The organism is Nostoc sp. CCY 9925 (assembly GCF_963920935.1).
Taxonomy (GTDB): Bacteria; Cyanobacteriota; Cyanobacteriia; order Cyanobacteriales; family Nostocaceae; genus Nostoc.
Map to the genome: position 1 here is coordinate 1 of NZ_CAWUDO010000063.1, position 51,540 is coordinate 51,540.

Annotated in this window: 43 protein-coding genes; 20 read left to right on the forward strand and 23 right to left on the reverse strand. The window is 42.3% G+C overall.

What is annotated here, in order from left to right:
- The first annotated feature begins 139 nt into the window (after positions 1–139).
- Both ACM0OY_RS26095 and ACM0OY_RS26100 read left to right on the forward strand, forming a co-directional pair.
- The gene (locus ACM0OY_RS26095; protein ID WP_414571725.1) at positions 140–265 is read left to right on the forward strand and encodes a hypothetical protein; all 126 of its coding nucleotides are present in this window, start codon (positions 140–142) and stop codon (positions 263–265) included.
- Positions 266–343: 78 nt separating this feature from the next.
- Entirely contained in the window at positions 344–1,075 is a 732-nt protein-coding gene (locus ACM0OY_RS26100; RefSeq protein WP_414571726.1) for a gamma-glutamyl-gamma-aminobutyrate hydrolase family protein, read from the forward strand.
- Between the two features lie 211 nt (positions 1,076–1,286).
- Here the strand turns inward: ACM0OY_RS26100 and ACM0OY_RS26105 are convergent, their stop codons facing one another.
- From ACM0OY_RS26105 to ACM0OY_RS26125, 5 genes are all read right to left on the reverse strand, one after another.
- Complete coding sequence (locus ACM0OY_RS26105; RefSeq protein WP_414571727.1) at positions 1,287–1,730, reverse strand: RpiB/LacA/LacB family sugar-phosphate isomerase; 444 nt, start codon at positions 1,728–1,730, stop codon at positions 1,287–1,289.
- Between the two features lie 201 nt (positions 1,731–1,931).
- Positions 1,932–5,087, reverse strand: coding sequence for an efflux RND transporter permease subunit (locus ACM0OY_RS26110; protein WP_414571728.1), 3,156 nt, complete (start codon positions 5,085–5,087; stop codon positions 1,932–1,934).
- Between the two features lie 149 nt (positions 5,088–5,236).
- Positions 5,237–6,871 carry an efflux RND transporter periplasmic adaptor subunit gene (locus tag ACM0OY_RS26115; RefSeq protein ID WP_414571729.1) on the reverse strand — a complete coding sequence of 545 codons (1,635 nt, stop codon included), beginning with the start codon at positions 6,869–6,871 and terminating at the stop codon, positions 5,237–5,239.
- 641 nt (positions 6,872–7,512) lie between these two features.
- Positions 7,513–8,817, reverse strand: a complete 1,305-nt coding sequence (locus ACM0OY_RS26120; protein WP_414571730.1) for a glycosyltransferase family 4 protein — start codon at positions 8,815–8,817, stop codon at positions 7,513–7,515.
- 752 nt (positions 8,818–9,569) lie between these two features.
- Positions 9,570–10,160, reverse strand: a complete 591-nt coding sequence (locus ACM0OY_RS26125; RefSeq protein ID WP_414571731.1) for a PEP-CTERM sorting domain-containing protein — start codon at positions 10,158–10,160, stop codon at positions 9,570–9,572.
- A 443-nt stretch (positions 10,161–10,603) separates the two neighbouring features.
- On the opposite strand from ACM0OY_RS26125, the gene glyS reads away from it, so the two are divergent.
- Together glyS and murD are read left to right on the forward strand one after the other, a co-directional pair.
- On the forward strand, positions 10,604–12,790 hold the full coding sequence (glyS, locus tag ACM0OY_RS26130) for a glycine--tRNA ligase subunit beta (RefSeq protein ID WP_414571732.1): 2,187 nt from the start codon (positions 10,604–10,606) through the stop codon (positions 12,788–12,790).
- A gap of 83 nt (positions 12,791–12,873) precedes the next feature.
- Positions 12,874–14,442: a UDP-N-acetylmuramoyl-L-alanine--D-glutamate ligase gene (murD, locus tag ACM0OY_RS26135; protein WP_414571733.1), complete on the forward strand. Its 1,569-nt coding sequence runs from the start codon at positions 12,874–12,876 to the stop codon at positions 14,440–14,442.
- Positions 14,443–14,654: 212 nt separating this feature from the next.
- On the opposite strand, the gene ACM0OY_RS26140 is transcribed toward murD, so the two are convergent.
- From ACM0OY_RS26140 to ACM0OY_RS26150, 3 genes are all read right to left on the reverse strand, one after another.
- Positions 14,655–19,586 (reverse strand): eIF2A-related protein, encoded by a 4,932-nt coding sequence (locus ACM0OY_RS26140; RefSeq protein WP_414571734.1) that lies wholly within the window; start codon positions 19,584–19,586, stop codon positions 14,655–14,657.
- A 240-nt stretch (positions 19,587–19,826) separates the two neighbouring features.
- On the reverse strand, positions 19,827–20,642 hold the full coding sequence (locus tag ACM0OY_RS26145; protein ID WP_414571736.1) for an SDR family oxidoreductase: 816 nt from the start codon (positions 20,640–20,642) through the stop codon (positions 19,827–19,829).
- Positions 20,643–20,705: 63 nt separating this feature from the next.
- Complete coding sequence (locus tag ACM0OY_RS26150) at positions 20,706–21,143, reverse strand: hypothetical protein (RefSeq protein ID WP_414571737.1); 438 nt, start codon at positions 21,141–21,143, stop codon at positions 20,706–20,708.
- An 852-nt stretch (positions 21,144–21,995) separates the two neighbouring features.
- Here ACM0OY_RS26150 and ACM0OY_RS26155 point away from each other — a divergent pair.
- Positions 21,996–22,229, forward strand: a complete 234-nt coding sequence (locus ACM0OY_RS26155) for a helix-turn-helix domain-containing protein (protein ID WP_414571738.1) — start codon at positions 21,996–21,998, stop codon at positions 22,227–22,229.
- Positions 22,230–22,365: 136 nt separating this feature from the next.
- The gene (locus tag ACM0OY_RS26160; RefSeq protein WP_414571739.1) at positions 22,366–26,844 is read left to right on the forward strand and encodes an ATP-binding protein; all 4,479 of its coding nucleotides are present in this window, start codon (positions 22,366–22,368) and stop codon (positions 26,842–26,844) included.
- Between the two features lie 99 nt (positions 26,845–26,943).
- Here the strand turns inward: ACM0OY_RS26160 and ACM0OY_RS26165 are convergent, their stop codons facing one another.
- Positions 26,944–27,381, reverse strand: a complete 438-nt coding sequence (locus ACM0OY_RS26165; protein WP_414571741.1) for a DUF6918 family protein — start codon at positions 27,379–27,381, stop codon at positions 26,944–26,946.
- A gap of 730 nt (positions 27,382–28,111) precedes the next feature.
- Here ACM0OY_RS26165 and ACM0OY_RS26170 point away from each other — a divergent pair.
- Positions 28,112–28,321 carry a hypothetical protein gene (locus ACM0OY_RS26170; RefSeq protein WP_414571742.1) on the forward strand — a complete coding sequence of 70 codons (210 nt, stop codon included), beginning with the start codon at positions 28,112–28,114 and terminating at the stop codon, positions 28,319–28,321.
- A gap of 10 nt (positions 28,322–28,331) precedes the next feature.
- Here ACM0OY_RS26170 and tsaB read toward each other — a convergent pair whose 3' ends face one another.
- The 7 genes from tsaB to ACM0OY_RS26205 form a co-directional block, all read right to left on the reverse strand.
- The gene (gene tsaB / locus ACM0OY_RS26175; protein ID WP_414571743.1) at positions 28,332–28,979 is read right to left on the reverse strand and encodes a tRNA (adenosine(37)-N6)-threonylcarbamoyltransferase complex dimerization subunit type 1 TsaB; all 648 of its coding nucleotides are present in this window, start codon (positions 28,977–28,979) and stop codon (positions 28,332–28,334) included.
- A gap of 50 nt (positions 28,980–29,029) precedes the next feature.
- The gene (locus ACM0OY_RS26180) at positions 29,030–29,455 is read right to left on the reverse strand and encodes a hypothetical protein (protein WP_414571744.1); all 426 of its coding nucleotides are present in this window, start codon (positions 29,453–29,455) and stop codon (positions 29,030–29,032) included.
- A gap of 18 nt (positions 29,456–29,473) precedes the next feature.
- Entirely contained in the window at positions 29,474–30,226 is a 753-nt protein-coding gene (locus ACM0OY_RS26185) for a DevA family ABC transporter ATP-binding protein (protein ID WP_414571745.1), read from the reverse strand.
- 41 nt (positions 30,227–30,267) lie between these two features.
- The gene (devC, locus tag ACM0OY_RS26190; protein ID WP_414571746.1) at positions 30,268–31,434 is read right to left on the reverse strand and encodes an ABC transporter permease DevC; all 1,167 of its coding nucleotides are present in this window, start codon (positions 31,432–31,434) and stop codon (positions 30,268–30,270) included.
- A gap of 13 nt (positions 31,435–31,447) precedes the next feature.
- Positions 31,448–31,783: a DUF2834 domain-containing protein gene (locus ACM0OY_RS26195; RefSeq protein WP_414571747.1), complete on the reverse strand. Its 336-nt coding sequence runs from the start codon at positions 31,781–31,783 to the stop codon at positions 31,448–31,450.
- A 55-nt stretch (positions 31,784–31,838) separates the two neighbouring features.
- Positions 31,839–33,143, reverse strand: a complete 1,305-nt coding sequence (locus tag ACM0OY_RS26200; protein ID WP_414571748.1) for an ABC exporter membrane fusion protein — start codon at positions 33,141–33,143, stop codon at positions 31,839–31,841.
- Between the two features lie 293 nt (positions 33,144–33,436).
- Positions 33,437–34,015, reverse strand: coding sequence for a TetR/AcrR family transcriptional regulator (locus ACM0OY_RS26205; RefSeq protein ID WP_414571749.1), 579 nt, complete (start codon positions 34,013–34,015; stop codon positions 33,437–33,439).
- 367 nt (positions 34,016–34,382) lie between these two features.
- On the opposite strand from ACM0OY_RS26205, the gene ACM0OY_RS26210 reads away from it, so the two are divergent.
- Together ACM0OY_RS26210 and xerC are read left to right on the forward strand one after the other, a co-directional pair.
- Positions 34,383–34,736, forward strand: a complete 354-nt coding sequence (locus ACM0OY_RS26210; RefSeq protein WP_414571750.1) for a hypothetical protein — start codon at positions 34,383–34,385, stop codon at positions 34,734–34,736.
- Positions 34,737–35,380: 644 nt separating this feature from the next.
- Positions 35,381–36,703: a site-specific integrase gene (xerC, locus tag ACM0OY_RS26215; protein ID WP_414571751.1), complete on the forward strand. Its 1,323-nt coding sequence runs from the start codon at positions 35,381–35,383 to the stop codon at positions 36,701–36,703.
- 128 nt (positions 36,704–36,831) lie between these two features.
- Here xerC and ACM0OY_RS26220 read toward each other — a convergent pair whose 3' ends face one another.
- Together ACM0OY_RS26220 and ACM0OY_RS26225 are read right to left on the reverse strand one after the other, a co-directional pair.
- Positions 36,832–37,125 carry a hypothetical protein gene (locus ACM0OY_RS26220; protein WP_414571752.1) on the reverse strand — a complete coding sequence of 98 codons (294 nt, stop codon included), beginning with the start codon at positions 37,123–37,125 and terminating at the stop codon, positions 36,832–36,834.
- Positions 37,126–37,158: 33 nt separating this feature from the next.
- Positions 37,159–37,494 carry a hypothetical protein gene (locus tag ACM0OY_RS26225; RefSeq protein ID WP_414571753.1) on the reverse strand — a complete coding sequence of 112 codons (336 nt, stop codon included), beginning with the start codon at positions 37,492–37,494 and terminating at the stop codon, positions 37,159–37,161.
- A gap of 166 nt (positions 37,495–37,660) precedes the next feature.
- Here ACM0OY_RS26225 and ACM0OY_RS26230 point away from each other — a divergent pair, with 166 nt between their 5' ends.
- Positions 37,661–37,840 carry a hypothetical protein gene (locus ACM0OY_RS26230; RefSeq protein WP_414571754.1) on the forward strand — a complete coding sequence of 60 codons (180 nt, stop codon included), beginning with the start codon at positions 37,661–37,663 and terminating at the stop codon, positions 37,838–37,840.
- A 674-nt stretch (positions 37,841–38,514) separates the two neighbouring features.
- Here ACM0OY_RS26230 and ACM0OY_RS26235 read toward each other — a convergent pair.
- The gene (locus ACM0OY_RS26235; RefSeq protein ID WP_414571755.1) at positions 38,515–39,246 is read right to left on the reverse strand and encodes a hypothetical protein; all 732 of its coding nucleotides are present in this window, start codon (positions 39,244–39,246) and stop codon (positions 38,515–38,517) included.
- Positions 39,243–39,560, reverse strand: coding sequence for a hypothetical protein (locus ACM0OY_RS26240; protein ID WP_414571756.1), 318 nt, complete (start codon positions 39,558–39,560; stop codon positions 39,243–39,245). The genes ACM0OY_RS26235 and ACM0OY_RS26240 overlap by 4 nt, the downstream gene beginning before the upstream one ends.
- Positions 39,561–39,971: 411 nt before the next feature.
- Here ACM0OY_RS26240 and ACM0OY_RS26245 point away from each other — a divergent pair, with 411 nt between their 5' ends.
- The 4 genes from ACM0OY_RS26245 to ACM0OY_RS26260 all read left to right on the forward strand — a co-directional run bounded on the left by ACM0OY_RS26245 (position 39,972) and on the right by ACM0OY_RS26260 (position 43,541).
- Positions 39,972–40,355 (forward strand): Bro-N domain-containing protein, encoded by a 384-nt coding sequence (locus ACM0OY_RS26245; protein ID WP_414571757.1) that lies wholly within the window; start codon positions 39,972–39,974, stop codon positions 40,353–40,355.
- Positions 40,356–40,504: 149 nt separating this feature from the next.
- On the forward strand, positions 40,505–41,869 hold the full coding sequence (locus ACM0OY_RS26250; RefSeq protein WP_414571758.1) for a histidine phosphatase family protein: 1,365 nt from the start codon (positions 40,505–40,507) through the stop codon (positions 41,867–41,869).
- Positions 41,870–42,008: 139 nt separating this feature from the next.
- Positions 42,009–43,316 carry a dihydroorotase gene (locus ACM0OY_RS26255; RefSeq protein ID WP_414571759.1) on the forward strand — a complete coding sequence of 436 codons (1,308 nt, stop codon included), beginning with the start codon at positions 42,009–42,011 and terminating at the stop codon, positions 43,314–43,316.
- A 54-nt stretch (positions 43,317–43,370) separates the two neighbouring features.
- Positions 43,371–43,541: a hypothetical protein gene (locus ACM0OY_RS26260; RefSeq protein WP_414571760.1), complete on the forward strand. Its 171-nt coding sequence runs from the start codon at positions 43,371–43,373 to the stop codon at positions 43,539–43,541.
- Here the strand turns inward: ACM0OY_RS26260 and ACM0OY_RS26265 are convergent.
- The 3 genes from ACM0OY_RS26265 to ACM0OY_RS26275 all read right to left on the reverse strand — a co-directional run bounded on the left by ACM0OY_RS26265 (position 43,536) and on the right by ACM0OY_RS26275 (position 45,766).
- Entirely contained in the window at positions 43,536–44,633 is a 1,098-nt protein-coding gene (locus ACM0OY_RS26265) for a GUN4 domain-containing protein (RefSeq protein WP_414571761.1), read from the reverse strand. The genes ACM0OY_RS26260 and ACM0OY_RS26265 overlap by 6 nt on opposite strands.
- A gap of 216 nt (positions 44,634–44,849) precedes the next feature.
- On the reverse strand, positions 44,850–45,584 hold the full coding sequence (locus ACM0OY_RS26270; protein WP_414571762.1) for a Ycf66 family protein: 735 nt from the start codon (positions 45,582–45,584) through the stop codon (positions 44,850–44,852).
- Entirely contained in the window at positions 45,584–45,766 is a 183-nt protein-coding gene (locus tag ACM0OY_RS26275; RefSeq protein WP_414571763.1) for a hypothetical protein, read from the reverse strand. Before ACM0OY_RS26275 ends, ACM0OY_RS26270 begins: the two co-directional genes overlap by 1 nt.
- A 155-nt stretch (positions 45,767–45,921) precedes the next feature.
- Between ACM0OY_RS26275 and gndA the strand changes: the two genes are divergently transcribed.
- From gndA to ACM0OY_RS26305, 6 genes are all read left to right on the forward strand, one after another.
- Positions 45,922–47,355, forward strand: a complete 1,434-nt coding sequence (gndA, locus tag ACM0OY_RS26280) for an NADP-dependent phosphogluconate dehydrogenase (protein ID WP_414571764.1) — start codon at positions 45,922–45,924, stop codon at positions 47,353–47,355.
- Positions 47,356–47,599: 244 nt separating this feature from the next.
- A complete protein-coding gene (rplU, locus tag ACM0OY_RS26285; RefSeq protein ID WP_414571765.1) occupies positions 47,600–48,004 on the forward strand; it encodes a 50S ribosomal protein L21 in 405 nt (134 codons plus the stop codon).
- A gap of 39 nt (positions 48,005–48,043) precedes the next feature.
- A complete protein-coding gene (gene rpmA, locus ACM0OY_RS26290) occupies positions 48,044–48,325 on the forward strand; it encodes a 50S ribosomal protein L27 (protein WP_414571766.1) in 282 nt (93 codons plus the stop codon).
- Between the two features lie 692 nt (positions 48,326–49,017).
- Positions 49,018–49,554, forward strand: a complete 537-nt coding sequence (locus tag ACM0OY_RS26295) for a hypothetical protein (protein ID WP_414571767.1) — start codon at positions 49,018–49,020, stop codon at positions 49,552–49,554.
- A gap of 349 nt (positions 49,555–49,903) precedes the next feature.
- Positions 49,904–51,103 carry a sigma-54-dependent Fis family transcriptional regulator gene (locus tag ACM0OY_RS26300; RefSeq protein ID WP_414571768.1) on the forward strand — a complete coding sequence of 400 codons (1,200 nt, stop codon included), beginning with the start codon at positions 49,904–49,906 and terminating at the stop codon, positions 51,101–51,103.
- Positions 51,100–51,489, forward strand: coding sequence for a response regulator (locus ACM0OY_RS26305; RefSeq protein WP_414571769.1), 390 nt, complete (start codon positions 51,100–51,102; stop codon positions 51,487–51,489). Before ACM0OY_RS26300 ends, ACM0OY_RS26305 begins: the two co-directional genes overlap by 4 nt.
- Positions 51,490–51,540: the final 51 nt, after the last annotated feature.

The following is a 51,540-nucleotide window of genomic DNA, read 5'->3' on the forward strand; positions in this document are numbered from 1 at the left end:
TTGAGCAACTTTACTTTCCGTTACATACTTTGATTTTTTTGCGCCATTCTACTTACTCACTTGTGATTGAGCAAGCTAGCCGACAAAACAGATGATAACTTTAACGATAGACTAGTAAAAATTCTTTGAGGAAGTATTAATGGCACTAGTTCGTGCTGAGAGCGATCGCCAAACAGCACTAACTAAAGCACAACCTGTAACAAACCTGGTATGGGAGTGTCAACCCCTTCTCCTGCAAAGACGTTACGCGAACGGGGAATTTTAAATTCTAAATTCACGCATTACAATCCCCCTAATTTTAGGGGCTTGAAGCAAGGACTGAAATACCGAAAATAGCATCAAGATGAGTAGAAAATCTCGAAAAGCATTGATTGGCATTACAACTTACGGTCGGCAAGCAGCATTACCATTTTCTCTGCCAAGTGAATATATAGATGCAGTCCGTACCGCAGGTGGTATTCCCATATTATTACCACCAGGAGAAATTGAGCCTGCAAGACTTCTAGATTCTTTGGATGGTTTAATCATCTCTGGCGGTGGAGATATTGACCCTGTTTGCTACAACGGTTTTGCTCATCCTACTATTTATTCTGTTGATGGTGAACGTGATGCTTTTGAATTGGAGCTTGCCAAGTTTGCCCTTGAACGTCATCTGCCGATATTGGGTATTTGCCGGGGTTTACAAATTCTCATCGTCAGCTGTGGGGGTACTCTAATTCCTCATATTCCAGATGTTTACGGTACATCTGCATTACATCGTTTAGAGCCTGAACCTGGACGACGTTTGCCTACAGAACATCCCGTCACCATAGATGTAGACAGCTGTTTAGCTGACTGTTTACAGAATTCTCACATATCCGTAGTTTCTTGGCATCATCAAGCAGTAGATAAAGTACCATCTGGTTGGCGGGTTGTTGCTCATGCTTCAGATGATGGAGTAATTGAAGCTGTGGAACATGAACATCATCCTTGGGCAATTGGTGTGCAATGGCATCCTGAGCTTTCAACTGTCGATCCTAATCATCAAAGAATTTTTCAAGCTTTCGTTCAGGCTGCACATACCAAACAAAGTTAACGCAGATATAGAAATTTTGAGGTTGGTTGAGAACTGCTGTTTGCCTAACGATCGCACTTGCTAAGGCCAAATTCATCTATCCTCAAGTTCATCAGATAATTGTGCCATTTTATTGTGTATTACGATATCAGGGCGATCGCATGATGTGAATAAACTAAAAAATCATCTCATTAATTACTGCTTATTCCGTAGTCTGCCCTTCTATTGCGTCTCATTTCTCTAGTTGTCGAATTCGCTTGATTTGTAGCAGATTCCAGTCATCTTCAGAATAGGGCGTGCTAAACCAGGCATCTAATATTTCTTTAGCGATCGCTTCTGTAGTCGCACGTAAACTTAATACTAGGACATTGGCATGATTCCAAATGCGGGCACCCCGCGCCGTCTCAGCATCATGGCACAAAGCAGCACGTATCCCACAGACTTTGTTAGCAGCGATAGATGCACCAGTACCAGTCCAACAAAAAACAATTCCCTCATCTACTTTCTGAGTTGCTACTGCCAAAGCAACCTTACTACTACTGATAGGCCAATCAACTTCTCGATGATTCTCCGCTAAGGAACCGAAAGGTATAACTTCATGCCCACGCCGCTTAAGCTCTTCCAATACAGTATCAGTAAGGTTAGTGCGTTCATCACTGCCAATAGCAATTCTCATGCATTCCCCTCTAAAAGTAGCCTACCTTATTGTCTCATCTTACGATAAGTAGCGACAGTTAATTATCTTTTTAACTGTCGCTACAATTTAGCAAAATGATATTCAAGATAGAGTGTTCCTGAATCTGAATATGAAATGCCAAAATTACATTTATTTAACTTTTACTCTTTGCGCCTTTGCGCCTTGGCGTGAGACTAATTCCTATTTACCCTCAACCACCGATGATTGCAGTTCTTGATGCCGTTTTGGTTTAATGAACCGCTCTGTCGTCCCCTTAATCACAATATACAAAATTGGCACTACAAACAAACTCAAAAAAGTAGCAATTAACATCCCCCCAAAAACAGCAGTTCCCAAAGATTGCCGACTACCCGCCCCTGCACCTGTGGCAGTAGCCAACGGGAAAATCCCTAAAAGAGTGGAAAAAGCAGTCATCAAAATTGGGCGTAACCGCTCTTGCGAAGCTTCAATAGTTGCTTTGGTAATAGAAAGTCCTTGCTCGCGCAATTGGTTAGCAAATTCCACAATCAAGATAGCATTCTTACTAGCCAAACCAATCAACATTACTAGACCAATTTGACAGTAAACATCATTGTTAAAACCCCGTAACGATTGAGCTATAAGTGCTCCAAAAATAGCTAAGGGAACTGACAACATAATAATCAAAGGGTCAATGTAGTTTTCGTACTGAGCAGCTAGTACCAAAAATACAAACACCAATCCTAACCCAAAAATCAGAGGTGCTAAGCCAGCAGAATCTATTTCTTCTAATGCAGTTCCCGACCATTCGTAACCAAAACCTGGAGGTAAAACTGCTTGAGAAACTTGTTCCATTGCCTTAATAGCGTCTCCAGAACTAGAGCCAGGAGCAGCAGAACCGTTAATTTCAATTGAACGGAACAAATTATAGTGATTTATCGTTTGTGCTCCCACAGTTGGCGTCACTTTGACTAAGTTACTCAAAGGAATCATTTGATTCTTTTGGGAACGAACGTAGAGTTTACCAATATCTTTGGGATTAGAACGAAACTGTTCATCAGCTTGGATATAAACCCGATAATTGCGCTGCTGGAGATTGAAATCATTCACATATTGTGAACCCAAAGCAGTTTGCAAAGTACTGAAAACATCATCTATAGAAACTTGCAGTGCTTTGGCTTTATTACGGTCTACTTCCACAAGTAATTGTGGCGTATCTGCGGCAAAGGTACTGAATACAGCTTGTAATCCTGGTGTTTGATTGGCGCGACCGAGTAATTGCCCCATCGACTGCACCAAACTTTCTAAACCACTGTTACCTCTGCGGTCTTGCAGCTGAAATACGAAGCCGCCAAAGTTGCCTAAACCCTGAATTGGTGGCGGATTTACTGGAAAGACCCTAGCTTCTGGGATGGACGACAACTTACCTTGTAATTTACCAATTATCGCCTGTACTGATTGATCGGGTCTTTGGCGCTCGTCCCAAGGTTTTAAAGTCGTAAATATGATCCCACTGTTAGCAGTGCTACCACTAAAACCAAATCCTCCGATCGCAAAAGTTCCCAACATTTCCGGAATTTCCAGGATTTCTTTTTCTACCTGTGCCATGACATCGCTGGTATATTGCAGCGAAACGCCTTGGGGCCCTTGGATAATTGTGATGAAATAGCCTTCGTCTTCGTCTGGAAGAAAGGCTGTAGGCACTGTGGTGTACAGCCAAGCAGTCATTACCAAAGAGACGATAAACAAGCCAATGACGACGCTTTTGATACGTGTGAGAAAATTTAGTGATCGCTTATAACTATGCTGTACCCAGTCGAGAAACCGATTAATCTGGTCAAAAATCCAACCCAACCATCCTGAAGGTCTTTGTCCTTGACGCAGCAACAGCCCACACAAAGAAGGTGTCAGAGTCAAAGCCAAAAAAGTCGAAATGGCAATAGAAAAGGCAATGGTAAGAGCAAATTGCCGATAAAGTGCGCCTGTGGTTCCCGGAAAGAACGCCACTGGTACAAACACCGCCATCAAGACCAATGAAGTTGCAATCACCGCTCCGAAAAGTTCCCTCATTGATTCGCTAGCGGCTCGGCGAGGATTTATACCTTTATCTTGAATAAAACGGCTGATTTGCTCTACTACAACGATCGCATCGTCTACCACCATCCCAGATGCTAAAGTCAGACCAAACAAAGTCAAACTATTAATCGAAAAGTTAAAAACTTTAACGAAGGCAAATGTCCCTACTAAGGAAAGTGGAATTGTCAGTGCTGGAATTAAGGTAGTTCGCCAGTCCTGCAAAAACACAAAAATGACAATTACAACCAGCACCACCGCTTCAATCAGAGTCTTGGTCACTTCTGCCAAAGACTCTTCAACAAACATAGTTGTGTCAAAAGCTACCTGATATTTCATGCCTGGGGGAAAACTCGGAGCCAATCGCTCCATTTCCGCTTTCACTCCCTTGGCTACATCCAAGGCATTACTACCAGGAATCTGATAAATCCCTAAACCGATAGCATCTTTGCCACGAAATCGTAGAAATGTATTGTAATTTTCTGCACCTAGTTCTGCTCTCCCGACATCTTTGAGTTTAACTAATGTGCCATCATCTTCTGTTTTCAGGACAATTTCGGCAAATTCTGTGGTTTCTGTTAATCGGCTGGCAGCACGCACATCAATTTGATACCTTTGTCCTTCTGGAGCCGGTTCTTGCCCAATTCTGCCTGCACCCACCTGAATATTTTGTTCAGATAAAGCATTTGCCACATCTTGAGTTGTTAATCCCCGACTAGCAAGCCGATTCGGATCTAACCACAAACGCATGGCGTAGCGGCGTTCGCCAAAAACTTGGGCGTTACTGACACCTTTAACTCTTTTTAAGGCATCTGCTAAGTAGAGGTCGGCATAGTTGCTTAAAAATGTATTGTCGTATTCGTTATTCTCCACGAATAGACCAATTGCCAACAGAATATTCTGAGACTCTTTTGATACCCGGACTCCTGTGCGTTGTACAGACTCTGGTAATTGCGGTTGGGCAACAGAAACCCGATTTTGCACATCTACAGCTGCAATATCTTTATTCCGTGATGAATCAAAGGTGACTGTAATGGTACTTGTGCCATCATTACTGCTGCTGGAAGTGATATATCTGACTCCTTCAACCCCATTGATTTGTCTTTCTAAGATATTGGTAACGCCGCTTTCTACAACTTCGGCACTGGCTCCGCTGTAATTGGAAGTAACAGTGATTTGGGTAGGACTAATTTCTGGGAACCTGGCGATCGGTAGTGTTGGAATACTGATTAATCCTAGTAAAAGGATAATAATGGCGCAGACCGACGCAAAGATTGGCCGCTTAATAAAAAAGTCAACAAACATAAATTTAGAAAATTGGGCATTGGGTATTTGGCATTGGGCAAGGGGAAGAGGCAGAGGGGTAGGGGGCAAGGGGGAGAATGAAAAATTACTTCTTTCCCCTCTGCTCCCTGCTCCCTGCCCCACTCCCCACTCTCCATTCCCGTCTTGGGCTAAAAATTTCGACTACCTACTGTTTCCGGTGCAGGACTGATGGGGGCGCCATTGGTGAGGTTGAGAATACCAGAAACAACTATTTTGTCACCAGGTTTTAGTCCTTCGATAACTTGATAATTATTGCCCTCAATAGCTCCCAGCTTCACGGGCTTTTGCTGAGCGACCAATTTTGGTGCTCCAGGTTTAGAGTTTTGTGCCGATGCTTGAGTTGGTGCTTGAGTTGCTGTTTGATCTGGTGCTTGAGTGGGTGCTTCAGCCACAAAGACAAATGTCTCCCCACCCAGGCGAGATACTGCTGTCACTGGAATTAAAATTCCTGGGCGTTCGTCCCAAATCACTTTAGTTTGTACTGATTGGCGATTGAGCAGTTGACTTCTAGAATTACCAAAGTTGGCTTTAGCTAAAACTGTTTGCGAATCTAAGCTTGCATCTGGGGAGATGAAACTCACTTTACCTGTGGCTATGGCTTTGCCTTGGGCGTCGAGCATTTGCACAGGTAATCCCAAGCGCAACTTTTTGGCTTCTTCTAAAGGAACGGCAATATTCAGTTCTAATGAGTCATTTCTAGTTAATGTAGTTAGCTGATCTGCTTTTTCTACGTAATCTCCGATTTTTGTGGGAATATCACCAACAATGCCAGTAAAAGGAGCTAGGACTTTTGTATATTGCAGTTGGACTTGGGCAGCTTGGACTTGACCAGCTGCTTGAGTTACTTGCGATCGCGCTTGGGCAATTTCTTCTGGACGCGAACCATTTTCTAGTTGTCTCAAGTTCTGTTGCTGTTGTTCTACGGCAGCGGCTAACTCGTTGATACTAGAGTTTCTACTCTTTTTGAGTTGGCCTAAACGTTTTTGGGCTACCACAAGCGCAGCTTCAGCACTCCGCTGTTCTTTGACATATCCTTCTAGCAAATCTTGAGAAACTGCGCCCTCTTTTCTCAATTGCTCGTATCGTTTGGCTCGTGACTGTGCTAGTTCAACATCAGATTTAGCTGACTCGATTTGAGCCTCAGCCTGAGCAATTTCTTCTGGCTGCGCTCCCGCTTGGGCATCTTTGAGGCGAGCTTGGGCTTGGGCTAACTGCGCTCTAGCTTGGGCAACTTCTTCAGAGCGCGTACCCGCTACAAGTTCAGCAAGACGCGCTTGGGCTTGTTGGAGTGCGCCTCTAGCTTGTAATAACTGAGCTTGGGCATCATCGCTTTGCAAGGTAAAAATAACTTGCCCTTGTTGGACTCGGTTGCCCTCACTGACGAAAACCTGGGTAATTCGTCCTTCAATCTGTGGCTTAATCATTACAGAGCGTGGAGCTTCTAAGGAGCCAAGAAACTGGGAACTTTCTTGTGTAGTTTCTGTCTCTACAGTTGCTAGCTTCACGGGAACCGCCATAGGTTGACCAGCAGCCGCCTGATTAGCAGATGCTCCATTGCTAGCATTGCTAGTTTGCCACCAGCGCCAACCGAAACCAACACCTGTGATTAACAGAATAATTCCCAACACCAGAGGCCAACGCCGATTTTTAGGTGACTTGGGCGATCGCTCTGGCAACGATCCGGACTCTTGACTAGAATCATTAACAGCAGGCTGTTCTATTTCAACAGGAAAGGAAGACTCAGGGAACTCAGAATGCGACATTTTCGTTTTCTCGTCTTGTGGATCTAGACTTGAGCAATCTTACTTACGTCAACGAGGAGGAGGGTATTGGACATGGGGCATTGGGAGTGTGGGAGGGGTGAGAGGTGTGGGAAGAATGGAGGAGGAGAAGTATAAATTATCTTTCCCCCCACACTCCCTAAACTTCCCATCTCCCCTACCCTATATCTCTGCCTCTCAGGCAAAGCAACGTACCTCTAAAACTATGCAAAGATGTTTTCAAATCAGTATCTGAGCGCACTGTACCGTTCTCCTCGCCGTTTTTTATTACACAACCAGCTGTTTGGGCAGCAATTTGTCAGTCTTGTATCACCTCAGATGGGCAACCTGATGCTGGGTTTTTCATAAGTGTTTGCAAGTGCTTGCTTGCATCTCTATGTAAGTATTAGGTTGCATTATAACTACATAGTAAAGAAGATTGGTAATGCTAAAAATGAGTTTACCGTTACTTAAGTACTAGTGAATATTGATCTGAAGGAAGAAAAGAGTAGCGAATCGCTAATTATTTGAGACCTATCTAATCAAGATTGCGAGTTTCATCGATTTATCCTCAGGAAGAACAAAGCACAATCAGTGTTTATTGATCCAGAATCCTCTTTTTAATCGATTTCAACTTCCTACACTTAGGTCACCCGATCGGGTGATTTAATTTTCCCAGATTTGGGGAGTGTGGGGAGTGTGGGGAGATCAATTGATTTTTGATTGGCAACAATCTGAGAAAACAGGCACTCATAGCGATCGAGTGCTTGCTCTAAGGAATAGTTTGCTTCGGCGAACTGTCTGCCTATGTAACCTAGCTTTGCCGCTAGAGTCGGATTGGTATATAAATCCTGTACTGCATCTGCTAAAGCATGGGGTGATTCTGGTTCCACAATTATGCCACCACCACTAAGTGCGATCGCTCTAGCAGCAGTACCACTTGCCGGAACTGAACCCACAATCGGGCGACCACTCGCCAAAAGTAGTGGTATTTTTGAAGGCATATTGAAAGAAATCACATTGTGTTTTTGCACAATCAACCCGATATCTGATGCTGCTAGCATTTCCGGTAGTTTTTCTCGCGACTGCAAGGGTAGCAGCAAAACATTATCTGCTCCATTTAATAGACAATATTCCTGTAACCTTTGCAATGCTTTTGATTCACCAACAATCACAAAGACAATATCCTTGATATGACGCAAGCAAACTGCTGCTTCTATGACTGTCTCTAAACCTTGTGTGAGGGCAATGTTTCCGGAATAAAGTACTACAAATTTCCCATCTAGTTGATGTGTAGATCTCCACGAGTTATCGTGTTTCGGTAAAGGGCGGATGAAATTTATATTCACCCAATTGGGAATACAAACAATTTTATTAATAGGTACTCCCTTATTGACTAAGTTCTCACTAAACCCATCGGCAATCACGCTAATTTTGTGTGCAGTTCGGTATGCAAATTTTTCTAAAGCTGCAAGAGTTCGGATCATCCACTTGTTTTTCAGTAGCCCAACACGCACGGCAGCTTCTGGTAATATATCTTGCACATTCAGAATTAGTGGACAGTTGTATAAGTAACTAAATATTGTTGCTGGTAAGATACCTAGTAGAGGCGGAACTGTTAAGATGATCGCATCTGGACGTTGGCCTTTAAAGGCTTGGGGCAAGCTGGTGAAGACAAAGCTCAACTCCAATAAGAGCCGATCTACAACGTTGGGTTTAGATTTAATTCGCACGTAACTTCGTTGGATTGTGACGCCATTTTTTTGTTCAGTTACGTACCATTTACCCCGATACTCATCGTAAATCTGTCGCTCAGGATAGTTGGGCATTGCAGTGATCACTCGCACTTCATGACCTCGCTTTCCTAGTCCTTCTGCCAATTCAGTCATTAAGGGAGCAATTCCAATCGGCTCTGGATGATAGTTGTAGGAATAGATCAGAATGTGCATGAGCTATTTGTGAAGTTTGTCAAGACAGCCACAGATGAGCAGATTAATTGCTAACTTCAGTAGAGACTGCTACTTTGTATTATTTAATTTAGGTTGTGAACAGATTATGAATTTTTAAATCACAATCGCAATCAACACTATTAATAAATTTTCTATGTGGATTTTAACAGTTATCAGTTTTTTACTTGGAAAAAGTCTCTCCAGCGGACAGTAAAAAGTTAGCAGCGTTCACTGATAAGTATTTACTGTTGACTGAATTTAAGTTGTTCTCCACGTGCGTGATAACTGCTTACTCATTTAAAAGGGAATTTAATGCTTAATTTTACACTTAGGGGATTGTAGCATTATATTTAATCTCGTGCATGAAGCCCACATTCCGGCTTTTAAACTGGCACATGAAATATTTTTAACCAAGTCATCAGTATTGCATTCATTGGCAAGCATCCAATTTTTTCAATATTTTAAAGGCACTAACTTTTCAACACTAGCTTTTTGACTAGTTTCGTGTTTGAAGCTGTTACCAAAGAAACAATGCTGTAGCTTGCAAGATCGCCTTGGTAGTTAAACTTGAAGTCAACAGCTGAGCTAGGCTTCTAGCATCGCTCCAATATTGATATAAGTATTGGAGCGATGCCTGCGCCAGCTAGCTGATAAGGCTCAATGATAGACTCAGTAGTTTACTGAACTATTGGGGCTAGAATAGAAATTCATTAAACTAAATCTGGCAACCTCAAACTAGGATGCCTAACTTTCTAGCAAGAGGCTTGCTTTTTCTTTAGAGTTGAACCTACGCCCAACATCCCAAATGCCAGTAAAGCCAGGATAGAAGCAGGTTCAGGAACTTTGGATACCTGAATAGAACCAGAATTTTGATCTAGTGTTATTGATGTTCCCTGTTGATTGACATCCTGACGTAATTGCAAAGAATTGCCAACTGTTCCAGAAAAGAAGTATTCTCCGATTACACCTGTTCCTCCTCCTATATTCAGGGGACCAAATAATGTCTCACTAGAAGTATCAAAGTTGAAAGCGAAGAAGCTAGATTGCGACACCCCACCACTAACAGTGTTATATGTTCCTAGAACGTTTTGAGATGGGTCTAAGAAAGAGACGTTTAAGGATTGTAAAAAGTTGGTTGCTCCACTACCACTTTCTGTAATAATTGTAGGCGCTGTAGTTTCATCATAGCTAAATGAACCTATTGCTGAATAACCAGCATCACCTAGCCAGTTCAACTTGAAATCAATAGCTTGAGCTGGGTTGTTGGCACTAGCAGCGATCGCAACACTAACAACGGTACTAGTTGCTGCGATCATAGCCATTTTGGCGAAAATATTTTTCATGGTCACAACTCCAAAGTTGATTGATTTATGATGCGGGTATCAATGCATCAAACAACCTCAGCTTACGATAGAAATCTTTACAGGTAAATGATGCATAAAGCCAAACTGGAAAATGTAAAAAATAAATGAAGAAAAACACTAGTTTTTTAAAGTTTTGCCAAAAATACCAAGTCTATTCAAATAATCGTCTAAATATCAGTTGTCAAAGTATTTCTACTTAATCAGGTTAAAGCTACTGTTTAACTCGCTTCATTCCAGAGGGGAGTTTTAAATCGTTTGGGTGTCCAGCATAATAGCTTTTTTGACCCATCGATATATCTATTGAGTTATATAATTTTGGTGGTACAAAAGCCTGTGTAGCAATTAAGTATTAAAAAATACGCAATAAATTTTGCTATACACTTATTTCGATAAATATTGTGTATCTTTTGTGTAGTAAATAAATGATTCAAGCCAAAAACATTGATCGATCGGCACATTTAGCTTTTCTATTAGAAATTGGTACAGAAGAACTACCTGCAAGTTTTCTCAGTGATGCCTTAGTGCAGTGGCAAGAGCGCATTCCCCGAAGTTTGGAAGCAAACAGCCTCAAGGGCGAAAGCGTCGAGGTGTACGGGACTCCCCGGCGTTTGGCGGTATTGATTAAAGGTCTACCATCCCAGCAACCAGACCGGGAAGAAGAAATTAAAGGGCCTCCTGCTGCCGCTGCCTTTAAAGATGGTCAGCCGACCCCAGCAGCAATAGGCTTTGCCAGAAGGCAGGGCGTGGAAGTAGATGCGCTGTCTGTTCGCCCGACTGATAAAGGGGATTTTGTGTTTGTGCAAAGAAGAATTTCTGGTCGTCCTGTGGCGGAAATTTTGACAGAACTTGTTCCCCAGTGGATTTGGGGCTTGGAAGGTAAGCGGTTGATGCGATGGGGTGATGGAGATGCGAGATTTTCTCGACCAATTCGTTGGCTTGTGGCTTTGTTAGATGATACGGTGCTGCCTTTAGAGTTGGTGAATGGTTCTAAAACGATTCAAAGCGATCGCATTTCCCAAGGTCATCGCGTCTTACATCCTCAACCTGTGACAATTACCCAGGCTATAGATTATGTTACCACCCTCAAAGAAGCCTACGTTACCGTTGACCCAGAAGAACGGGCAAATTTGATCGCAGAGCAAGTAAATACAGTTGCCGAAAAGTTAGGTGGAAATACAGTAATTTACCCCGATTTGTTAGAAGAAGTAACCAACCTAGTAGAATATCCCTCCGCAGTCGTCGGTAAATTTGAACCAGAATTTTTGGAATTGCCGACTGAGGTAGTTACAGAAGTTATGGTCACTCATCAACGTTATTTTCCTGTATTTAAATCAGGCAGTCTAGAACAAGAATTATTGCCCAATTTCATCACTATTTCTAACGCCGATCCCCAAAAATCAAATATTGTTGCTGTGGGAAATGAGCGGGTAATTCGTGCCAGATTAGCTGATGGGAGATTTTTCTACGAAGCCGATTTAACTAATCCTTTGGAAAGCTTTCTACCAAAGTTAGAAACAGTCACTTTCCAAGAAGAATTAGGTTCGTTGCGTCTCAAGGTAGATAGAGTAGTTAAGATTGCCGAGCAAATAGCTAACCAATTAGAATTAGCAGCAAATCAAACCCAAAAAATCCAGCGTGCTGCTTTATTATGTAAAGCAGATTTGGTTAGCCAAATGGTGTATGAATTCCCCGAATTACAAGGTATTATGGGAGAAAAATATGCCTTAGCTAGCGGTGAAGATAGCGAAGTAGCAAAGGCAATTTTTCAACATTACTTGCCAACAGGCGCAGGTGACAATTTACCAGAAACACTCACAGGTCAAGTTGTTGGTTTAGCAGATCGATTAGATACTTTAGTGAGTATCTTTGGTTTAGGTTTAATTCCTTCTGGTTCTTCCGATCCTTTTGCTTTGCGTCGTGCTGCTAATGCAGTAGTGAAAATTACTTGGTTTGCTAATTTAGCAATAAGATTAGATGATTTACTGTTGCAAATAGCAACAGATTTTGCAGCAAAATATCACAAAGAACTGGCATCATTAACCACAGCATTACAAGAATTTTTCTTACAACGTATTCGGACTTTATTGCAAGAAGAAAAACAGATTGATTACGACTTGGTAAATGCAGTGTTGGGAGAAAACGATCGAGAATATACAGAACGGGCATTAAAAGATTTGTTAGATGTACGCGATCGCGCCTTATATCTGCAACAAATTCGTAACGACGGCATCTTAGATACCATTTATGAAACCGTTAACCGTTCCACACGCTTAGCTGCCCAAGGTGATCTAGATACAAAACAGCTAGAACCCACAGCCGTAATCCGTGAAGAACTATTCCAAAAGCCTTCCGAAGTGGCTTTGTATAATGCCTTAATTGATTTAGTGCCAGAAACTCGAGCAGCACAAGAAACCAGAAACTATCAACTGTTAGTAGCAGCCCTCACAAAAATTGCTCCTACAGTTAGTAACTTCTTTGACGGGCCGGATAGCGTTTTAGTAATGGACTCCGATCCAGAAATTAAGCGTAATCGATTACATCTGCTGGGATTAGTTCGCAACCATGCCCGTGTTTTAGCTGATTTCGGAGCAATTGTCAAAAATCTGTAGCGTAGGTCAACAAAAAGTTGTGTAATTTTTGCCAATAAACGTTAGTATAAGGAGTGCTTAACCAGGGATCTCTGCTGCAATCTATGTCCAGAGCTACTGTAATTGGATTTGGAAAGTCCGGTGTTGCTGCGGCGAGATTGTTGAAACGGGAAGGTTGGGAGGTGGAGCTAAGCGATTCCGCTAGCGCCAAGAGCTTAGCTGAACGCAACACCTCCGAAACCCTCCTTCAACAACAACAAGAACTCGCTGCCGAACAAATAACCGTTAAACTAGGTCAATCCCCGGACTTGAATGGTGCTAATTTACCGCAATTAATAGTCGTTAGTCCTGGCGTGCCTTGGGATATTCCTGTATTAAATAGGGCACGCGAACTAGGGATTGAAACCATCGGCGAAATGGAACTCGCTTGGCGACATTTGCAATCTTTACCTTGGGTAGGAATTACTGGCACTAACGGCAAAACCACCACTACATCTTTAATTGCCGCCATTTTTCAAGCAGCAGGCTTAAACGCACCCGCTTGCGGTAATATTGGCTACGCTGCTTGTGAAGTCGCGTTGTCTTGGAAGGGACACAAAGATATGAAAGAAGAGGACACGGAGACACAAAGACACGGAGACACGGAGAATTCTTTCCCCGCGTCATCGCGTCTCCCAGTCTCTGCGTCTTCTTCACTCGATTGGGTGATTGCCGAAATTAGCAGCTATCAAATAGAATCTTCAACGTCTCTTGCACCTCGCATCGGTGTTTGGACGACTTTCACACCGGATCATTTGGCGCGGCATAAAACTTTAGAGAATTATTACAACATCAAAGCCAAGTTATTGAGTCAGTCTGAATTACAAATATTTAATGGCGATGATGCCTACTTGAGTAAGCTAGGTTTGAGTGCTTGGCCGAATGCTTATTGGACGAGTGTCAAAGGAAAAGATTTCCTGATTAGCGAAAAAGGCTTTTACATTGAAAATGGCTGGGTTGTGGAAAAGTTAACTGCTAACTCTGCACCAGAACGGATTGTGAAAGTCTCAGCTTTGCGAATGGTGGGAGAACATAACCAGCAAAATCTCTTGATGGCGGTAGCGGCGGCTCGGTTGGCGGGAATTAATGCCGATGCGATCGCTCGTGCAATTAGTGAATTTCCTGGGGTTGCCCATCGTTTAGAACATATCTGCACTTGGGAAGGTATTGATTTTATTAACGATAGCAAAGCCACTAACTACGATGCTGCCGAAGTTGGCTTGGCATCGGTGAACAGCCCAGCAATTTTAATTGCTGGTGGAGAAGCGAAAGCAGGTGATGATACTGCTTGGCTAGCACAAATTCAAAATAAAGCTGCTGCTGTGTTATTAATTGGCTCTGCTGCACCCACATTTGCCCAACGGTTGCAAGAAGTAGGGTATTATACTTACGAAATTGTGGAAACTATGGAAAGGGCAATCCCCAAGTCAGCAGAATTAGCTAAGCAGCATCAAGCACCTGTAGTGTTGCTATCTCCTGCTTGCGCGAGTTTCGACCAGTACCCGAATTTTGAAGTGCGGGGCGACCATTTTCGCGAGTTGTGCCTTGCTTGGGTGGAAAACTCCAAGCCCAGCAAACTAGAACTTCTAGACCTAGAAAATTCTAGTAAACAGTCCATAGTTCAAAGTCGTTAGGCTCATCCCATCTCTAAAAGAGGATGGGATTTAACGTTGACTGTTAACTGTCATCAGTCAACAGTCAAGGAAAAAGGTGTTAATTTCTAAACGATTTTTCTAAAAAATGTATTTAAAAATACTGTTTTTATGACAGTAATGGGATGTAAAGGTATCGATCGCAAAAGTTTTCAGTCTACTGAATTTAAATAATCTTTGCAACACATCGATAGCTAAACTGAGGTATCTTCTTTGTTCCAGACATACTTTTGGCAAGTTTCACAGGCTGCGATCGCAATCTCACGCTGTTCCTCATTCTCAATTGATTCAGGATTTATGAAAATAGGGTGGTAGCGGAGGCGATCGCAGCAAACTTTCAACCACGACCTCCAGCTACCTCGCCACAGTCGTATTGTCTTATCGCTGCCAGCACTAACAATCATTTCACCATTAGGACTGAAGACAACTGATAAGACATCACCCTTATGCCCTCGTAAGGGTTCACCAATAGGATTTCCCTGCAAGTCCCACAAACGGACAGTACTATCTCCACCGCCACTAACAATTGTTTGTCCATCTGGACTAAACGAAATAGATTCTACACGCTGTCCAAAAGTCCCTGAAAAGGCATCAGGAGGATCATGGTCATGTCCTCGGAATGTTTTCACAATTGAATCGTTCTGCAAACTCCATATGCTGATTGTGCAGTCTGAATTACCATTAATCATCATTTGTTGATGTGGATCAAATCCCACAGAATAGCCGCTAAGGGTATGAAATTTTTTAATGAGGTTACCCTGCAAATCCCAAAAACAGATAACAGAACCTAAACCTAAGCTACTACGACTCATAATCATCTGATTATCAGGACTAAATGCTACATATGTGACATCACCGCCATGCCCTCGCAATGGTTCGCCAATAGGATTACCTTGCAAGTCCCACAGGCGAATAGTGGAATCTGCACTACCACTCACAATCATCTGATTATCAGGACTAAATGCTACATATGTGACAGATTTCTCATGCCCTTGCAAGGGTTCGCCAATAGGATTACCCTGCAAGTCCCACAAGCGAATAGTGGAATCTGCACTACCACTCACAATCATCTGGCCATCAGAATGGCTAAACGCAACTGAGTGAACTCTGCCCTTATGCCCTCGAAAGGGTGATCCCATAGGCTTACCTTGTAGGTTCCAAAGACGAATAGTGCAATCCCAACTTCCGCTTATGATGATTTGACTATTCGGGCTAAAAGCTACGGAGCAAATACGATCTTCATGTCCCTCGAAAGGATATCCCATAGAAATGCTTTGTAGATCCCATAAACGGATGCTTACGTCTGAAGGGGTAAAAATATCTCGATTAGAGCTACTGTTGACAAGAGTTTGACCATCAGGGCTAAATGCAACTGAGGTAACGTGGTTAACTTCTTCTATGTTCACCTCCTCTGTTAATGGCTTTCCAATAAGATTGCCTTCTAATCCCCACAAACGAATTGTATAATCGTTATTACTGCCGCTTACAATTATCTGACTGTCAGGACTGAATGCCACACTATTAACCGACCCATATCCTCCTCGAAAGAGTTGCCCAATCAAATGACCCTGTAAATCCCACAAACGTACTGTTGTATCTCTACCACCACTAGCAATAAGTTTCCCATCCGGGCTAAATGCCACAGATATAACCCCTCCCTGATGCCCTTCAAACGGTCGCCCAATTAAGCTACCTCGCAAGTCCCACAGGCGGATAGTGGAATCTTCACCGCCACTCACGATCATCTGACCATCCGGGCTAAATACCACAGATGTAACCTCCTTCTGATGCCCTTCAAACGGTCGCCCAATTAAGCTACCTTGCAAGTCCCACAGGCGGATAGTGGAATCATTACCGCCACTCACGATCATCTGACCATCCGGGCTAAATGCCACAGATGTAACCTCCCTCTGATGCCCTCGAAAGATTTGCCCGATAGGATTACCTCGCAAATTCCACAAACGGATTGTGCTATCCCGACTGCTACTTACGAGCATCTGATTATTGGGACTGAATGCAATACAACTGATTAGATCTTCATGCCCTTCAAAGGTCTTTTCAAGCGCATTACCCTGCAAATTCCAGAAGTAGATCGTATTGTCACCACTTGCAATCATTCCACCATCAGGACTAAGTGCAACAGACAGGAAGCGACTGATAGGAGGTATAGAACGATCAGGCGAGGGAGTTATTCGGAGAGAAATCCGAGCAAAATCCATTGCTTTTCGCAAACTCGTCTGCACTGGAGTAATTATTTGTTCTTGTAATCCATCCAAATTTTGCCCGATTGATGCAACTGCTAGAGTTAAAGCATTTAATGGCTGAGTTGTAATCAGATTGTCAACTTCAGTTGCTTGTTCCTGTAATTTGATTTTCAGCCGTGATTTTCTAGTATCCTCTTGTTGAGCATCTCTGTAAAAGATACTGTTTTGAATTAATTCTTTCTCTCGCAAGTTTAACCAATTATCAGACAACTTTAAAATCTTCTCTAATTGATTAAGCCGATCGCCATCCGGCATCAATAAACCATCAGGACGATTGTTTCTATCCCAATCGTTTGCCTGTGCAGTTAATCGCTGCTGTAGCTCTAGAGTTTCTTTTGCGTTTTCTTCATTGATCCAATCCTGCAATGTACCCCAACCGCGCACCAGAAAATCGTGAGCAGCTTCTACGTAGGGTTCTCCGGTTTCCAATTGTCCTTTAACAAAGAGGCGCGCTTCCAGCAAGCGCTCAACTACTTGCTGAACGCGATCGCTCTCATCTTTAGTGGGATACTCCAACTCAGATTCAGGTACTCGTCGCCGTGCAGTTTCTCCACCCTCCAAAGTCAGCATTCGCAGCATGACTCGGCGCATAGTAATTTGGGCAGCTGCACCCAATTCATCACCAATCTTTTGATATTCCTCATTCGCTTTGCGAGTCAGAGAGCCAGCTACGCCACCTTCCTTGTCAAAGTCAGCATCAATCGTTAAGGCGCGATCGCTACTTTCGCCATCTTTCCACTTGTTGGCAAGTTTAATATAGAACTCGCTAAGAGTGAAGGAGAGCAGGGGTAATGCTCCAGGCATCTGACCTACTTCGTCAATTAGGCGATCGACCAGGTTGGCTGGTTCAAAGTAGAGTGCCATTTCGGATGCAGGCCCAGCGATCGCTTGTCGTAATTCGTCTGAGCGCATGGCACGGACTGGAAATCTAGCTTTTGTCCAGTAAGACTTGAGGGCTTCGGAGTTCAAGAAACGGGGTTCAAAGTCGGAGCGTAAGGTGATGATAATGCGGAGTTGGGGAAGGTTTGCTGCTAATGTTGTCTCTAGCAGTTGCAAGAACTCTTGCCATTCTTCGGCAGCATCGTTCGGCTGATTGGGTTGAGCTTTGCGACCAAGGGTGATTAACTCCTCAAACTGGTCAATTACCAGCAATAATTTGACACCAGGATGCTTCTGACTCCAGGCTTTGACAATTTCAATGAAAGAATTAGAAGCAGATTGCAATTGTTGAGTCAGAGGATTGAGACAAGTTAGGAAGACATGTTTGAGTTGGTGCTGCTGTTGGGATTCTGGCTCTGTTTCAGTTGCACAAAGGGCATAAAGTGTCTCAAAATGCTCTACAATCAGCAGCTGCTTGGCAGTATGGCTGTCTTGGTTCCAGGTTGTGGTAATTTTGGTAAATTTCTCTGCTTCTAGCTTTAAGCCTTGCGTAGTACGGCTAGTTTCTCCATATTTACTGGAAGCCTCAGCAATTTTAGGCTGTAATTGCTTAATCTCCTGGTTCAGCCTTTCACTGAGAAAGCTGAGCGAGTCGAGTTGGACTGTGGTGGGCAGATCGGCGATCGCCCAAATGGTTCTGGCTAAAGCAGCGAACGGTGATTCACCAGGACGTATAGGGTTGAGGATGTGCCATTGATGGATAAAGTTGATTGGCAGTAATTGAGGCAGAAACAATAACTTAGGAAAAACATCAAGGATAGCCGATGTCAAAATGCAAATCTTGACAAGGTTGACCGCAAACATCTCTGGCTTGGACAATTCTCTCAGGTACGGAATCAGCCCCGCTTTGACTAAGCTGGATTTCCCAGAACCGGAGACTCCCAAAACAACGGTCAGTGAATGGTCTGGTGCAGCAATCCGCGTATACAAATTTTCGATGAGTTCTTGCCTGCCAAAGAAAAAGCGTGCGTGTTCCTCTTCAAACGGCTTTAGTCCCTGATAGGGATTGTTGGTTTCATCTATGGGGTCTGCCTCGCTCAGGCTTTCTCGGTCAAAATTTGGATCGTGGAAAATGTACTCGCCGCGATCGTGCTTTTTCAAGGGATAGAGTCCGGGGGTTTGACGATCGCCAGAACGGGTTTCTACATTGTCACGCAGATATAGATAGAGTTCGGGGGTAGTAATTACTCCATCTTTGGTTAAGTCTGCTTTTTTGTAGCGCCTGCCTTTTTCATCTGGTTCGCCATCTTGTAATGCTTCAAACAAAGCTTCAGCAAAAGGCGAGTGTTGTTTACCTTGCGACTTTTCGCTAATGCCTCGCTTGTCGCTCAAAAAGTCGAGAGCTTCCTGGTTGTGGGCAGCAGAGGTGATGACTTGCCATGCGGGATAACGAATAAAGCGATCGTAGTGTTCTCGGTGGATGGTTTCAGGAATGGGGATGAGTTTACGGGTGCTTGCCCAGCGGAAGGTGCCAGCAAAGCAGCAATCAAGGATAACGATCAGGTGATGGCAGGGTAGGGCAATGAGGGCATCATGGAGTACCTGCATAGACAGGAAATTGTGAGATTCTCCAGGTTTTGGATTAGGATTAGCATCTTGAGGCAGTAGAAACCCTCTCGGTCCGTCGTCGCTTTCGAGGGGCATTCCGTGTCCGGCGAAGTAGAAGAGCAGGCGATTGTTTTCGGCTGGTGGCTGGAGTTGTTCGGGCAACCATTTGGTCAACAAGTTTTCAAGCTCTTTCAATGTCGGCTTTCGCTCAGTGTTATCTCCATCGGTAATTAGCTCAACCTGATACTGGTACTTATCTTTCAATAGTTCCGCGAGTGTCTCAGCATCCGGTTTTGCTGTGTTCAGTTTGGCAATGCCGTTTTGATATTGGTTGATACCGATGGCGATCGCCAAGTTGTGTGTAAATTTCTTCATTTATGAAACAGCCTTGCTTGTTAACACGGTTATCTAACCAAAATTCCAGTGGAATCAAGGCGATCGCCGCTCCTTTTTAACTTAGAATCACCTCAACTGCCTATACTTGATTCATTGCCTACTTCCTGACTGCTTATGTCTGAGAAGCTTTGATATATTTACATAAACTGCGTTTTTCTTCACTGATATTGACTGTGGGATTGCTCAGATATCATCCATCCATTCGCAAAAGTTTTCGGTCTACTGACTTTTAGCAACAATCCGATCCATATACCAGTTAATTCCAGGAGCTAACAAGCTGTGAAGCTTGCTAAGCAATGTCATTTCTAGCCCCGGAGTAATTACAAATGATTTTTTCTTAATCCCTTGTACAATTTCAAAAGCCACTTTCTCGGCGCTCCAAATCTTGGCAGTGCCAGTAATCATCTGCGTTTCAATAGGCTTGGTCTTGTTTTCCTCCTCAAGTTGCGGGGTATCAGTATCGGGAGGATAAACAATCGAGACGTTCACTCCCATCAACTTTAATTCGCCGCGCAGGGACTCCGCTAAACCCCGTAGGGCAAACTTGGTAGGACTATAGGTCGTGTAGCCATAGATACCAATCAAACCCGCACCAGAAGAGATTAGTACGATGTCACCCTGTCGTTGTTGTTGCATAGGTGGTAGTGCTGCCCTAATGCAGTAAAGTGAGCCAAAGTAATTGACTGCCATTGTGCGTTCAAAAACCTCTGTTGAGAGTTCTTGAAAATAACCTGGTTGGGCAATACCAGCAGAAGTAATTAACAAATTAACAAAGCCGATTTGGTCAATAGCTGTCTTCATAGCTTGCTGGGCTTGAACTCGATCCGCTACATCTGCGGAAATGGCAATAACGCGCTGATTTGGATGCGCCCTTAGTGCCTCTATCTCTGCTTTTGCAGCCTCCAACTTCGTTTGGTTGCGAGCAACAATTGAAATATGTGCGCCCTCGCTAGCTAATAGTTGCGCTGTTGCTTTACCGATTCCACTGGAACCGCCAGTAATAATAGCGTGTTTTTGGTCAAAATTTGTACTCATAATTTTGAGGATAACCTTGAAAGGGTTACTCCTCAACAGCTATTTTTACTGTTATTTTTGTCCCTATTCGTGAAAATTTTGCAGCTTGTTTGGATTTACCCAACGATTCACAGATTCGTTTTTATTTTTGTATACCTTAATTTGCACTTCCTTGGAACCTAACTTGACTACTTCTGCGGGAATTCTCTGGATATCAGCAGAATCACCACGAGCTTTATAAAGCCAAATCACTTTTTGACCTACTTCAAAGTAGTCAGGATTACTATTTAACGAAGGCGCTGTTTTTGCCCAAGTGGGAGAAGCAACTACTAAGTTGCTCAAAAGTACTAATAACACTACAGTAATTTGGAAAAATTTGATGCCCATTACGGTTAGTAAATTTCTAGACACAGTTGGAATGCTAATTGCTATAACTGTTTGAGATAGTTTATTTATTACCTTTCTCAAAGCTGATTTTGAAATTGCACCTAGTTGATAAATCTTACTTCGGGAATTTAGCATTTATTTACTCTGGTAATACTGACCAAATATTGATTTTAGTTCTATTTTTAGCAGTTATTGTTATTTTGTAAAACTCGTTTTTTTGTTAATTAAGTGAATAATGATTCAGTAATTGGTTGTAAGATTTTAAATCTCTAGAGGAATCCGGTTTGATTTATGAAAAAATCCGTACACTTATAATACCCTTCTTAACTATTGCCTATTGCCTGTTCCCTGCCTCTACGAGTAATTTCAAAAATCAAATACTAGTCCTATAGTAATTACACAATAAACAAAATTTTCAATAAAATCAAATATTATTGCTTGTTAAAAGCATAAATTAAATTGATGGTAATTTATCTGAATAAATTGCTCAATACAGTTGGTGAGTGACAAGAGATTTTCCGGAGAGTGAATTAGACAAATTAAATCAGGACTTACGCAAAATCATGAAAAAACGTAGATGCAAAGCGGCTTGCCGTAGGCTACCGCAAAGGAAGGATTCGCGCAGCGTCTCGTTAGAGAAGGACACGTTCGCGCAGCGTCTCGCAGAGAAGAAATAAGAGTTTCAGAGAGCTTTTGCGTAAGTCTTATAAATATCAAAACCAGAAATAAAGCTTGTTTTACTTGCCAAGTATGGCTCGGAGAATTTGCCAAATATGGCTGATATGGCTGTTGATGAGTTCTATCATCGAATTTTTGGTGAGCGATCGCACTAAATCAGCTCGTCTATTCTAGCTAATGAAAAAAGCTCCTGAAATTACAATCTCTATCTCAAGAATAATTGACGCCAAACAACACTCTATCCTAAAACATTAGATATATAGAGCATTATAAACTTTAATTTATATGCCTCACAGTAGAGGCCTATTTGTGGCAAAACAACCCAATATTGGCAAGCTAGTTCGTGCCCTGCGGCAAGAATTAAATCTGTCTCAAGAAAAATTTGCTGCCGAGTTTGGTGTCACTTTTGCAACAATAAACCGTTGGGAAAATAAACGTGCAACACCTTCTCCTTTGGCAATGCAGCGTATTAGTACCTTACTCAATGAGTTGGGCGATCGAGGTAAAATTCTCCAAGCCTCATACTTTGGAGAAGAAGAGTAGGCTTGTTTTATGGTGCTGAGTTCGGAATCATAATACCCACTCAACACTTTTTTGGTTATACCAGAAGAGGATTTTGTCCAGTAGATGACCACAAATGTAGCTTTGTACCCGACCCATGACTAATCGAGATGAACCAATGAAAAACGAGTCAACGTCAGCAAGCAACGCCGACGGTAATTTTCTTCTCGGTGGAGGTGAAATGGGTGCGCGGATGCGAGAACTGGACTGGTCGAAAACCTCCCTTGGTCCAACACAGCATTGGCCGCAGAGTTTGAAAACTGCGGTGCGGATTATGCTGACTTCTCGTCAACCGATGTTTGTCTGGTGGGGCGACGAACTGATTAATCTTTACAACGATCCTTACAAAGCTATTATTGGCGGTAAACATCCAGAAGCACTCGGCCAGCCAGCTTCCCATGTGTGGCGGGAGATTTGGGATCAGGTTGGGCCGCGAGCGGAATCAGCGATGCTCAAGAACGAAGGCACTTACGACGAAGCGCTACTGCTGATTATGGAGCGTAACGGCTACCCAGAGGAGACTTATTATACTTTTTCCTATAGCCCGGTTCCCAATGATGAGGGCAAGACAGGTGGGATCATCTGTGCCAACACAGACGACACACAACGCATCATTGGTGAGCGTCAGTTAAAACTATTACGGGAGTTAGCAACCAGGACAGCAGATGCACGGACATTCGATGAAGCCTGTACACTGAGTGCGAGTTGTCTGGAAACCAACCCTTATGACTTACCCTTTGCAATGATTTATTTGGTCGATCCAGACCAACAACAAGTTTTTCTCGCCAGAACATGCCGCATTCACCCAAACCATATAGCAGTTCCAGAAACAGTTGCTCTTGATTCTGATGCAGTTTGGCCTTTTGCGGAAGTCATGACAACGCATCAAACAAAACTCGTTGACATTTTAGAAGCCGATTTTGGCAGCTTGCCTTGTGGTGTATGGCAGCGATCGCCACATCAAGCAGTGGCTGTACCCATTGCCCCATCCGGTCAAACGGGCAAAGCTGGCATCTTAGTTGCTGGCTTGAACCCCTTCAGACTCTTCGACGAGAGTTATAGAGGATTCATCGAACTAATTGCGGCTCAAATTGCAGCTAGCATTGCCAACGCCCAAGCTTACGAACAAGAGCGCAAACGCGCCGAAGCTTTAGCAGAAATCGATCGCGCCAAAACTGTCTTCTTTAGCAACGTCAGCCACGAGTTTCGCACCCCATTAACTCTAATGTTGGGGCCACTAGAAGAAATCTTAACCAATAGTGGCGGCCTGTTACCAGCCAACGAACAAGAGCAGTTAAAAATGGTGCAACGTAACGGACTGCGCTTATTGAAACTAGTCAATAGCCTGCTAGATTTCTCGCGTATAGAAGCCGGACGGGTTCAAGCCTCATACGAACCCACGGACCTTGCCATGTTCACCGCCGAACTAGCTAGTGTTTTTCGTTCAGCAATTGAACGGGCAGGAATGCAGTTATTAGTTAATTGTCCTCCCCTACCCGCACCAGTGTATGTAGATCGCCAAATGTGGGAAAAAATTGTTTTTAACCTGCTGTCTAACGCATTCAAATTCACTTTGGCAGGAAAAATTGTGGTGAATTTGCAGTGGCTGGAGAAAGAGGACAAGGGGACGGGGGGATACGGGGAAAGAGGACAAGGGGACAAGGGGACGGGGGGACACGGGGAAAGAGGACAAGAGGACAAGGGGACGGGGGGATATGGGGACGTAGGGAATTTATCACAAAGACTCACCGCATCTCCCCCTCTCCGTGTCCCTGCGTCCTCCCCCGCGTCTGCATTCGTAGAATTCTCGGTGCAAGACACAGGAATTGGTATCCCAGCAGCAGAAATCCCCCACCTGTTTGAACGATTTCACCGCGTCAAAGGATCGCAAGGACGAACTTTTGAAGGGTCAGGAATTGGTTTGTCGCTGGTGCAAGAATTGGTGAAAATGCATGGTGGAACAGTCCAAGTAAGTACTGTTCTGGGAGCAGGCAGTTGCTTTACTGTTTCTATTCCTACAGGCTATGCTCATTTGCCTCCAGACAGAATTAGCGCCACTCGAACCTTAACTTCAACAGCCTTAGGTGCAGCACCATATTTAGAAGAAGCTCTGCGTTGGCTACCCGAAGACGATGAGGAGCAGGGGAGCAGGGGAGCAGAGGAGCAGGGGAACAGATGGGAAGTCTCACAGCAAGTTCTCTCCTCTGCCCGTCTGCCCCTTTGCACCTCCGCTCCTCTGCCCAGTTCCGCCCGCATTCTCCTAGCTGATGACAATACTGATATGCGGGATTATGTCAAGCGGTTGTTAAGCCAGCACTATGAAGTGGAAGCAGTGGCGGATGGTTTAGCTGCTTTGGATTCTGTTCGTGAACGTCTGCCAGACTTGGTGCTGACGGATGTGATGATGCCTTCCTTAGATGGCTTTGGATTGTTGCAAGCATTACGAAGCGATCCACAGACGAAAAAAGTGCCGATCATTCTGCTGTCGGCACGGGCAGGAGAAGAGGCACAGGTGGAAGGGTTAGAAGCTGGAGCCGATGATTACCTGATTAAACCGTTCTCTGCCCGTGAATTGTTAGCACGGGTAGAAGCAGCCTTAAAAATGGCTCATCTGAGACAGGAGGCAATGCAACGGGAACAAGAGCTACGGTTTGAGGCGGAGGTAGCAAAAGCACACTTGGAGACGGTGTTAGCTGGTATCCAAGACCAGTTCTTTGTATTGGATAGCGAGTGGCGCTACAGTTTTGTCAATGAGCGGGTAGCTGAATTTGTGGGCTTTTCCAAGGAAGAGTTGCTCGGTAGGAGCATTTGGGAAATATTTCCAGATGTAGTGGGAAGTGAGTTTTATACCCAGATTCATCGGGCGATCGCGGAACAGACCGTGGTTCGCTTTGAATACTTTTATCCTAGATGGAATCGCTGGTTTGAGAATCGCGTCTATCCCTTCTCAGAAGGGGTATCAGTTTTTGTAACAGATGTAAGTGATGTCTACGAGGAACTACGCTTACGCAAACAAGCAGAAGAAGCACTTCGGGAAAGTGAGCAACGCTTTCGGCTAATGGCAGATTCAGCACCGACATTAATTTGGATGTCTGGCGTCAATAGATTGTGTAATTATTTTAACAAGACTTGGTTGGATTTTACTGGACGAAGCATAGAGCAAGAGATGGGCAATGGTTGGACTCAAGGAATACATACCGACGATCTCCAATCTTGCTTAGATACTTATGTGAATGCCTTTGATGCTCGTCAAGGGTTTCAAGTGGAATATCGGCTCAAACGCTTTGATGGCAAATACCGCTGGATTTTTGATGTCGGTGTACCGAGGTTTACTGCCGAAGGCGACTTTTTGGGCTACATCGGCTCGTGTATTGATATTACCGAACGCAAGGAAGCAGAAGAAGGACGCGATCGCCTGCTGCAACTTGAGCAAGCTGCCAGAACCGAAGCTGAAAGAGCTAACCGCATCAAAGATGAGTTTCTAGCAGTGCTTTCCCATGAATTGCGATCGCCCCTGAATCCGATTCTCGGTTGGGCAAGTTTGTTACAGACTCGTGAGTTTGACCAAGCCGCAGTCAAAAAAGCGATCGCCACCATTGAGCGTAATGCTAAATTACAAGCTCAGCTGATTGAAGATTTGCTCGATGTTTCTCGCATCTTACAAGGCAAGCTCAACCTCAACATGTTTCCTGTAAATCTCACGTTTGTGATTGATGCAGCATTGGAGACAGTGCGTTTAGCAGCAGAAGCTAAAGATATTCAAATTCATAAAACCCTCGATACTTCTGTAGAGCAAGTTTTGGGTGATTCCGGTCGTTTACAACAAGTAATCTGGAATTTGTTATCAAATGCTGTTAAATTCACTCCCCAAGGAGGAAAAATAGATATTCAACTCCAGCGGATTGACACTCAAGCTGAGATTATTGTCAGCGACACAGGCAAGGGGATCAGCCGCGAATTCCTTCCTCATGTGTTTGAATATTTTCGTCAAGCTGACAGCACGACAACCCGAAAGTTTGGTGGCTTGGGGTTAGGGTTAGCAATTGTCCGTCATTTGATAGAACTACACGGGGGAAGGATTTGGGCAGAAAGTTTAGGTGAAGGGCAAGGAGCTACTTTTACAGTCAGGCTACCGCTAATTAAAAAAGATTTAAGTGGAAAAAAAGACAACAACATTACTGCCTCCGATGCTTCCCCTACAACTGAAATTCTTACAGGCCTCCAAATTTTAGTTGTGGATGATGACGTAGATACCCGTGAATTCCACAGATTCGTGCTAGAACAGGCTGGAGCAAAAGTAACTGCTGCCGCATCCGCTTTGGAAGCACTACAAGTCTTGGCACAGTCAAAACTGGATATTCTGGTGAGTGATATCGGAATGCCAGAAACAGACGGCCACATGCTGATGCGCCAAGTTAAAGCATTGCAGGCAGACCAAGGCAAACAGATTCTGGCGATCGCTTTAACTGCTTATGCAGGAGAAATCAACCAGCAACAAGCACTTGAATCAGGGTTTCAAAAGCATATATCCAAACCCATTGAACCAGAGCAGCTAGTCAAGGCAATTGCTACTTTGATTGGTAGAAGTGGGGTATAGGGCATTGGGCATTGGGCATTGGGCATTGGTTATTTCTCCTCCTGCCCCCCTACTTCCCCTGCCTCCCCTGCCTCCCCATGCCCCCTGCCCCGCACCCCCTCATCCCTTAGTGTGCTTGTCGATGATGTTGGCTAAGTCTGGTACCGCCTCCTGAACGTGTTTTTTGGCTGAACCGCGGAGTTTTTCATAAGTTCCTCGCACGATTTGGCGTTTCACAGTTTTGAGCCTCGCGTCAGTTACGCTTAAAAGCGCATCTGCTGTGTCTGATGAATTCGCAATCACGTGCCCCACTGGGTCGCCCTTCTGGACTCCTTCATTCCAAATGGGATCGAGCGCCGTCAAGCACTGGGGCAAAAGTTGTTCAACAGCATAAGGAATGTATCCAGGCTTGATTCCCTTTAAGGCCCCGAAGGCAGCTTTCAAAGCCATGCCACTGATACCTGACTTGGAAGCAACCTGTGTTTCGAGCAGGTTGCAGCAGTCTTCTACGACCATAGCTTTTTTGTTTGGGTTCAAAAGTCCGTCGTTAAGTCCCATTTCACTCCTCCTGAGAATTTCAGTACTCAATTTTCATTCGACTAATTTTTTAGCAAGCAGGAAATTACAAAATATGGTACTAGGGATGCCATTATCAGTCCTAAAGATAACCTTGCTATGGTGTTCAATGGTAGTGTGAAAGTTAGATATAACCTGATTACGTGATGTTAGTATTACTTAAATAGCAAAATTCTAAGTAAATACAATTAATTTTTCTCATTAACTTGATAAACTTTATACTTTTTTCCAGATTTGAGGTAAAACACCAACAGATGCTTAACCAGCTGTTGAGAATTCTAGCAAGTACTGGTGCGATCGCAAATACTAATTTGCCGAATAATTGTCATACATAGCTAAATGACTATTAAGCAATATTTCTTCAACACAATCATTAGTTTGTGTACAGCACTTTAAAAAAAATCACTCTGATAGCAAGTTTGTGCCAATAGCATGTACAATTTTTACTTAAAATTTAAATGATGCTACACAATGTGTGAGCAGCAAGTTTAACTTTACGAGTCGTGATGCGTAAAGCCCCTGTACTTTACCCGGATTTCTCACCACATCTCTCAAAACCTTAACTATTAAACGCACGACCTTGGGTGAATTGTTCATGGTTGTGGTTGTTGATGGTCGGTCTGAGACTGCTATTGCTGTTTGAGCCTAAAATCCCTCGAATTCAATTCGGGGGAGTATGTCAATCCTGTAATTTCTAGTAGGGTGTAAGGCTATGATTTCTCAAGATTATGATTCAATTTCTGTTGTAAATGAACTGCTGAGAAAAATCAGAATCAAAGAAAGTCAGCTAAAAATTGCACAAGAATCTGATATGGTGAAAGTGATTACAGCATTAGAGACTCAACTGTTAGAATTACGGCATCAGTTATCAGAGTCACCAGACTCTGAATTGCAAGCATTGATGAGTTTGCTGGACGATTGAATGTTCTAGATTAAAGTTCAACTGGATGTTGCCCATAATAAGGCAAAGCCTCTGACCAATGAGGAGACTTGCCATGTTGCCAATCAAGTTCAGCTAATTCCAGAATACTTGTTACCGTCGCTGCTAACCCAGATTGGGCTTGAATCAGCTGATAACTGGTGTTCCAATTGGCTAAAGTTTCCTGCCATATTTCTGGTGTCATAACTGTATCTGGCAATAAGGGTATTAGTCCAGAAGCATCTGGCATGGGTTGATAAATAGCAGCAAAAATTTGGCCTCGTTGTCCTGGCATTTCCACAGCAAGAGTTTTTGGATTTTCGCTTTTGGTTGCTTGTGACCAAGCTACCGCAGCCAAAGTTGAAATTGCAAATACAGGAATATCTAATTGTTGCCCCAAAGTTCGGGCTGTAACAACACCAATCCGAGTCCCAGTAAAGCCACCAGGACCTTTTGCAACTGCGATAAAGGATAAATCTGCCCAAGTTTGTGGTTGGATAAATTCAATTAGATATTGATGTATTAAGCTAGATAAATCACGCCCTAAATTCCAGACTTGAGAGCGAGTTTCATCTGAAAAATTACTAATTCCTATACCTAATTCTGGAGTCGTAGTATGCAGTGATAAAGCGTATTTTTTTGTAGCAATTTTCGTTGACATAAACTATAAAATTATCCTAAATTCAAAAAAGACAGCAATTTGCAAGTAAATCAATAAGTAATTTTAAGCATTAAAAGTGCTACGAGTAATAGCCAAAAGATTGGCAATCCAAAATAGATTCCTGCGTAAACAGCGTTATTAGTACGTGTCTTGATAGGCTCCACAGAAAGCCAAACATTCATGATTGCAACATTAATTATTCCCAGAATGAAGTGTAAGCCTAATACGAAGATTATCAGGCTAATCACAGAGACAACTTCTAAATTCAGGTATTGTCCCCAAGCAATCACCAGTAGAAACAAAGTGCTAGCAAGAGCCAGCCAGCGTATGCCCATAACAGGAAAAAAGATAATAGCTGCCTCATTGGCAGTAGTTCCAGGATGTGTAAATGGGGAAATAGGCAATGACCAAAAAAATAGTAAAGCGGTAGTGCCAAGTGAAGTAAACCAACAACCACAAAATAAAGCTTGTTTCATAACCTTTTATCGCTACTTTTACTTGTTTGTTGTGGTATTATCTACGCCATCTGCCTTTAGCTGACCATCTTCCATATAAATGATGCGATCGGCAATATCGAGGATGCGGTTGTCATGGGTAACTAGCAAAATCGTACAGCCTTGTTCTTTGGCTAGCTTCTGCATTAATTCCACGACATCGCGCCCAGATTTTTTATCGAGTGCAGCAGTGGGTTCATCTGCTAAGACAATCTTAGGATGGCTGACTAAAGCACGAGCGATCGCTACCCGTTGTTTTTGTCCTCCAGACAGTTTCTCTGGGTAATAATCTACCCGATCTCCTAAACCGACAGTTTCCAAAATGGCGATCGCTTGAGCATTGATATCCTGATTTAGAAAATCTTCATGCAATTCCAAAGACATTCGCACATTTTCTTTAGCTGTCAAAAAAGTCATCAAATTATGCGCCTGGAAAATATAGCCAATATTGCGGCGAAGCTTCGTTAACTGCTGCTTTTTGGCACCGCGAATTTCCTCTCCTAAAATTTTGAGACTACCATCTTGGGCAGAACGCAATCCACCCATGAGCGTCAAGAGAGTGGTTTTTCCCGACCCTGAGGGGCCAGTCATAATCACGATTTCCCCGGCGTTAATCTCCAAATTAATATCGAATAATACTTGTTTGCGAAGGGCACCTTCACCAAAATAGTGGTTGAGGTTACTCACAGAAATCACAGGTTCTGAAGCAGAAAATATCGAATTGGAATTTAGTGGTAAAGATTTTTGCAACATAGGATTTTATAGAGAATGGGGCATTGGGCATGGGGCATACCCTAAAACACATCAGCAGGATCGGCAGCTCGCAGCTTTCGCATAGCGATCGCACCTGAGAAACTACACATGATCGCAGTCAAAATCCAGACGGATATCGCTCGTTCGAGCTTCATAAAAATAGGCAGCATCGTCGCACTATAGGCAAGTTGATACAACCCAAAAGAAAGGATTAATCCGGGAATGAAACCCAAAATGGCTAACAACAATGCTTCTTGAAATAAAACTCCCAAAAGATAGCCATCAGTGTATCCCATTGCTTTGAGTGTGGCGTATTCTGGCAAATGGTCAGAAACATCTGAGTAAAGGATTTGGTAAACAATAACAATACCAACAATGAACCCGACTCCTGTACCTAAACCGAAAATGAAACCAATAGCAGTACCAGCTTCCCAGTATTTTTTCTCAATTTGGGCAAATTCTTCTGGAGTCAAGACTTTGACATCTTTGGGTAGTGCTGCGGCAAGTTGCAATTGCACTTTCTGGATATCGGCACCCTGTTTGAGAGTGATTAATCCAACTGTGACGCGATCGGGTTTACTATCTGGGAATAGTTGCAAAAAAGTCGAGTCACTGGTGATGACGTTACCATCAGCAGCAAAGGAGGCGCCATCAGTAAACAAGCCTTTAACGGAGATCAGTTGATTATTCAGTTCCGTCTGAAAGTTGCCTGTTTGATTAAAAATATCGGCAACTGTTCCGTATTCCGGACGCCCAGCTTGGTCAAACAGAACTTGATACAACTGTTTGAGGTGATGCTGATTTTGTTTGATTTCGGCAGATTTGAATGCGGGTTGTGTGGGATCGATACCCCAAACTAAGATAGGCCGATCGAGACGTGTTTGAGGATTTCGCCACTCTGCGGTGCCGATGTAGACAGAATTCACTGACTGAACACCGTCATAACCCAATGCTTGGTACAATCGCTCTCTGGAAAAATTTTTCACTGAGAACAGAGTTTGAAATTGGGGATTAATCAAAACTAAATCTGCCTGTAAATTGCGATGGGGTTTGATAGCTGCATCAAAAAGCGCACTTTCAAATCCCAACTGAATGAACATCAGTAAATCAGCAAAAGTAATACCTGCCACTGCAACAGCCAGACGGGTTTTTTCTTTCATTAACTGCCGCCATGCTAGGGGCGTTTTACGAAACATTTTGGAAAACATATTGAATAAATGTTTAATAACCCACTATGTCAACTTGCTGTTCAAGCTGGCGCTGTCGCATGAACAGAAATAAGGGAAGACCTAAGGAAACACCAACCAAAAGATTACAACCAACATAAATCCAGAGATTTTGCATTTTCAGACGTGTACCTTCCGTAAATACAAATGTCCAAAATACTAGCGAAGAAACGATAAGATCCATGCCAAAAAATCCGGAAATTTTGTTAGCAAACAGTTGTTCAAAAAACAATTTGATATCAAGACCATGCTCTAAAAGAAATGGAACAAATTGGGAGTAAGGTAAAACGAAGCCAAGGATACAAAGCAGAAGGTATATGGTTTTAAGCATGATTGAACTCACTCGATAAGAGATACTGGAATAAACGAGATGGCAAACAATAACTCTATATTTCAATTGCTGTCTGTACTTGTAAGTTGGTGAAACCTGCAACTCGCTTACTATCTTCAGGATTGAGGCGAATTTTCACTTCAACGACTCGGCGATCAAGGTTTTCACCAGGTTGGTTGCTAAAAACGTTTTGTCTAATGATTTGGCGGCCAATTTGGGCAACGGTTCCTCGCAGTTCTCCAACAAATGCCTGACTGGTAATCACTGCCTGTTGTCCTAGTTTCACTTTAACGATGTCGGTTTGATAAACTTCTGCTATTGCCATCATTTGGTCGTTTGGCGCTAACTCTGCAATGCCAGAATCACTAATTTTTTCTCCGACTCGCGTATGAATTTTGATGATCTGTCCCGCCATTGGTGCTTTGATATAAGCTCCCGCTAACTCAGTTTCGGTATGTTTGAGTGTGGCGATCGCATTTTCAACTTCTGTCTTGGCAGCGGCGACATCTACATCTCGAACTTCTGCAATACTCGTGAGTGTGGCTTTGGCTTCGCTGACTTGCTTGTTACCAGTGGCGTTGGTGCGGGCGAGTGCTGCTTTGGCTTCGGCGAGTTCTTTGCTAGCGGTGGTGTTAATCCGGTTGAGAACTGCTTTGGCTTCGCCTAGTTGTTGTTTGGCAGTTTCTACAGTCAAGTTTTTAGTGTCATACAAAGAATTAGAAACTGCTCCTTGGGAAAATAGCTGCTGATAGCGTTGATATTCAGCTTCGGCATTGTTCAGTTCTGCCTCTAGCTTCTTAATGGTTGCTTCTTGGGCGATTTTGTCTCCTTGCCATTGTGCTTCTATGCGGGCGATCGCTTCCTGTTGTGCTGTGATATCTCCTTCGGACTGGGCTTGCAGGCGTTCGACGCTTGCCTGCTGAGCTTTGATTTCTCCTGCTTTGGCTCCAGCTTCTACTTGAGCGAGTTTAGCTTGGGCAACTTTGACTTGTTTTTGCGCTTGTAGTACGGCTGCTTGCAAGCGATCGCGGGCGTCTAAAATTGCGATGGTTTGTCCGGCTTGAGCGCCATCGCCTTCTTTGACTAAAATTTGGGCAACGCGATCGCCATCCAAAGCCAACGGTGCAAATAAGCTAATTACCTCGGCTTCTGGTTCTAGTCGTCCTAAAGCAGTTACTTTTTGAGTCTCTGGTGTAGTTTCTACCGGCTCAGATGAGGCAGTTTGATTAACCTGTCCAAACTGAGAAATTCCATAAAAAACGATTCCACCTGTAATCGCAGTAGCTGTAATTACTAATGCAATTAACCCTTTATTGGCGGTTTTGGATGATACCTTTTCAACCATCTCTTTTGCTTTCATAAAAATTTGTCTCGGTGTATTAACTCAGCTGATGGTGCAAATCAGGCAATTTTGGATTTTAGATTTTGCAAAAATTCGAGCCAGTGCCACCTGAGTGCCTTGCCTCAAAGCTAAGACTTGCAGCTGAACTTTTCAAAACAGTCAATCACGAGAAAATCCTACAACTAAGGCATAAAAATATTTCTTTCCCAGTCAACAACTAACGCTATTTTCAAGCTAGATTTTAAATTTATTCCACCGATAAATCCGGGATCTTTTATTATCAATTATTAGTTATCAATTAATTCCAATAATTAATAATTGCTATTTTGTGGTAAATATGCCGTCAGCATTTTGCCTAACAACGCACATTGTTCAATGAAATCAATTGTTTCATTACCCCATAATTTCTCCAGAATTAAGCCATTGACAAAACTCAACACAAAGGAAGCTAGCACTGGATCTTGAACACCTAAAATATCATAAACAGCCTGCTGATACTGCTTATTATTATGCTTAAAAACACTATTGCTCTGTATACTATTACCCTCTTGGTGCTGACAAAAATCAATCCAAATATAAGTCCACTTAACAAAATAATCTTCATTGTTCACTAGGTATCTTCCTAGTGCTTCCATTGCCTCTTGTAGGGTTTGCGCTCCTTCCAATTCAGCTAAAGCTGCACTTACATCTTGTTGACATATCTCTTGGGCTAGTTGCTCAAACAAACTTTGTTTACTAGGAAAATAATGGTACAACGTCCCCGTGGAAACCCCTAATCCTTCAGCAATTTGGCGCATAGTGATGGAAGCATAACCTTTTTCGGCAAATAAATCAAAGCACTTTCCGAGCAGTTCTTTACGATACTGCTCATGGTCAACAATTTTAGGCATGGCTTAGTTTATTTATATCGAACGGTCGTTATATTTCATTGAAACAGATTAATAACTTCTATGTCAAGGCATCACTGGTTGATTTAAATCGAACATAAATTATAGTTTAATCTAGTTTTGCTCTACATGTAATACTCATCACTATTTTTTGCCATAATTGCTTAAATCTAGCTATAAATAATATTTTTTGACCAAAAAATATTGTCTAATTTCCAACTGTTATCTGTTGATTTTACGTAACATATAATTGACAACCTAAGTATATACACAATACAATCATTATTGTTGAGGCTAAAGATAGAGTTAATTCAAACAATTTACCCAAAAAATAAAGATAAGCAATATACAAATAATTGGGATAAAACAAATGAACACCAAAATTATTGCTTTCTTGGGAATTACGGCTGCCTTTGCAAGCTTAGGAAGCCAAGTATACGCGCAGTCATCACTATCAAGTCCAAATCGACAGCAATATACAATAACCGGAGATTCTCTAGTTGGAGTTGATAATAGAACAGCCCAAGATGACTTTACAAGGTTTTTTGAGCCAACTAATCCATCAAGCATTTCCAACAATAATCGAAGAGACAATAAAACTCCAAATCTAATGCGCTTTAATGAATCATTAGGGCTGCCAGATGCTTCAGTTTTCCTAGCACCTGCTCAGTCTGGGACTGAAAATGATGGATTGCAGTTACAGTTAGATCTAAGTAGAGAATAATCAACAATTAGTCATTAGTCCTTTGCAAATAGCCAATGCCCTGTTTGCCCAATATCTGTTGACTGATTTCAAGAATCCACTTTCCCTAGTAAATACAGCAGATTTTAAGGAAAGTGAAGCACATAACCTGAGAGGTTGTTTGAAAAGTGTTTCGCTGTGACTTTAGGCACTTCTAGATCCTCCTTAGCTCTTAAAAAGGAGGGGACTGGAATCAAAGTCTTCCTTTTTAAGGGAGATTTAGAGGGATTTAAAACTTTTGATACCAACAAGAGGACTTTTAAAACATCCTCTGACTCTGAAAGCCAAGCGTAAAGCTTGTTTGACTCCTGAATTCTGACTCGGAGAATTCTGAATTCTGCTGTAATTGTGCAATCATTTTGCAGTAAAATTAGTCGTCTAGATACAGGAGGGCTTTTTGCGACGACTCGTGTCATCATAGTGCGCCACGGTTGTTAGGTACAATGCTTATATATCAGTTATCTAAAAACTGATTTCTACATTTTGAGCATTAAATGAGCATTATGGTAAACAGCAGCAAAACACCGACTGGTAAAGCAAAGAAAGGTCAGGTAACGGTACGTCTAGACTCGAAAGTAATTAAGGCTTGCTTTCCTCGTCCCTATTTCCCCGGTGAGACGAATCAAGTGAAAAAAGGAACGGGTATTTCAAACGTAGAAGGATGGGAAGGCAAGGCGGATTTATTGAGACGACGCTTGCAGCTAGAGGTGGAAGAAGGGAAGTTGACCAACCCAGATGGAACCTTTAACGAAAGCAGGTATCGTGAGATTCTTGTTGGACAGAAACTTAAACCAGATTTAAAGGTGGTAAAGAGTGCCCTAACCTCAGATGGTCAGTTGCCGCCCAAGCCTGAGTTATCCATTTTTGAAGTATGGGATATGTATTGTGAGTACAGGAAAGGCGATTTAAGGGAAAGTGTTTACGAAGGTAAATATCAAGGAAGATACAAAAATTTTCTTGAATCAGCGATTGAAGCTACCAAATCAGAAGACCCGTTAAAAATTAGAAATTGGTTGACTGAGAATAGAAGCTTGAAAACAGTTAAACTTGTACTTTCTAATTTAGAGAAAGCTTATCAACTAGGGATGAAGCAAAAGCTTTTATCCCATAATCCTTTTGAGGGGATGGCTGAAGAGATAGTCAAAAAAGGTGCTAGAGGAAAGACTCAGGATGAAGTAGACTCAGAAAGTGATGATGACGTATTGGATAGGGGGAAGGCTTACACATGGGATGAAGTGCAAATAATACTTGAGTATGTGCAAGAAAAATACCCTCACTGGTACAACTATTTAAAGTTTAAATTTCTCACAGGTTGTAGGACTGGTGAAGGAATAGCTTTGATGTGGTGTGATATTGAATGGGATAAGGAACGGGTTTTAATTCGTAGAACTTATGATCGAATAACCAAAAAGTTTTATCCTTTAAAAAATGACAATACATACAAAGGTGAATTGGTTCGGAAGTTCCCTATCCCTAAAAACGGTGAATTGTGGAATCTTTTAAAATCAATACCCCAAGGTAAAGATAACGAAATAGTATTTAAGTCTAAATTAGGAAAAATAATTGATGATACAAATTTTAGTCAAACATGGCGTGGGAGAAGGAATTTTAACCGTAAAGGAATAATTACCCAATTAATAGAGGCAGAAAGACTAAATAAATATCTATCACCCTACAACACACGACACACATTCATCACTCATGCAATTTTTGATTTAGGAATTGACGAGAAAGTAGTAGCTAAATGGTGTGGACATACTATTGATGTAAGCAATAAACATTATCAAGATATAGCTATTTTTGCTGAAAGAATTAATCCTGAAGTACCACAGCAACAATCAGAACTCGACTTATTGAAGGAACAGTTACGACAACAACAGGAAGCAATGAAGCAACAACAGGAACTCATCAACAAACTACTCCAGAATGGGGATAACTTGAAATCGTAACAAAATCAAAACGGATTAAATCCTATCCTACCTACAGTCTTTGAACTAATACTTCAACAACTAATAAACCCTCTAAGAATCAACATCCTAGAGGGTTATTTTTTGTTACCTCACCATTAGTTATGCAATCAATTCCACACAGGTGTTTGCAAACTAATAAAATACACTAACTGTTTAAAATCACAGGGCATAGGAGGGATGACTATGGCTGTAGGATATTCCTTTCTGATTAGCGGATAATATTCCTTTTCTACTTCTACATGATAGCCATCGTAATAACCGTAAATGCAGTGAAGTACTGCATGAGCCATATCACGGTCAGCACATAGGTAATAGATATCAAAACGAGAACTTCCTATACCTGTGGGTATGGTTACTCGCCATAAATCATACCTTGGTTCCGTAACTAAAGATTGAGTCATGATGTTTTTCCTAATCGTCTAAATATTTCTCGCCTAGTCACCAAGTAAGTCCATAACTTGCTCTAGCAGTGATTTAGCCTTGTACAGGTTAATAAGCTTCTCTTGTTCCCATCTGGCAGGTGACTGCATTCTCTTACCTTCCAGGGAGATTTTAATCAGTGCCGCTTGTTCATCAGTGGGTGAGTTCATCTCATCTAATGCCGCACCGATAGCTTGGAAGCTAGCGAATGATAGTCGCCTAAGTCCTTTCCCTTCCTGTAGTTGGTTAAGTGCTATAGCGGGGAATGCCATCAACGAGGTAATGTAGCTGACCTTGTATCCTGCATTCCCTGTTGGCTTGATGCCGTAACGACGGCATAAGTCTTTCAACTCGGTGATAGTCTTTATTTCGAGTTCTGAACGTGTAAACATGGTATTACCATTTTTCAAAGTGGTATCGGTAGGTAAGAAGTTTGCAAGGCTGTAATACCTACCGATTTGAAATTGTATTTCGATGTACACGCCGAAATAAAGCTACATTTACGTTTCTACACAAATGCCTAACCCTAAAGGTAACCCTCAAAATTTTGATAATCCATCAAGTCAAGAATTGAATACTACTTTTACTTTTAGGTGTACAGAAGGGATGAAAGAAGAGATTAAGGCACAAGATAACCCTGCACAGTTCTGTAGAGATGCCATTCAAAAAGCGTTAGACGAGAAGCGGGGAAAGTAATTATTATCGGGTTTACTCTGTGACTAAAAGTAGGTGTAACGCTTGTCGAGCTACCCGCCACAAAGACAAGGCAACAGAAAGTTTTTTTCCTACAGGTTAACCTGTCTGAATAATATTTTCTTCTAGACCGTGTTTGTAGCGGTTCACATGGTCAGCAAAAGTGGGCGTTTTCAAAACTTGCCTCGTAAATCGCCATGAAGCCATCTGATTTTAGGATTTTGGTGGTGTCCAAGGTAAACTATCTAACCATGCCTTGCTGTCCATCCTAGATAGCCTTTAAGAAATGTCTTAGCAAGCTCATAGGTAGAGTCATTTAACTCTTGCACCACGATACCCTAATACAGCAAAACACTTTCCTGGGGTATTTTGGTGCAAGGTATACCTGTATGTGAAAAGTGACATCACTAGGTGACATATTTTTATGTCACTTGAAGTGTCACTTAAAAATGTCATTCAATAATAAAGGGAAGCATGAGTAACGTATCAATACCTTGTTTGTGAGTGACATCTTTTGATGACATTTTAAATGACATATTTTAATGTCATCTGTGTATGTCAGTTTCTACGCAAGGGTATACCTACCCATAAAAAAGCCTAGCAGTGATATGCTAGGCATAAGTATTAATCAGATTTGATATCCTCTTGGTGATTGCAGTTACTAAGGGGATATTTTGTTACTTGGCAACATCAGTAAGCGCTCTAGTAACACGCTCAGATATTCCGCCTTTCCAATACTTTGAAAACTGAAACTTAACCTTAGCTATTTTGACGAGTAATTCTCTGTTCGCTACATGGTTTAAACCAATATCAGAAGTACCATTTATCAACTCCAACTCTCTTAGTTCGGATGCCGTCTTACCACAAACAGCGATAGTAATTGCATCGTGCGCCATAGCAGCGTTGAACTTCCATCTGATACAGCTATTAGTAAACGATGAATGCACGTCCCTACAGTACTCTCTAGATTGTTCCCACGAGTCCCTATTAATAACCGATTGTTGCTCATACTGCTGTTCACTCTTGGACTGATTAAAGGCAGTGTCGCAACGACGTTGTAGTGTTTCTTGTCCACACGCTCTAACGAGTGCTTGAGCCTTGACATTACCTTTAAATGCCTGGTCGAGCCAGAAGTCAAACGCTATCGATATGGGAACTACTTTTATCCGCCCTCTACCGCCACGACTATCGGCTTTACTTTCAATAGCAATCCTGTAATCCTTAAAGTCTTTGTCTGGCAAGACTTTGATGTTGCTTTCCTCTAAAAAACGTAATGCATAAATCCCTTGCAAGCCAATAACATTAGATGCTTGGTTTTGACTCATAACGTAACTTCCATCAGGCATTTGAAATACTTCTACTTCGATGCCAGCTACTTGAGTTAATGCACGTTTAGCTTTAGTTGTCATAATTGACCTTCCTGAATATTCTCTTGGTTGTCGGCGTAAATTTTGGTAGCATCAATCCCTAGTTTGTCTAGGAGAATTCTAAGTGTTGAAACAAGCTTACGTGCTTGCTCATAACGTGGTGAAGTACTCTTTTCTTCACAAGTCTTTTCCCACGTATCAACCTCTTTCTCTAGGTCGATCAAGAGTTGATAAATGTCGTCTAACTTGTCAGCAATAGAGTCAGGAACCCACTTTTGTACTAACTCACTGGCATATTTTTTCTTCCTACCTGAACCCGGTCTTCTCTTGCCACTACTTGGAACACCTCTAGGCATAAAATCGGCTCTTATGTGTGTACTAGGCATTAACAGCGCTATGGAATCGCTAAATCTCTGAATCCCTTGCTGCTACTTCCTTATACTATTTATGTCATATAAATAAAAGAATGCCAACTATTTATATCACAAAAATAAAATAAAAAGCTACAACGTTTACTGTGACTGCACTTCAGGGCGAAACTTAGCTTGTATTGTCAATAATCGCTTACAGGTATGCCTTTTGTTGTGTCTTTAAGGCTTTTTTTGTAAGCTGCAATCCTTAGTACGTAAGCTCATTCTCAATAATTTGCAATAGATAACCCGGCAATACCGGGCACACTTATGTTTTTGAGTGACATATTTAAGTGTCACTTTTAATGACATTTCTAGATGTCACTTAAAAACAATACACACAGGAATTGAATAAAAATGAGTAACTTATCTGTTTTCAACTTTGAGTCACATGAAATACGCTTTGTTGGCACGGCTGATAACCCTTGGTGGGTAGCGAAAGACATTTGTGATGTGTTCGGACACAGTGACGTTAGTATGATGCTGAGTAGACTTGATGACGATGAAAAGGATACAAAGAATGTTTGTACCCCTGGTGGAAATCAAGAAATGTTATGTGTAAACGAGTCAGGTTTATATTCCCTCGCTCTCACCAGTCGCAAGCCACAAGCTAAGCGCTTCAAGAAGTGGTTAACATCAGAGGTTATTCCATCTATCCGTAAGACTGGTAGTTACAGAACAGGGCATAAACCCTTGTTAGCGTTAGTCCTTGAAGTAATAGTAAAGATTATGGGAATATAGGATAGAAAAGATTTTACGCTCTCACTGTTGAGCATCAGTTGAGCATCAATGCTGGGTATGAAAATATACCAATTATTCGTACTCAAATACTGAAAATAGGGTAAATGAGCATTATATGAGCATTTTTTAGAAAGTGAGGGCTGAAAGTATTGAAAAGTAAGAGTTTAAAAGTCATCATAGTGCGCCACGGTCAAAGCGGTTATAACACCGAGCGGCGTATTCAAGGGCGCACTGATGCGTCAAAATTAACCGACAAAGGTCGTAACGATGCCAGTAAACTAGGCAAAGCCCTCAGTAATATTTCATTTAATGCGATTTACAGCAGTCCCCTGCAACGGGCGAAACAGACAGCAGATATTATTCATAGTGAGTTAGCTTCTCATGCTGAACAGTCTGCCGTAGTGCAAGCTTCTGATTTGCTGCTAGAAATTGATTTGCCTTTATGGGAAGGAATGCTCACAGCCGAAGTCAAGCAGCAGTTAGCCGAAGACTACCGCACTTGGCACGAACGCCCCGACCAATTGCGAATGCTGCTGAATGATGCCCAAGGGACAAGAGAACATTTTCCAGTTCTGGCTTTATACGAACAAGCGCGGCAGTTTTGGCAAGAAATTTTGTCCCAGCATCAAGGCGAAACCATTCTGATTGTCGGACATAACGGTATTAACCGCGCCCTGATTAGCACAGCATTAGGAATTCCTCCAAGTCGTTACCATTCAATACAGCAATCTAACTGTGGTATCAGCGTACTAAATTTTGCTGGGGGATTGGGGGAACCAGTCCAGCTAGAGTCTTTGAACCAGACGCAACACACCGGGGAAGCTTTACCCTCATTACGACCAGATCATCAAGGAGTACGGTTACTGCTGGTGCGTCATGGGGAAACAGAGTGGAATCGCCAAACCAGGTTTCAAGGGCAAATTGATGTCCCCCTCAACGATAACGGTAGACAACAGTCGCAAAAAGCAGGTGAATTTCTCCAAGGAATAGCGATCGATTATGCTGTCAGTAGTCCAATGCTACGTCCTAAAGAAACAGCAGAAATTATTTTAAAACAGCATTCTAACGTTGAGTTGGAATTACAAAATGGTTTAAGAGAAATTAGTCACGGACTTTGGGAAGGAAAATTAGAAACAGAAATAGAACTAGAATTTCCCGGAGAGCTACAGCGCTGGCGGTTAGTCCCAACCGAAGTCCAAATGCCTGAAGGAGAAAATCTGCAACAGGTATGGGAACGTAGCGTTGCAGCTTGGGAATCAATTGTGCAAACAGCATTAGCTAATCAACTGAAAACCCTCTTAGTAGTAGCCCACGATGCTACGAATAAAACATTGCTTTGTCACATTCTCGGTTTACCCTTAGAAAACTTCTGGAACTTTCGTCAGGGGAATGGTGCCGTTAGTGTGATTGATTATCCTTCTGGACTAGATGGTTTACCAGTACTGCAAGCAATGAACATCACCACTCACTTGGGTGGAGGCGTATTAGATAAAACAGCAGCAGGGGCATTGTAGGGGAGACGCGATTAATCGCGTCTGTACAAGAGTGAGGATTTAGGAGTGAAGAGTTAGGAGTTAGGAATAAAGTTAGAAGTAATGAGCAAAGAGCAAAAAACTTTAACTCATAACTCCTAACTCATAATTAAAAACTTTTATGATTGAACTGCTGCAACAAGTACGGGTAATTGACCCAGTTTCCCAAACCGATGAACTATTTGATGTGCTGATTGCTGATGGTTATATCCAAGCAATGGCTTCGTGCATTTCTGATATCAGTTCTGATACTGACATCAGAGATTGCCAGGGATTAGTTCTTGGTTCTGGGTTAGTAGATTTATATAGCCATTCCGGCGAACCAGGGTTTGAAGAACGGGAAACTCTGGTGTCTCTTTTGCAAGCTGCTGCTGCTGGCGGCTTTACTAGAGTTAGCGTATTACCTGATACATCCCCAGCTATTGATAATCCTGCGCTTGTGGCACAGTTGCAGAAGAGGGTAGGACACGGAGACACGGGGACGCGGGGAGTCAGAGAAATTATTAATACCATCCCCGCATCTCCTCCTCTCCCTCTACTTCATATCTGGGGTGCGGTTACCCTCGATGTTGCTGGGAAGCAAATGACGGAATTGGCAGATTTAGCGTCGGCTGGGGTTGTTGGTTTTACAGATGGTAAGCCTTTGGAAAATTTAGCGCTGGTGCAGCGAGTGTTAGAGTATCTTCAGCCGTTGGGTAAACCAGTTGCATTTTGGCCTTGCGATCGCCAATTAGCTGCAAATGGTGTAATCAGAGAAGGTGCCCAAGCCCTGCGCTTAGGTTTACCGCCAGTACCCGCCAGTGCAGAAACAAGTGCGATCGCTGCAATGCTTGAATTAGTTGCAGCGATCGGCACGCCAGTACATATCATGCGCGTCTCCACAGCCCGCAGCGTGGAATTAATCGCAAGAGCCAAGGCTGCTGGTTTACCCATCACCGCCAGCACTACTTGGATGCATCTTTTACTTGACACAAAAGCAATTAAGAGTTATAATACTAGCTTGCATTTAGACCCGCCTTTAGGCAATGCTAGTGATGTAGCGGCGTTGCGTGCGGGGGTGAGAGGAGGGGTTATAGATGCGATCGCGATCGACCATGCACCCTACACCTACGAAGAGAAAGTCCAGGCTTTTGCTGAGGCGCCAGCTGGAGCGATCGGTTTCGAGTTAGCATTGCCTTTGCTATGGCAATATCTTGTGGAAACTGGGGAATTTACAGCTTTAGAATTATGGGGGGCATTGAGTAGTAATCCAGCAAAATGTTTGGGGCAGAAAATCAATGCAATTAGCCCTCATCAATCAGCAGAATTAACTTTATTTGACCCCCAGGAAACGTGGAAAGTTGAAAGAAAAAATCTACATACAGTTTCACAAAATACACCTTGGCTAGGACAACAATTGCAAGGTCGGGTTGTGCAAACTTGGTGTTAGTTGCGTTCAATTCTGTTAATAGAAATTCTCTGAGTAATTTGTCAATATAGTAATATGATGCCTGTAATTTTGGAAACTTCTGTAGCAACTAACGCCGAAGTTATTGTAACTGGCTATTTATATTTATTGGTGCTGAGAGAATTTAACGCAATTCCCATTTTGAGACCGCAAGAATTTCTCAATAACTTATTTGTTAATATTCACAACTTTGTGTCAGCCTTATAAGTTACACTCTATGAGCTTGGGCGCAAAAATAGAGAAGCAAACTACCCCTAACCCCGAATAATCACCTATACCCCATCCTTTATAAGGAAGGTGTCCTTTGGGACTACTTGTGTTAAATCTGAATTCTGAGTAGTTAAGCCAACGCTGCTGGGTTCTGGTTACGGTTTCTTCCTTGAATCCTAGCAGTTCTAGCAATTTATTCACATTCTCTTTTTCTCCAACTATCTCATACTTAAGCCAACCGACGTATTCGCCAAACTTTTCGTAGTCTTTTCTTTCCCTTTCCCAAATACGCTTTTGCACGCTAAACCCAAAGTGCCCATTGCTATATTTTACCCATAGTTGGTCAATGGTGCGTAAGTCAGCGCAGGGAAAGTTTTCAAAAGATTTAAAATCAAGCGAGCCTTCTCGTTCTCTGCCAGATGCTTTGAGCATAACTGCCAGAGTTTCTTCATCCGCTTGTTTCCATTTTTCAGCTTTAAGTAAATCGTGCAATCGCGTATAGTCAACATCCTTCTCTGAAGACAGGTTATTACTAGTAAATTGATGCTCTTGTCGCACTCTCTCAGCTTCTTCTCGTTCTTTTAGGTTTTGCAGACTCCCGATTTCTTCTTGCTGCCTGAATTTTTGTTTACGTGCCTCGATCAATTTCTCAGCCGCATTCCAAAATCCTTCAGCTACATTAGTAAATGCAGCATCTCGATCAGCCCAAGATGTCACAGGTTCGGCATTTTTGGGTAGTGATTGAAGTTTAGCAAATGGTGTAGATTTCCAATAAATGCTTCGCAGAATAACCGGAATAACACAGGCGTCTCCAGCTTCATGGCGTTCTATTGCTGTTTGAACTTCAACAGTCCAGCAGTATTTGGAAGCAATAAAGTCTGAACTAATAAGCAAGAGAATGATGTCAGCTGTTTTCAAATTTGTCTTAATCTCGTCATTCCACTCCTCGCCAGCTGATATATTGCGATCATGCCAAATTGAAATTACACCTTGGTGTGTGAAAGCACTCAGATGATTAGCTAGTTCGTCTCGTAGAGATTCGTCTTTATGAGAGTAGGAACAGAATACTTTGAGCGATACTTCTGCCATTTTGCGTTTCAGGAGTAGGATTAAGTTACGCTTTTAGCAAATTATAGTATTTTTACCTGATTTTCCTCAGAAGCTAACAGCAGTAGTTTCAGTGGTTTGTTTACGCCATAATAACCAGAGCGATCGCTTTTTTCATGTTGTTCGCTCGATAGCAGAATTAAGTGAAACCCAACATTAAATTAAATATAACGTTGGGTTTTACTAAATTTAACTAGCCTAATTATTTGGTGGCGTTGCATCCGGTGGTGTTTCGGCTGGAGGAGCCAGAGATGCATCTGGAGCAATTTCTTCCACAGGAATTCGTTCTTTATTCTCAGTTTCGGTATCTGGTTGGGCTGCTTCCACCAATTCCCAGGAAGGTGGATTTGGTGGAATCGCTTCTGGTACACTCTCGGTTTTTGCTTCGGTGTCAGTAGTTGCGATCGCCTCCTCTACTGGTTGTTCTGGCGTGGCAGTAGTTTTGTCTATAATCTCAACAGCAGGTTTCTCAGCCAATACAGAGGTAATGTCTTCAGGTTTGGTCGTTGTGGGTGTCTTTTGACCCACAGTTTGTTGCACCTTGCCTTTGACGCCACTCAAGGTGCTACCAATATCCTGTTGCAACTGAGCTAGGCGTTCCTGAAGGGACAATTTATTCACCTGTTGCTGAATGCCAGTTTTCACCGTCTCAGCACTAGGTACTTGGGTTTGTTGTGCCTGTGGTGTTAGTTGCCGACGTAACGAAAGAGTTTGCCAGCCAAACCAGACCAAAAGAGCGACACTAGCCACATGACCAAGCAGCAAACCCCCAGTAATGCGCGGTGCAAACACCCACAAGACTAAGGCGTAGAACAGCCCTACACCACTCCAAATAAAATCATTCTTGCGGTGGATTTCTGGAAAAAAGAAAGCTGATATGTAAATGGCTAAACTACCAAGACCGACCACTAAAGCTAGGACATATGCCAGCATTATTTGGTTACTCCTTTAACTAGGGATTGGGCATGGGGTATGGGGCATTGGGCATTTGGAGTGTGGGGTGGTGGGGTGGTGGGGTGGTGAGGTGTAATTCTCTCCCATCTCCCCATCTCCTCATCTCCCCATCTCCCCATCTCCCCACTCCCTAGTCCCCAATCTATATAAATACAAGCCAATGGTTGATTTAGATACAACTTAAAATTAATTATCTGTGTTAGTTGTGGATTTTTGTCGTTGAGATCAACTCTTAAGGTCTTCTTTAGGAGATCGGCGAAAATCTCGGACTACCCTAAAAGATGAAAGGATCTGCAAGAGTTAGCCAAACAAATTTATGACACTACAAAGCTTTGGTGTGATTGGACTAGCCGTTATGGGCGAGAATATCGCTCTAAACGTGGAACGTAATGGCTTCCCAATTGCAGTTTACAACCGCTCCCGAGAAAAAACGGATGCCTTTATGGCGCAGCGTGCGCCAGGACGGAACGTCAAAGCCGCTTTTACCCTAGAAGAATTTGTCGCCTCATTGGAACGTCCCCGCAAAATCCTTGTCATGGTGCAAGCTGGTAAGCCAGTGGATGCGGTGATTGCTCAACTCAAACCCTTGCTAGACGAAGGCGATATCATTATTGACGGTGGCAACTCTTGGTTTGAAGATACAGAACGACGCACTCAAGAATTAGAACCTGCTGGACTGCGGTATCTTGGTATGGGCGTCAGTGGTGGAGAAGAAGGAGCGCTAAACGGCCCTTCACTAATGCCCGGAGGTACAACCAGTTCTTACGAGTATCTATCACCAATTTTCAACAAAATTGCTGCCCAAGTTGATGATGGCCCTTGTGTAACCTACATTGGCCCTGGTGGTTCTGGTCACTATGTAAAAATGGTACACAATGGCATTGAGTATGGCGATATGCAGCTAATTGCTGAAGCCTACGACTTGCTAAAAAATGTCGGTGGGCTAGACCATAACCAGCTACATGAAGTGTTTGCTGAATGGAACACCACCGATGAACTCGATTCATTTTTGATTGAAATTACCAAGAATATCTTCCCTTACATTGACCCAGAAACAAATCTACCCCTGGTGGATTTGATTGTTGACGCAGCAGGTCAAAAGGGAACTGGACGTTGGACTGTGCAGACTGCATTGGAATTGGGAGTCTCGATTCCCACAATCACAGCAGCTGTGAATGCCCGGATTATATCTTCTATCAAAGAAGAACGGGTAGCAGCATCTAAAGTCCTCACAGGCCCTAGTGGCAAGTATAGCGGGCAAACCAAGGACTTTATCAACAAAGTACGCGATGCTCTCTATTGCTCAAAAATCTGTTCTTATGCTCAAGGGATGGCATTGCTATCCACAGCTTCAAAAACATATAACTGGAATTTGAATCTGGGCGAAATGGCGCGGATTTGGAAAGGTGGTTGTATTATTCGCGCTCGCTTTTTGAATAAGATTAAGAAGGCTTTTAGCGAAAATCCAACTTTGCCTAACTTGCTGTTAGCTCCCGAATTTAAGCAGACAATTCTCGACAGACAGACTGCTTGGCGGGAAGTGATTGCGACAGCTGCAACACTGGGAATTCCAGTACCTGCATTTAGCGCATCCTTGGATTATTTTGACAGCTATCGCCGCGATCGCCTACCCCAAAACCTCACTCAAGCACAACGCGACTACTTCGGCGCACACACTTACCTGCGTCTTGATAAGCCCGGAACCTTCCACACTGAATGGGTACCAATCGCTGAGGCTGATAAAAAATAAACTTTCACACTTACACACCAGCATATTGTGAAAGTTGAAAGAGTTTTCAACTGCAATTTTTATAGTGACTCTGAATTTCAGAGTCATTTTTTTCAATTGACTGAAAACCTTTTAATAGAATATAATCATAGATTGTCTGTCTAATTCCTGCTCGGAACAGGTAGACACATTGCAAAAGCTGGCAAAACCATATCTAAACAAGATCGAAACCAGCTACCTGTACGGCATCTTCAAGGACAATTCCATGACCTACGCAATTATTGAAACTGGCGGCAAACAAATAAAAGTAGAGCCAGGGCGGTTTTACGACATTGAGCTGCTGACAGCCCAACCAGATGAAAAAGTTACAATAGATTCAGTATTATTGGTGCAGAACGATGGCGAAGTCACCATTGGACAGCCACGTGTGTCAGGTGCGACTGTAGAAGGGACTGTACTACGAAATTTCAGAGATCGTAAAGTCCTGGTATACAAAATGAAGCCGAAAAAGAAAACGCGCAAAAAGCGCGGACATCGCCAAGAAGTTACCAGGCTTTTCATTGACTCCATCACTCTTAACGGTACTGTGTTTGCTGCCCAAGCAGTAACGAATGAAAACACTGTTGTAGATGACGCTCCTGCTCAGGAAGCTGAAACCGTTGCAGAATAATAAAGAAAGAAAACAGAAGTAGATACATAAAAGGAAATCATGGCTCATAAGAAAGGAACAGGTAGTACACGCAACGGTCGTGACTCTAACGCCCAACGTCTGGGTGTCAAGCGCTATGGTGGTCAAACTGTACGTGCAGGAAATATTCTCGTGCGTCAGCGCGGCACCAAATTTCACCCTGGTAACAATGTAGGTATTGGTAGCGATGACACTCTGTTTGCCTTAATCGACGGTGTAGTAACCTTTGAGAGAAAGGGCAAAACCCGTAAAAAAGTTAGTGTTTACTCAGCCGCAACAGCCACTGAGGCTGTAGCAAGTTAGAGTTTTGGGGTGGGTAACAGTGCCCACCCTACTCGCATTTAGTAATTAAAAACTACTAATATCTCACTCGCTTTTAGGCATTTACCAAAAGTTAGATTTTTAGGAAATGATAAAATAATTATCTTTTTTCCTTACTCTTCATTAATCATCTGACTTTGGTTTTTTATCTCTTGTGATTGCTAAAATATGGGTAACCTAATCTAAGAGAGAAGGTTTAGACTACCAGGAAGTTGGAGAATATATTAGCTGGCATTGAGTTAAATACAGCTAAAACATCAAAGTAGAGCGATCGCCCATTAAAACACTGTTCAATTTTGCAGTCAATAATGATTTTTTCTTAGTTATTAAGCAAAATTTTGAGTTCCACTACTTTGCAACTAAATGAAGTATACATCTTAATACGATCAATCTTGTGTAGAAGACATCCTGGGTGCTCTTGTATACCTCATTGAGATGAAATCTGCTGTAAGACAGAGCTAAATTCAGGTAAAAAAAGTCTGTTTTTTAGAAGTAGCATGACTGCTTTTACAACCCTCAATAGATTTAAATTGGTAAATAATACAAATTTCAAAAAGAATGCGACAAATAGACCATTTTGTAGCGATTCATCGCGTCTTCATCCTACGATTCATCACATCTTACCCAAGGATGTGTTCAATCATTAATTGAATTGATATAAGTTGAGGTACTTTATGAATTACGTTGTTGCAGTTTTAGCAAACCGAATACAAGCCGAAGCCGCTTATTCTGCGTTGCTAGAAAAAGGTATACCAGATAACCAAATTGACGTTTTAGGTAGTGGCTATAAAAGTGCTGATGAATATAAATTAATTGACCCGAATCAACAAGCTAAAAGAGGACTAAAAGGCTCATTTTACTGGCTGGTACTCTTTGGATTTGTTGCAGGTTATGTTTTCAATTCTTTAACTGGTATCGAAATCTTGCCGACAGTAGGTACAGTTGGGAATCATATTACTGGCGGACTTTTGGGAGCCATTGCTGGTGCTTTAGGTGCTTATTTTGTTGGTGGAAGTGTAGGTTTAACTAAAGGAAGTGAAGATGCTTTACCTTATCGTAATCGGCTGAATGAGGGTAAGTATCTAATTATAGTCAAAAGTACTGAAGAACTTACTCATCGGGCAACTCATGTGTTACGCCAATTTGAGCCTGAAAATATTCAAGCTTATACAGAACCAATAAGTGCGTCAGCATATGTAGGTTGTATTTAGCTATACATAATTGCTCGATTTTTTAAGTGGTCACTGTACGTTATTGCTCAATTTTTGAGGGATCAACACAGCCACTGTTAATTTACTTGTATAATATTCGATCTGATAACGTACAGTAACTTTCTAAATACTCAGGGATTAATTCCGTATTTTTACTGAACCATTTTCCTTTAAGACCTATGTAATCTTGTGTAGCCCAATATCTTTTTATTAGCTCAAGAATTTTGAAATTTCTTTTTCAAACCCAGTTAAAACAAAAATAAAACTAAAATACTAGCTTCTTTCCTGGCTAACTGAGATTAAAGTCTAGAAAATTAAAATCAATCTACTGCTAAGAGTAGTTAGAGCCATGTCTTCTCAAGTGAGTAATGTATTAGAAGCAGGGCGCATATATAGAAGTATAGGCGCAATACCACCCGATCTGTTACGTGCAGATATCTATCGTGCTTGGGAAAGGTCCCACCTGCAAGGAGCTAATCCCCACACTCTACAAGCAGAAAGCCTATCAAGTTTAGATACAGAACGTTTGTTAGAAAAACACAGTTATTTGATCAATGCAGTTCGTCCTTACTTCCGAATACTATCACAGGCAGCTGGGCGGGAACGTCACACAGTAATGTTAAGCAATCATGAAGCTATCCTGCTGGATGTAATTGGCGATGAGCAAACTATAGACGGACCAGAACCATTTCCTCTACCAGGAACACTACTATCAGAAGCCGTAGCTGGTGCTAATGGTATTGGTACAACACTAGCTGAAGAAAATTACACGGAAATCGTAGCAGCAGAGCATTTTATTGATGGGTTTTACCCATTTACTTGTCAGGGAACTCCTCTGCGTAATGATAAAGGGGAAATTGTCGGAGTCTTTAGTATTTCAGTACGCAATCCAGATGCAGGACAGCGCCTCAAAGAGATATTACTGTGTGCTTCCCACGGTATTGAAGCAGAATTTTTGGTAACTAGCCTCGAAAAAGATGTTCGTCATGTACTAGCATCAAATCCCGATGACTATCAGCCGTTAGAAAATCTGCGTCAGGATATTATCCAAGCGCATCAAACAACACGGTTACAACTTGAAATCATCTCTCGAATGGTAGCTGTTAATACTGTAGATTATGCGATGCAATTGCTTCAACAAGCAGAGAAATCAATTCAGATATTTCGTCGTCGTGCTAAAGTTTGGCGTGATTTAGCATCTTTAGAGCGCGGTATACCCCAAGTTTTGATCCTCACTGATGTTGTGCAAGATTTAGTCGATCTTCTATCAACGGAAGCTGCAATTCGGAAGGTTGAAGTTGTCATGCATTTTTCAGAGCCAGTTATGATATTTGCTGATTTAAAAAGCCTTTCACGTCAGATGCTGAGTTATTTTTTGTATGCTTTTGAAAGCGCCAATAAAGGCGGAATAGTAGAAGTAGAACTAGTTACAATACTGCATTCTGAATTAGTACAAGTTAGTTTTCATTCAATTCCAGGATTAAATATTTCTCAATCAGATGTAACTTCGTATATTTTTACCATACCAATAGGAAAAAATGGCCTATGAAATCTAAAAATTTAGTCAGGCGTACAGTACTTATTGCAGATGATGACAACGATAATCGAGCTTTACTTGCTTTTTTACTTGAACAAGAAGGTTGGGAGGTAAAGCAAGCAAAAGATGGCAAAGAAGCTTTAGAAAACGTGTTTCAGGAACAACCAGATTTATTGATTTTAGATCACAGGATGCCTGAATTCACAGGAACTGAAGTATATCAGCACCTTCAAACACGAGGAATTAGTTTAACAATTGTATTGGTTACGGCTTATGGATATCTAGAGGAGTTATCCTCATCTCTAGGCATTTCCTATTTTGTCAGTAAACCATTTGATATTCCAAATTTACTGAACATTATTGAGTCTGCCTATAAAAAATCTCTTGAGCCAGTGTAAGTAGGTCGGTGTTGAAAATTATCGTTATGACAAGGCAGGAGGCAGGAGGCA

Coding starts and splice junctions, on each gene's coding strand:
- ACM0OY_RS26095 (WP_414571725.1), top strand. CDS start 140: ATGGCACTAGTTCGTGCTGAGAGCGATCGCCAAACAGCACTAACTAAA.
- ACM0OY_RS26100 (WP_414571726.1), top strand. CDS start 344: ATGAGTAGAAAATCTCGAAAAGCATTGATTGGCATTACAACTTACGGT.
- ACM0OY_RS26105 (WP_414571727.1), bottom strand. CDS start 1,730: ATGAGAATTGCTATTGGCAGTGATGAACGCACTAACCTTACTGATACT.
- ACM0OY_RS26110 (WP_414571728.1), bottom strand. CDS start 5,087: ATGTTTGTTGACTTTTTTATTAAGCGGCCAATCTTTGCGTCGGTCTGC.
- ACM0OY_RS26115 (WP_414571729.1), bottom strand. CDS start 6,871: ATGTCGCATTCTGAGTTCCCTGAGTCTTCCTTTCCTGTTGAAATAGAA.
- ACM0OY_RS26120 (WP_414571730.1), bottom strand. CDS start 8,817: ATGCACATTCTGATCTATTCCTACAACTATCATCCAGAGCCGATTGGA.
- ACM0OY_RS26125 (WP_414571731.1), bottom strand. CDS start 10,160: ATGAAAAATATTTTCGCCAAAATGGCTATGATCGCAGCAACTAGTACC.
- glyS (WP_414571732.1), top strand. CDS start 10,604: ATGATTCAAGCCAAAAACATTGATCGATCGGCACATTTAGCTTTTCTA.
- murD (WP_414571733.1), top strand. CDS start 12,874: ATGTCCAGAGCTACTGTAATTGGATTTGGAAAGTCCGGTGTTGCTGCG.
- ACM0OY_RS26140 (WP_414571734.1), bottom strand. CDS start 19,586: ATGAAGAAATTTACACACAACTTGGCGATCGCCATCGGTATCAACCAA.
- ACM0OY_RS26145 (WP_414571736.1), bottom strand. CDS start 20,642: ATGAGTACAAATTTTGACCAAAAACACGCTATTATTACTGGCGGTTCC.
- ACM0OY_RS26150 (WP_414571737.1), bottom strand. CDS start 21,143: ATGCTAAATTCCCGAAGTAAGATTTATCAACTAGGTGCAATTTCAAAA.
- ACM0OY_RS26160 (WP_414571739.1), top strand. CDS start 22,366: ATGAAAAACGAGTCAACGTCAGCAAGCAACGCCGACGGTAATTTTCTT.
- ACM0OY_RS26165 (WP_414571741.1), bottom strand. CDS start 27,381: ATGGGACTTAACGACGGACTTTTGAACCCAAACAAAAAAGCTATGGTC.
- ACM0OY_RS26170 (WP_414571742.1), top strand. CDS start 28,112: ATGATTTCTCAAGATTATGATTCAATTTCTGTTGTAAATGAACTGCTG.
- tsaB (WP_414571743.1), bottom strand. CDS start 28,979: ATGTCAACGAAAATTGCTACAAAAAAATACGCTTTATCACTGCATACT.
- ACM0OY_RS26180 (WP_414571744.1), bottom strand. CDS start 29,455: ATGAAACAAGCTTTATTTTGTGGTTGTTGGTTTACTTCACTTGGCACT.
- ACM0OY_RS26185 (WP_414571745.1), bottom strand. CDS start 30,226: ATGTTGCAAAAATCTTTACCACTAAATTCCAATTCGATATTTTCTGCT.
- devC (WP_414571746.1), bottom strand. CDS start 31,434: ATGTTTTCCAAAATGTTTCGTAAAACGCCCCTAGCATGGCGGCAGTTA.
- ACM0OY_RS26195 (WP_414571747.1), bottom strand. CDS start 31,783: ATGCTTAAAACCATATACCTTCTGCTTTGTATCCTTGGCTTCGTTTTA.
- ACM0OY_RS26200 (WP_414571748.1), bottom strand. CDS start 33,143: ATGAAAGCAAAAGAGATGGTTGAAAAGGTATCATCCAAAACCGCCAAT.
- ACM0OY_RS26205 (WP_414571749.1), bottom strand. CDS start 34,015: ATGCCTAAAATTGTTGACCATGAGCAGTATCGTAAAGAACTGCTCGGA.
- ACM0OY_RS26210 (WP_414571750.1), top strand. CDS start 34,383: ATGAACACCAAAATTATTGCTTTCTTGGGAATTACGGCTGCCTTTGCA.
- ACM0OY_RS26220 (WP_414571752.1), bottom strand. CDS start 37,125: ATGACTCAATCTTTAGTTACGGAACCAAGGTATGATTTATGGCGAGTA.
- ACM0OY_RS26230 (WP_414571754.1), top strand. CDS start 37,661: ATGCCTAACCCTAAAGGTAACCCTCAAAATTTTGATAATCCATCAAGT.
- ACM0OY_RS26235 (WP_414571755.1), bottom strand. CDS start 39,246: ATGACAACTAAAGCTAAACGTGCATTAACTCAAGTAGCTGGCATCGAA.
- ACM0OY_RS26240 (WP_414571756.1), bottom strand. CDS start 39,560: ATGCCTAGAGGTGTTCCAAGTAGTGGCAAGAGAAGACCGGGTTCAGGT.
- ACM0OY_RS26245 (WP_414571757.1), top strand. CDS start 39,972: ATGAGTAACTTATCTGTTTTCAACTTTGAGTCACATGAAATACGCTTT.
- ACM0OY_RS26255 (WP_414571759.1), top strand. CDS start 42,009: ATGATTGAACTGCTGCAACAAGTACGGGTAATTGACCCAGTTTCCCAA.
- ACM0OY_RS26260 (WP_414571760.1), top strand. CDS start 43,371: ATGATGCCTGTAATTTTGGAAACTTCTGTAGCAACTAACGCCGAAGTT.
- ACM0OY_RS26265 (WP_414571761.1), bottom strand. CDS start 44,633: ATGGCAGAAGTATCGCTCAAAGTATTCTGTTCCTACTCTCATAAAGAC.
- ACM0OY_RS26270 (WP_414571762.1), bottom strand. CDS start 45,584: ATGCTGGCATATGTCCTAGCTTTAGTGGTCGGTCTTGGTAGTTTAGCC.
- gndA (WP_414571764.1), top strand. CDS start 45,922: ATGACACTACAAAGCTTTGGTGTGATTGGACTAGCCGTTATGGGCGAG.
- rplU (WP_414571765.1), top strand. CDS start 47,600: ATGACCTACGCAATTATTGAAACTGGCGGCAAACAAATAAAAGTAGAG.
- rpmA (WP_414571766.1), top strand. CDS start 48,044: ATGGCTCATAAGAAAGGAACAGGTAGTACACGCAACGGTCGTGACTCT.
- ACM0OY_RS26295 (WP_414571767.1), top strand. CDS start 49,018: ATGAATTACGTTGTTGCAGTTTTAGCAAACCGAATACAAGCCGAAGCC.
- ACM0OY_RS26300 (WP_414571768.1), top strand. CDS start 49,904: ATGTCTTCTCAAGTGAGTAATGTATTAGAAGCAGGGCGCATATATAGA.
- ACM0OY_RS26305 (WP_414571769.1), top strand. CDS start 51,100: ATGAAATCTAAAAATTTAGTCAGGCGTACAGTACTTATTGCAGATGAT.